We start from the raw sequence: 54,837 nt of genomic DNA on the forward strand, positions 1-54,837 counted from the left end.
CACCGCACCCCTGAAAACCAGCTAACCAACTGTCCATCAAACCCGGGGCTTGACATCCAATCTCCGCCGCCACCGGCCCGTACCAGCCGATCGCCCCGGCCGTGTGAAGGGCAACGAACGTGGCATCCTCGCCCAACCCGGCTTCGGTCGTGACGACGCGGACAGCCCGAATCCTGGCTACCATCAGCGCTTCCGTTTGGCTAGTAGGGCCTCGGACGCCGAGGTAACGCCGGCGACATCGAACCCGGCGTGCGCCGCCAGCCTCTCCTGTGGCATCGGGATCGACGGCTCGGCCCAGCCGATTACGTCAACGTCGCGGTTCAGCCGACCCCCGAGCAGCCCCCAGATCGCGGCCGCGTGCCCTAGCGTCACGATGAGGACGGCGGCGTGACTTCCGAGGTAGTGATGCAGGTCCGGGTCTGCAAGCGCCGCCAGGTCGTGGACGTTGACCACCCGGATCCGAAAACCAGAGCAGCTGCGGATCCCCGCAACGGCATCGGTGACCACCGCCGCAGCCAGATCGCCGGCGCACACGAGCGTCAGGTCTGGCTCGCCCTGGTCGCTCAGGTGGTGCCAGACCGCCAGGCCGCAGTGACGCTCTTCATCGATCGTCTCCCGGGGGTGGGTCATGGTGGCGTGCTTGCCAGCGACGATGACGTTGACGCGCCCCGTTGACCGTAACGCCTCATCGAGTGCGACAGCGACCCGGCCTGAGTCGGCGGGTGTGAAAACGCGTACGGCCGGGTCGCCCGTCGCTAACAGCGCCGTGATCAGGGAAGGGTCTCCGTGGCTGTACACGTTGTGCCAGCCATACGAGGTCAACAGCAGGTTGATGCTCGGCAAGGCATGCTTGATGAGCCGCCGTTGCTTGAGCTGCCCGACCAATCCGGTCAGCAACAGCGAAGCGAATGCCTCGTACGAGACAATCAGGCCGCGATGGCCTGCCGCCGTCCACCCGGCAGCCCAGCCGAGGAGCACTTCCTCAGCAAGCACCTCATGCGTCCAAGCTTCGCCCTGCAGGTCGCCGAGCCGGTTCGACCGCAGTTCGTCCGGGCTGAAGACCTTGAGGTGGCCGGTTGCGGCGTGCGCCCGCAGAACCGCGGTTACCTCCGTTGCGAAACCCCTGCCCGCTGCCGCTGGTGACGGAGGCAACGGCGGGGTGTCCGGTACCACGCTGCCAACGTCAATGAGATCCAGCGCGGACGCGAGCGCACCAAGGGGACGAGCGTCGGCGTCGAACAGTTCGCTGGGCCGGTAGGACGACAGCCAGGCACGCAGCGCCGCCAGCTGACAGGGATCGCCAGTGAGGTTTGTGAGCGGTGTTTTGTGCTCCCCAATGGGGCCGGACCAGCCCTTCACGCAGCGTAGGAATACCACACGCTGTGCCCCATTTGCGGTTGCCTCGACGCCGGCCACGAGGACCCGGTGAAACTCGGCATGCTCGACCAAACCGGCGCCTGTCCCAACTTCTACGACGACCGGCTCCCAGCCCAGACCGCGTGCGTAAGCGCTCACCTCCTCGTCGCTCATGCCACCCAGCAGCGACGGGCCGCCCATTCGATGGCCGTTGAGATGGACGACCGGTAGCACCCTGCTGCCGGATAGCGCGCGGTGTGCCAGCCAGGACGCCGCTGCGGTCGGTGTCTCGCATTCACCGTCACCGATGATCGGCACGACGACACGGTTCGGGTGGTCCAGCGCCAGGCCCTGGGCGAAGGCGAACGCGCCTCCGAGCCACCCGCCCATATACGCACCGGCCGGCAACTCGGGATGAACCTCCGAGCCGAGCGCGTCTCCGTCCGGGAACGCCGCAGCCAGCGCCGCCAGCCCATCAGCGTCGCGCCCGTACCGTGGATCCATTTTGGCGATGTCGCCAGTCATCCAGGCCAATGCACGCTGGACGACACCAGCATGGCCGGCTCCCAGAATTGGAACTAACTGCACACCGACGCCGCAGCCTGCGGTGAGGCCGGCATGCGCTAGCACCCAAGCCGTGCCGGGCACTGTGCCCCAATGACCTGCCGGGCGCGGCTTAACGTCGGACTCGTCAAGGCAGTCGACAGCGAGCACGTTCGACCGAAGGTGAAGCTGTGCAACCGACAGGTACGTGAGCGCCCGCCAAAGGGCATCCGCAAGATGGGCGAAATCCACCGACACTTCAGACTCTCACCAGTCGTTCGCCAGCAAAGGTGAAGTACCACAACGGCCGGTAGCACTCCCACGCCTGCGGCCGCAACCCACGCCCACCCAGAATCTGTTCGATCGATGCCCTGGCTTGCAGATAGAACTCCAACTGTTCGGCGCCCGGCGTCCGCAAACCCGCCATGATCGAGTTGTGGGCCTGGTACACCTGGAAGTTGGGGAACTCGGTCACGTGTTCGCCGAGTGCGGCCACACCGGCTCGCATTTCGGTGAGTGGATCGAGGCCCACGATGTAGGTAAACGAGGTGCCGAGTCCCGCCTGGCGGGCCCGACGAAGTAGGTCGGGCATGTCGACCCGCCGGAGCTGTGCCTTGCTCGCCTTCAACAGCAGGTCACGCCGGGTGAAGCACTCGGCCGTCAACCGCAGCACGAACGGCGCGACGCGAGCAGCAAGATCGGCGAAGGCGACGTCGGACTGGATGACCGACGTCAGGAAGCCGATCCGGGCGCCGATACCCTGTGAATCGAGCGCGGCCCGCAGGCCTACCAGATGAGCAACGGCGGCGTCTTCCCGCTCGAAGCACCCGGTCGAGACAGTCACCTCGCGGAGTTCGCTCAAGTTCCGGCGCGGGTGCTGCTCGACCATTGCCGCCAGCAGTTCGGTGAGCTCCCGCTCCTCCGAGAAACGTGGGTCAGCGGCGGCTTCCAGCGTGTTCGGGCAGAACGCGCAGCCCACACAGCGGCTCCGGGCGTTCGGGTTCAACGTCGCGGCCCTGCCGCCATCGCGGAAGTAGCCTCCAACCGCCTCGTCGGCATCGATCCGCTGGACCGTACCAATACACTGCTGTCCCAAATGCAGATCGTGATCCACAAGACGGAACGGCGACCCTGCCGCGTTCAGCGGCACGATCACCTTCCATGAAACCCTCGCCACCGAGGCAATTGTTACGCCCACTCGAGCTCGGTGCTGACAGTTATCCGACGAGATTCCGTATAGGTTCAGCGCGATCAGTACAGCATCCTCGACTGGTACCTCATAACGAGCGGCCAGCCTGGCTATCTCATCCATCTCCAGCTTGGTGTTGGGCGTCGCTATAGGCATCCGAACCTGCCTTCGAATCGTGGACCAAGTCCCGCATGCATCGTGGGTCGGCGGAACTCCGCGGGTCTCCCACGAGGCCAGCCTGACAACCAAACCCCCTTGCTTGCGTCGATCTCTAAGGATCGGCAGTTTTACGCCGACGTGGGTGCCGGAGGCGGTCGGCGAGCCTGCGCGGTCGCGGTAGCCGTTGCCTTACGCCGACGGCCCCTCGCGCAGTTGAGCTGGGCGACCCGCGGAATTAAGCCTGACAGTTCTGAGAACTGACTCGACATCATCCTGATGCAGCACGTCTCGCCATGCCGCCCCATGTCCATCGACGAGAGCCGCTCAAGTCTCTCGAAAACATGGCTCGCTGTCGACCCCCATGGTGGGGGGCCACGATGGGGGGTAGCGGTCGCCGCTGCGGCAAGGATCATTTGAGGCACCGGCGCTTTCGGTAGGGCGCCGGACCGACTTGTCGCCAGCGACATAAAGTGATGGCATATCGATCAGAATCGTTCAGTTCGACGGGAGGTTGTCGTGGGCGTCCAGGTCGATCCGTCTTGGTGGACGTCGGGTGTCTGGGAGGGTCGACCGATCCGCGACTTCCTGGAGCGCCGTGACGTCGCCGCCACTTTCCGATTCCTGCATGCCCGTGGGGTCTCCTACGGCACCATCGCCGCGTTGGTCGGCGTGTCCGCGAATCGAGCCGCCGAGATCACCAAGGGCAAGCGTCAGGTAACGGCCTACGACGTCCTCGAACGCATCGCGGTCGGACTAGGTGTTCCCCGAGTCTGGATGGGCTTGGGCCAGGACGGGACGGGTGCGAGGCCCTCGATTGACGGGGAGGTGGAAGGTTCAGCGGACTTCCCACCAGTCGGGCGACCAGCAGGTGGCCCGCCCGATGAAGCGATCAACGCGCTCGCCCGGCTTCGTACCGGGCTGGACGAGGCGCTCGCCTCATCGACCGTCACTCCGCGACAACTTGATCTAATTGAGGAAGCGGCCGGCGAGCACATGCGGATCTATCCGGCAGCCCCGCCTGGGGTGATGCTGTCGCGGCTGGCCGCCGAGTGTGTCGAGGTGCAAATTCTGTCCCGGCGCAGACAGCCGGCGGCGGTTCAGGCACGGCTCTCCGGCACGGCGGCTCTGCTGGCGACCATGTGTGCCGACGCGCTCATGCGGCTTGGGGACGTCGACGAGGCACGCCTGTGGTATCGGACGGCGATCCACGCGGCAGATGACAGCTCGGACAGCCGGCTACGAGTGCTGGTCCGCGCCCAAGCGGCGATGCTGCCCTACTACTTCGGTGACCCCAGGCACACGGTCGTCCTGGCGGAGGCAGCGCTGGCGGTCACCGCGACGCCGTCGTCCTCAGCGGCGCTTGCTGCGGCGGGACGCGCCCGGGCGCTGGCCCGGCTCGGATCGGCCGAGCAAGCGCGGCAGGCGATCGTCCAGGCCCGGCAGTTGTTCGAGCAGGTCGGCGATGATGACAGTGACACCGCCTTCCGCTTTCCGGTGAAGCGCATGTTGTTCTACCTCTCCGGAGCGAGTACCTGGCTGGGCGACACGAGCGAGGCCTACCGGGTGCAGGACGAGGCACTGCGCCTCTACGGGCCGTCGCCTTCGGTGCCGATTGATCCTGCTCTCCTCGCGCTCGACCGATCGATGTGCCTGGTGCGTGACCGACGAGCGGCAGAGGCCGCAGCGTCGGCGCTCGACGCCGTCGCCACCCTGCCCGAGACACAGCGCACGGAGATCGTCCTGACGAGGGCCAGCGACGTGGTGTCGGCGATTCCGGCGAGACATCGCGGCAGCGAGACCACCGAGTTGACGGACTATGTGCGAGCCTGCCGGGAGCGCGCCCGTACGCTTGCTGCCGGAACTGCCGCGATCGATCCCTAGGGGCCCCATGTTCGTCGAAGCGCGAACACGTCCGGCGCTCGCCGAGGTGTGTCGTCGCCTGGAGTTATCCGACGCCGACGCTGTCCTGATCCGGCATCACACGAACGCGGTATATGCGGTCGGCGACGTGGTGGTCAAGATCGCCCCGGCGGAATTCGGCGTGGAGCGCATGAGCGCCGTGGTGGCCGTCGTGCGGTGGCTGGTCGGTCAGGGGTTCCCGACTGTTGGCCTCAGCTCGCGCCTGCCACAGCCCCTGCTGGTGGGCGAGCATGCTGTGACTGTCTGGCAGCGGCTCGATCCGGCGAACGACGCTCCGGTCACTATGGCCGAGTTGGGTACTCTGCTCCGGCGGTTGCACGCCCTGCCGGCTCCTCCGGTGAGCCTGCCGACCTTGGAGCCGGTGGACAGCATCCGGCGGTCAGTGCAAAGGTCGTCCATCCTCACCGCGAGGGACCGTGACCTGCTGCTGAAGCGTCTCGAGCCACTCGCGTCACGCTGGCGCGAGATGAGCTTCCCTCGGGGCGCGAGCCTGATCCAGTCCGATCCCCAGACGCGCAACGCACTACGCCGCTTCGACGGCACGCCAGTACTTGCCGACTGGGACGGCGCCGCCGTCGGTCCGCGGGAATGGGACCTGGCCACCGTCGCCGTGCACTGTCGCCGGTTTACCCCACCGGGCCCTGCCGCCTTCTCTGACTTCACCGCTACATACGGCTGGGATGTCACCTCGTGGCGCGGCTTCGAGGAGTTGTGCCAACTCCGCGAACTACAGATGATCGCCACCAACGCCCGCAAGTCCCGTCCCGGCACTGATGCAGAGGCCGAGGTGCTCCGCCGCATCATCGCCCTCAGACGGGGCGACCAGGACATCGTCCAGTGGCGCATCCTCTAACCTCCCGGGCCGGCTTGACGGTCGGGCAGTCAGAGCCCTCCGCTGGGACAGCCGTTCCGCCTTCAGTCGTCGGCGATACAGACCATGGGGCCGGGCCAACCAGCCTGACGTCGAATGTCACGGAGGGGGTTGCTCGTCGGCGTCGAGCCGACCCAGTGTTCGGCGGACATGCGCCTTGAGAAGTGGCTCTGCTCGCTGGATCGCCCGATGAACGGGGCTCTGCGGAGGATACCGGTGGAGGATTTCCTCGATGCGCTCGGCGAGCTCGAGACGTTGTCCCCGCGGTCCGACCGTGAGGTCTGCAGTGACGAGCGCGTCCATCAGGGGTCCCTCTTCGAGCGGAAAAACCGCGAGTTGGTCCGCCAGGCCGCGCTCAGCCGCTTCGATGCGGGCGCAGGTGTGATGGGCGACCAGCCCGACTAGCCGCAGCGGGTAGCCGTTACGTCTCAGGTATCGGGCGCCGTCGAGGGAGTGTAGGCCGGTGTCCACAAGGTCAGGCGCATAACCAACGTCGTGTAGCCAGGCGGCTGCCACCAGCAGGTCACGATCGGCCGGCACCACCGTGCTCGTCAGTTCCGTGGCCCGCTGGCCGACACCCTGGACGTGGGCCCAACGCTGGGCCATTTGTGGGAAGTCGAGCAGACGAGCAGCAAGATCCTTGGCGGTGGCCGTTAGGTCAGACACCCTCCGAACGTAGCCGCACAGCGGGCCGCCGCCCTACCAGCTCGGCGAGACGCTTGGGACGTCCCCGGGCCGGGAAACGCCCTCCGACGTCAGCCGATGTACGGCGCGGTCCGACCGTCGAGAGCGTGGTCGATACGCAGTCGCATTGAGGGATGGATGTCCAACTGGTCGAGTTCGGTGGGATTTACCCAGCGAACGTGACGCGACTCGCTGGAGGTCCTCAGATTCCCACCGACGGGTCTGGCGGTGAAGCACAGCGAGAATTGCTGGCGCACCTCACCGTCGTCGTAGGCCATTACATGGTGGGGATTGGTGTACGTGCCGACCAGGCCCGTGACCTCCACCTCGACGCCCGTCTCCTCGCGCACCTCCCGCACTACCGTGTCGGAGATCGACTCACCGATGTCGTGTCCGCCGCCAGGAAGAGCCCACAGGTTGTTGTCGGTGCGGTGGATCATCAACAACTCGCCGTGCTCGTTACGAACCGCCGCGACCACCGACGGCACCACGCTGTTGGCCTTGGGGGCGTCAGGGTCGTTGAAGAAGTCGCGGCGTGGCATCCGTCATCTCCCGTCGAACGCGGCGATCACCGCGTTGATGTCCGAGGTGCGCTTCGCATGGCTCCAAACCCGGTCAAAGCTGGTGAGGTAGTGGTCAACGACTCGGCCGCCAGGCACGCGCCGTAGGTGTAACACCGGGTTGTGAGCGGCGGTAGATCCATACACGTGGGTGTTGACCAGCATGGTTTCGTCCACCCGGAAGATGGACGCGTACAACGTCGTGTCGTGCAGCCGGACCTCCACGCCAGGGATGGCCAGGATGGGCTCGTAGTAACGCAGGCTCAGCAGCACCCGGTGGGCCAGCCCAACCCCGAAGCCCTCTTCGTCTCCCCGGCGACGCACTGCGACACCGTTCGGGTCGGCCAGCAGGACCCGTATTCGGCAACCTTGGCGGGCTCGCTCACCGAGTTGGGTGATGTCGTGAAGCTCGGGCAGAAACAACCCGGCGAAGACGAGGATGTCGACCGACTCCCGCGCCTGCTGGATCAGCGACCTCCACAGCTCTAGCGGCACCGCCGACCTGGACGGATAGAACTCGACCATCTCGGCACGCCCTGCGGACACCGTCCTGAGATCGTCCACCACCGACGGCCACAGATATGTCTCGTCTACACCCAGCAGGTCTGCAGCAGCAACGCGGTGAGCGCGGTGCGGAACGCGATCGCGGGTGATCCAGCGCTCCACGGTCTTCGGATCGACCCCGAGCAGCTCTGCGCAGCGCTGAGTAGTCAGCTCTCTTGCTGACACGGCTCCCCGCAGACGCTCGTTCGGCATCAGAGGCCGAGAGCTGACGAGGGACGCATAGGGGCGTTTATACCCCCTTCGAGACGTCCGCGAAAGTCCCTGACCGGCGGTGGCCGGATCCCCACGATCAGCGATCGGATGGCGGGGGCGCGGTTGGACGCAAGTAAGCCGCACATCTGTCATCGCAGAGGCTGACTCGCAGCAGCTCTCGCGTTGGCATCACAGCACGTTCGGGGGAGGACGCCTTGACCGCGATGGCCCTGAACACCGGCACCACCACGACCGCTGCGGTTAGGGGACAGACCACGAGGTATCCGGAGTGGCAGGCCAACGGCCAGACCGATCCGAGCTGGTGGATCGACGGGCACCTCGGGGGCCGGTCACTTGCCGAACTGCTGCGTCAGCGTGACATCGGGTCTCTGTTCCGCTTCCTCAAATCGCGGGGATGGAGCCAGGCGGCGATCGCCGCAGCCACCGGAACCACGGAGAACCAGGTTCGAGCGGTCATTCAGGGGCGCCAACGAGTCACCTCCTATGACGTGCTCGAACGGATCGCCGAAATGAATTGCTGCGCCATGTTCACGACGAAGATCCGGTCCCGCAAGGACCGGTACTCACCCCAGGCCGGAGGAAGACCATGACGACCACGCTGCTCCGCACGCACGGGCGGCCAGCAACCAGACCCGCCCGACGGCCGATGAGCAGGGCGGAGTGGGGCCGCGTCGGCGGAATGGCCGCCGTGGTGATCGGCCTGCACCTGCTCGGCTGGGGCACCTTGGCATTGCTGGTCGCACCCCAGCACTACATCGTCGGCACCCAGACGCTCGGCCTCGGTGTGGGATTCACCGCCTACACGCTCGGCATGCGGCACGCCTTCGACGCCGACCACATCTCCGCCATCGACAACACGACGCGAAAGCTCATGCACGAGGGGCAACGACCCCTGTCCGTCGGATTCTTCTTCTCGCTCGGCCACTCCAGCGTGGTCTTCGGACTGGCGCTGCTGTTGTCGCTCGGCCTGAGGAAATTCATCGGGCCCGTCCAGCAGAACGACTCCGCGCTCCACCACTACACCTCACTGATCGGAACGTCGATCTCCGGTGCCTTCCTCTACCTCATCGCCATCCTGAACGCCGTGATCCTGGTCGGAATCATCAAGGCGTTCCGTGCGATGCGCTCGGGCCCCTACGACGAGGCCGGCCTGGAGCAAAACCTCACGAACCGGGGTCTCATGAACCGGGTGTTCGGCCAGTTCACCAGATCCATCACCAAACCCTGGCACATGTACCCCCTGGGAATCCTGTTCGGGCTGGGCTTCGACACCGCGACGGAGGTCGCCCTACTCGTGCTCGCCGGCACCGCCACCGTCGCGGGGCTGCCCTGGTACGCCCTGCTCTGCCTGCCAGTCCTGTTCGCGGCCGGGATGTCCCTGCTGGACACCATCGACGGATCGTTCATGAACTTCGCCTACGGCTGGGCCTTCTCGAACCCGGCCCGCAAGGTCTACTACAACCTGACCGTCACCGGGCTGTCCGTGCTCGTCGCGGTGCTCATCGGCACCGCTGAGCTGCTGTCGGTGCTGTCCGGACAGCTCGGCCTCTCGGGCGGGTTCTGGTCCTGGAACGCGAACCTCGACTTCAACACCCTCGGGTTCGGCGTCGTCGGCCTCTTCGTGATCACCTGGGCGGTGGCCATGCTGGTCTGGCGGTACGGGCGCATCGAGCAGAAGTGGTCCCCGCAATCGGGCACTCTCACGGACAACAACAGCTGACCCTCTGATGGTCATACGGTGCCTGCGAGCGCGATGGCGGGTGGACGGGACCGTCCAACCCGTCCGCGGGCTGCGCTGACCGCAAACGCCGCCCAACTCCCCCGTTCACCTCAGACAGCGTGTCAACCTCACATGCCAGGCCAGGAGCGCCGGCTGTCAAATGCCCAGGTAGGGCAGCTGCCCCCGTCGGAACCGCAGCCGCTACGCACCCCACCAGTCGCGCTGGTCATCGTCTCGCACGCGGCGACCCGCAGCAGCGGCTCTGTCGACGCAACGCCGCCTCGCCAGCCGGGTGCAGCGCCTCAGCCACCAACCGAAGCCCCAGCCCGATTGTCGACCTGATTGACGGACACCGAGCAGAACATCTCAAGTCCCGACCTCGGACACCCGCAGGTCGGCGCCGGCGCTCAACGTTCCGCCGACGAGGGGCCCCGCTCCGTCTCCCGCACCCGCCCAGGCCGGGTCGCCAACCCGGCCAACGGCGACCCGGCAATCGGCACCCGTTCCCCGGCTCACCCAAACCGACCGCCGCCGAGGCGAGGCCCGACTCTCGAACAGCTAAAGGAGCGGGTCGCGGACGAGACCATCAGGCGGACCCGAAGGATCAACACGCCCCACGCGACTCGGACGTAGCGAGCACCCCGTCGAAGGCCACCAGCGCAATCGGCGAACCTGCGGGGGTACGTTGCGATACACCCGGCACTGACACCCAGGACGGCGTGCTCGAAGTCGACTCCTCCGATCACCGCCCAACTTGCCCCCGGCGTTGCTTTACACAGGCGAACGCGGGCCGCCCCGGAAGTACCCGCGGCTGGCCCGCTGCCACAAACTGCCGCCGACCGTCGTCTGCCGCAACTACTCAGTGGCAGCGCCCGGCGGCTCAGCCACAGCCGGGAAGCCCCTCCACCGTTGGACGTTCGGCAGCGCCGGCGCCACCCAAGCCCGCTGGAGCGGGCCGGGGGTCACCGGGCGATCGGGACCACGTACGGGAAGGAGTCGGAGCGGGCGTCCTTCGTTGTGTCCGGGGTAAGCCCGGAGTTGATGCCCGTGTTGACCACGAGCGACATCATCACCTCAGCGACGTTGTCCGCCATCGTCCGCCCGTTGACCTTCGCGAAGCCGTAGTTCGCCGGCGTGCCCACCTCGTAGGACAGCACGTCCGGGTAAACCCACTTCGCCACGCTCCAGCCGTACGCCTGCGGGTCTTTGGATGTGCCGCCAGCAGCTACGGCGCCGGCGACTGCCTTAGCGATCTCGGCGCCGTCCTGCTTCAAGTCGTCGCTCGGGTGACGAGTGTTCGCCGGGTTCGAGAAGTCGGTGTCGTGGGGCCAGAAGATAGGCCACATCATCGGGTGGCCGGCCCGGTTGATCTGCCGCCAGCCACCGGCATCGGTGGCAAGCTTGGTAACAGCCCACACACCGATGGTCGTACCGTCAGAGAAGGCCGATTCCTCGATAATCTCCAGGACGATCGTATCGACGGTGGTGTTGGCGAAACTGTTCTTCGCCTGCTCCGGCTTCCACGTCGACCGGTCCAGCTTCGTACCCTTGGCGACCGCGCCGTTGACGGTGGCGAGCAGATCCAGGTCGACGTAGAACGGGTCGGTGATCCGCCCAGCCCACACCCGCAGACGCTGCCCGGCCGCCACTTCCTCGCCCGTGCGACCCTGGGCCACCACTAGGCCCGTTGCGGCGTCGTCACGCGCTTCCGCGCCAGTCAGGACGGCGACGGTCAGATCCTGCCCCTGGCCGTCGAACTCGCCAAAGGTGACCCGATAGGTCAATTCCTCCTTCGTCGATCCGTTGATGAGGAGCTTGAACTCGTACCGGCCCTCGTGATGGAAGCCCGGCTGGAGGTCGACGTTCGTGACCGAGCTGTTCACATTCATCACCAGCACAGTCCCCCGCTCGCCGGGGAAGACATACAGGTCGTCAAGGTAGAGCTGGCCGGTCTGGGCGGCGTGCGGAGTGTCAAGGTGATGCGACATCGTCGGCTCCTGAGAACTGCGGCGGCAAGACAGGCCGAAGCTAATCCAAGGACCAGCGGCAAACGGTCGTTTCGCGGTATTTCAACCAGCTGTCACCCATGGGTGGATTCGGCTTGTTGATCTTCCAACCGGGGCAGATGCTCTCCGCAGGCACCATCGCGCGGCTTGTGGCCGGGCAACTCCCGACACCGGTGGAGCAACAACGTGGACGACTCCGTTGTCAGTCATCTAACCGCGACTTGCATGCGGACCGACGAGCGCGCCAGCATCGGCCATGGCGAATCGGGCAAGTTTCCGGGCCGCTGACACCGTTGACACTGTGGTAGAGCTGCCTCCCCGCAGCTCGGGACAGATGCCCGGCATAACGAGGTCGCTCGTCGGCTCGTCGAGGCAGTCAGGCCGATCCACGCTTCGGTGGTTGATATCGTCTCTGGCACCGGTGCGGTCAGTGCCCAGGGTTGGGAAGTGCGCATCGATGGGTATCATGTGCCGCGAAACGCTCGTCAGACGGGTCTCGACGGAACTGAGCAACTCCGGCTCGGCTCCACGCAGCGTGTGGACCGGTGACGCGATGGACCACGACGCGGCCGGCTAGGCCAGTGTCATCCCGGGTGCCGGCATCGTGACGCCGGGCGCGACGGCGGCGTACGCCCCGACCACGCGGTACATCGGCATGACCGGGACCGACCCACAGGCACGCCCGCCAGCGCCTTCGACGTCTACGCCGCGGGTAACTGGGTGATGAGCCGGTTCAACGTCGACGTGCCGGCGGGTGGCTCGTACACCCTCACCCGCAAGCTCGTCGTCACCCCGGGCACCGACGCGGTCGGCATCCTCGACGGCGTTCTCGCGCCGTAACCCACACGCGCCCCACCACACGGGGCCGGCCCGATTCCCACCGGGCCGGCCCCGTGCAGGCATTCAGCGACTCAGGAAGTTGCCGCGGGGCGCCGGACGAACAGCACCGTCGGGACCACCATGACGAGCAGGACGACGCCGCCGACGAGCCAGCCGAGGTGAAGGGCGTCGGTGAAGGCTCGCGGCGCGGCCAGGGAGAGTGTGTGTGCCAGCGGGGCCGGGAGTTGACCCGTGCTGCCGCCATGTGCGGCTCCCGCGACGACCGTTTCGGCCGTGTCGGACGGAACTCCGGCCGTCACGAGCTGCTCGTGCAGGTACTTCGGGAAGCGGGTCGTCGCCAGGGTGCCGAGGATGCTCGGACCGAGCACGCTGCCCAGCTGGCGGAACATGTTGACCGAGCCGGCGGCCATGCCGGCCTGTAGCGGTGGCACGCTGTTGACGGCGGCGGCGGTCGACGGCGCCACCAGCAGCGCCGAACCGACGCCGGCGGCGACCAGTCCCGGCCACATCGACCCGTACCCACTGAACGGGCCGACCGTCACCAGCGCGAGGGCCCCGGCGCCCATGAGGACGAGCCCCGCGGCGAGCACGGGAGCGATGCCGACGCGGCGGGCCAGGCGTCCGGCGAGTGCGCTGACCGCGACGTAGGGGACGAACATGGGGAGCATCTTCACCCCGGCCTCCAGGGCGCTCGCGTGGGCGATCCGTTCCAGGTAGAGGACCGTGAGCAGCGAGATGCCAACGAAGCCGAACATGGTGGCGGCGCTGATGGCCATCACGGTCGCGAACGAGGCGCTCTTGAACAGCCGCAGGTCCAGCATGGGGTCGTGGTGGCGGAGTTCGAGCCGGACGAAGGCCACCAGCGAGACGGCGAAGACCACGTAAGCCACGATGATCGTAGGGCGGCCGTAGCCGCTGGCGCCGCCCTGGATGATGGCGTAGGTCGCCGAGGCGATCGCGATGGTGCCCAGCAGCACGCCGGCGGGATCGAGTCGTCGGGTCGGGTGCTTGCTCTCCGCCACGAACAGCGGGGCGAGCACGAGGGCGAGCGCCCCGAGGACGAGGTTGGTGAGGTAGACCGTGTGCCAGGGGGCCTGGCCCAGGAGCGCGCCTGCCGTCAGCGGCCCGATCGCCAGCCCGAGGCCGGCGCAGCTGGCCCAGACGCTGATGGCGCCGGCCCGCTCGTGGTGGTCGGTGAAGGCGTGACTCACGATCGACAGGCTTGACGGCAACACAGCCGCCGCGCCGAAGCCCATCACGGCCTGGGCCGCGATGAGCAGACCCGCGTTCGGGGCGGCGACGGCGAGCGCGCTGCCGAGCGTGAAGAGAGCGACGCCGTAGCAGAAGACCCGCCGCCGCCCGAGCAGGTCGCTCAGCGTGCCGGCGGAGAGGACCAGGCTCACCACGGCAAGGCTGAAGGCGCTGCTCACCCAGACCAGCGTGCTGGCGGACATGTGCAGGTCGTCCTGTATCGGGGGCAGTGCCGAGATCGTCGACGACACGTTGACGAAGGTCATCATCACGCCCAGGCAGACGACGATGAGGGCGAGCCATCGTCGCCGTGCCTCGGTCGTGGGCGCCGGGTTGGGCGCTGCCGCGGTGTTAGGCTGGCTAGTGGAAACCATAGCCAGAACGGTAGCACCCCTGGCTATGCAAACGTCTAGCCAGAGGGGGTGTGGTAGCCATGACACAGCCCGCCGGGCCGGCCGGGCCCGACACCGACGCCGTCATCGCCCTGACCGGCCGCTTCGCCGATCGCGACGCGTGGCAGGCGGAGGGCTGGTGCCGCATCGAGCACGCTCTGGAGCTGATCGGCACCCGGTCGGCGATGATCCTGATGCGCGAGATCTACTACGGTGGCCGGCGCTTCGACGAACTGGCCCGGCGTACCGGCCTGACCGAGGCGGTGGCCGCCAAGCGGCTCAAGCAACTGGTCGCCGACGGTATGCTGCAGCGACGGCCTTACCAGGAGCCGGGCAAGCGGACCAGGTACGAGTACGTCCTCACCGAGCTGGGCCGAGAACTCTTCCCCGTGCTGGTAGCCCTGATGCAATGGGGTGAGCGGCTCGGCCGCGACGGCGGCGTCGAACTCGTGCACGCCGGCTGCGGGAGCCCGCTCGGCGTCGTCGTGAAGTGCGCAGAGGGGCACGAGGTGGCACTACCCGACACCGCGGCTCGGCTGGTGACGGACGGAAACGGCACCGACCTCCCATAAGTGGACCGGCTCTCAAGGCCAGCTAGGGATGCCCGCGGTCCGGCCACCAACCACGCGCATCCCTTCAATGAAGTGCTTGTGAAGCCGGGTCTCGGCGGGTCAGCTCGATCGCGACGAACCCGAGGCAGACTGCGGCCAGTGCGGCGAGGGCGCTCAGCACCGGTCGTTGAGCGGTGGCAAGTGACACGGACACGTCCCAGGTGATCCGCCCGGCCGCGTCGGCGAGAGACCTGCAGCAGGGCGTCGACATCCTCAAGCGGGCCACGGCTTTCTTCGCGAGGGAGACCCGGTGAACGTGTATCCGTTCATCGAGGCGGAGCAGGCCGGCAAGCACAACGTCAAGCGCGCGTGTGAGCTGTTGAAGGTCTCCCGGTCCGCCTACTACCAGCACGCCCGCGGCGAGCAGTCCACCCGCGCCCGCGTCGACGCGCAGCTCACCGAGCAGATCATTGCCGTGCACGCGGCCTCGAACGGCACCTACGGCGCTCCCCGCATCCACGCCGAACTGGCCGCCGTCGGACGGCGGCACGGCCGCAAACGCATCGCCCGCCGGATGCGTGAGGCCGGCGTACGCGGCAGGAGCCCACGCCGCTGGAAGACCACCACCATCGCCGATCCGAACGCCTGGCAGCGGCCGGACCTCGTAGAGCGGGACTTCACCGTCGATGCGACCGCGGTAGACACCCGCTGGTGCGGCGACATCACCTACATCAACACATGGGAGGGCTGGCTCTACCTGGCCACCGTCATCGACCTGGCCTCCCGCCGCGTCGTGGGCTGGGCGGTGGCCGACCACCTCAAGACCGACCTGGTCGACGCCGCTCTGTCCGACGCCCTGCAACGGCGCCGACCCGCCGACGGTCTCGTCTTTCACTCCGACCGCGGCTGTCAATACACCAGCGCCCAGCACGCCCGCCTCGCCAAGCGGCACGGCGTACGCCTGAGCGTGGGCCGGCGCGGGCAGTGCTGGGACAACGCCGTCGCCGAATCGTTCTTCTCAACCCTGAAAACGGAACTGATCCACCGGCAGGCCTGGCCCACCCACAAAGCCGCCCAGCAGGCAACATTCGAGTACATCGAAGGCTGATACAACACCCGTCGCCGGCACTCCAGCCTCGGCTACCTCAGCCCCGCCGCTTATGAAGGCGGCACCACCATCAGCCTGCTACCTGCTCTCAAGGTAGCCTAAAGATCAACTTATCGACCCTGTCCGTCGAAACTGGTCAAGCCCAGAAGCTGCTCCGGCCTGGCCGTCTCCGGCGCCGATGTCGCCTTCCTCGACCAGCACCGGGAGGGTGGACGGTACCGCTGGGACATTCGTCGAGCCCGCCGAGACAGCAGGGTCGTGGTCGAAAAGGAACGCGAGCAGCTGCTGCTGCCAGACGGCCGGCGACCGTCAGGTTGGGCGCGTGGAAAGGTCGGCCGTGACGAGATGCTGTGGCTTCAGGTCGACGGCGATCGCCGGCGTTGGTACCGCTACGAGATCGATGCTTAGGTCCGCCACCCCCTAGGCATCCGAACTGATCGGCCGTGCCCCGACCGGGCATCACCCTGCGTGACGCTCGTCAAGTGAAGCTCGAAACACGGTCTTGCCGGATAGCCGGTCGCCGGTACCGCACCAGCCCAGCGCCTGGCGCGGGCGGCTTCTAACCTGCTGCTGCCCGATCGGATTTGGGCTGGCCTTGAGGTGTCTCAGGCCAGACGGATATCGGTCAGGTGTGTGTCAGGCGTTCGGCATGGTCTGCCTCTTCGGGGGTCACCTCGCTGGGCCCGCTGGACCGAAGCCGCCAACGGGTGACCGTCTCGTCCGGGCCTAGCAACTCTCCGCGGGACAGGGTGTCGTTGATGCGCTGGCGTACCAGGTCCTCGGCGTCCGGCTCGGCGGCGAACAGTGTCCGGAGGTGGACCAGGTCGCCGACCCGCTCGGTCTGGGTGTGGTGTGCCGCCAGCGGGCATGGCGGTTGATGGTCCCAGTGACCGCAGAGCCCGACGGTTATGGCCGCTCCCGGCGCCCGGATGTCGCCATCCGGCTCCAGCACGAGGACCGCCTCGTGCACGAACGCTTGGCGCATGGAGGCCAGTATGCCGGGCCCACGTTCTCTGGCCGAGCCCGGCCGCCGATCGTGCATCGCCGTCCGGGTCGCGTCCGCGTCCGGTCCGTCGGCCGGCTGCGGCGCACTCAGGGCGCCGTAGTTCGACGGTTGGCGCCCGGCAACTCGGTCGCCTTCCGGGCCTGCAAGCCGTTTGGATTTCAGCGCATCTTCTGCATTGCTCGGATGACGTCCTGCCGCAGATGCACCGCTTCTTCGTCCCGGTCACACAGCAGTAGGACCTTGAACGGGACGACCTTTCCCTCCGGTTGCCCGAGGGGGCTGGCCCAGTGGTGAACTGCCTTGGCGAGGATACGGAAGAGTGTATGCCGGTCGTGGGAGCTGTCCGGCAGCAGCTGGGGCGCGTTGTCGATGATCACCAGGTAGCCGTCCGCCGGCAGCCGGTGCAGATCTCTGAGGCAGTCGGACAGTGCGTTCCAGTTCCAGCCGAAGTAGCTGGGAAAGAGCAAGGCGTCCGAGAAGTCGTAGGAAACCTGGTCGGCATCCACCATCCTCGTGCCGTCAAGGCGGGCGACCACGAATCTGCCGGACGCCGGTAGCACAGCGGCTAACTCCACCAGCGAACCACGCGAGCAGACCACGAGCGGTTTCCGTGGAGCGATGCCACGCTTTGTCCGTCATCCTGTCCACCTCGATCGACGTCCTCCACAGCAACTACGGCATAATGTGCCAGACCGCCCAGCACTTGGTCCCGGCGGTGGCCACCCCGCAGGCCCGCGTACGTTTGGTGGTGATTCGGACTCTTCGTGGTCGGGGTTTTCGCCGCCGGTGTGCCGAGCGACAGGTTGTGGCGGACGTGATCCGGGCCCGGGTCTCTCATCGTGCCTTCTACGGGCGGACGCGCGATCGTGGCCGGCAGCCATCCGAGCAGGTGCGGTGCTGCTCGCGACGCTGCGGAATGCCGCCGACCGGTGACCGTCGGAGGTCAGAGGTAGCTGACGCCGGTCAGTTCCGCGGCTGCCGCCCACAGCCGCCTGCCGGCAGCCGGGTTGGCGGCCTCCCGGCTGAGTCGGGCCTCGGTGACCCTGCCCCGCGTCTCCCAGAGCCTGGACGGGCCGAAGAACTGGCCGCCCCGCACACCGGGCTCGGTCGCGGCCCGCAGCTGCGGCAGCGCGCCCTGCTCCACCGGCTGGGTTATCGGCAGCCCGGCCCACGCGATCAGCCGCCCGAACCGGCCACGGTGCTCCCAGGCACGCGGAGTCAGGTTGGTGCGGGTGAGACCGGGGTGGGCCAGTGCGCTGACGATCGGCGCTCCGGCGGCGCGCAGGCGGCGGTCCAGTTCGATGCCGAAGATCGTGGTGGCGAGCTTGGACCGGCCGTAGGCGGAGGCTGCCCGGTAGTTGCGTTCGAACATCAGGTCTTCGAAGTCCAGGTGCGCGTTCTTGTGGGTGATCGAGCTGAGACTGACCACGCGGGCTTCCCCCGCCGCGGCCAGGTTTCCGAGCAGCAGGCCGGTCAGCGCGAAGTGGCCCAGCATGTTGGTGGCGAGATGCAGCTCGAATCCGTCGGGGGAGGTGCGGCGTGGGCCAAGCAGCACCATGCCGGCGTTGTTGACCAGCAAATCGATCGCCGGGTGGTCGCCGGCCAGCTTCGCCGCGAAGGCCCGCACGGAGGAGAGGGAGGCCAGGTCCAGCTCGCGCACCTCCACGTCGCCGCCGATCCGGCGGGCGGCCTCCTCGCTGGCGGTGGTGTTGCGAACGGCGAGCACGACGTGGGCGCCGTGGCGGGCCAGTTCGGTGGCGGTGACCAGGCCGAGGCCCGAGTTCGCGCCGGTCACGACGGCTACCCGGCCACGCTGGTCGGGGATGAGATCGGCGGTCCATCCGGTCATCTGCTGCTCCTGGAGGTGTCGGTACGTTGGCCCACCGACGTTAGGAGCGGTTCGGGCGGGTTCGGTCGTGCTCGGTTGCCTAGGTCTGCCGGACCTACCTTCGGTGGTCCGGGCCGCTGCACACTTGCGGCATGAGCAGCGTTCATCCGTACGCTCGGGAACTCGGCGACTTCCTACGCGCCCGGCGTGGCCGGCTGCGTCCCCGCGACGTCGGCCTGGAGCCGGGCGGCCGGCGCAAGGTCACCGGGCTGCGGCGCGAGGAGCTGGCCCTGCTGGCCGGGCTGAGCACCGACTACTACCAGCGGATCGAGCAGGGCCGGGAGGTACGCCCGTCCGACGACGTCCTGGACGCGCTGGCCGGCGCGCTCAGCCTCGATGACAAGGAACGCCGGCACCTGTTCACCCTGGCCCGTGCCGCCCGCCGGTCGGCACCCGCAGCGGTGAACCGCGATCCGGAGCGGGTCCCGGACAGCACCCGGCGCCTGTTGCGGGTCATGGACACCCCGGCGGTCATCCTCAGCCGGCATCTCGACCTACTCGACTGGAACCCGATGGCGCAGGCGCTGCTCGGCGACCCGGACGCCTACCCGACCGACCGGCTCAACATGCTCCTGCTGCTGTTCGACGACACGCTGACCGGCGAGCGGAGCTGCCCGGACTGGGAGCAGCAGGCCCTGGACTACATCGGCATGATGCGCGCCGCCGTCGCTACCGACCCCACCCACCCACGCGCCACCGCGATCGTTGGCGAGTTGAGCATCCGCAGCGACCAGTTCCGGCGGCTGTGGGCTCAGCACGACGTACGCGACTCGGTCAGCGGCACCAAGACCTTCCGGGTTCCTGAGGTAGGCGACATCGCCCTGGACTGGGACACGTACCCCCTGCCGGGCAATCCCGGCTCCGTCATGCTCGTCTTCACCGCCGAACCGGGCAGCGCCGACGCGGACCGGCTGCAACTGCTGGCATCGTTGCACGCGACCCGCTCAGCGCTCGGCAACAAGCACCCCTCCCAAACGCGCGGGACCGCCGCCCGCCGCACCCCCAGCGGGACACCATGATCGGTGCGCTCATACCTCGTACGGCGCTGACGAAGCCTGATGCTCCGGGTGCTGCAACGCTCACCCGGCATTCGGTGTGCTCGTCAAGCGACAGGTTCGGGGTCGGACCCACGCCGAAGCCGTAGCCGGGGTTCGGTCGACCCGTCGACGGAATCGTGGTGGAGCCCGCCGCCGAGGGCTACCGCCGGAGAATCATCCCTGTCGATGCAAGGCTGACTCGGGTCACCGGCGCGCGAAGGGAGGCCATGGCATGGAGGATCTGCATGCTCGTGGACGGGAGACCTTCAGCCACCTCGTCCCGGACGGCGAGCGGCGCGGTGACGGGCGCGACCTCGTGCTGTTCGGGCGGGACAATGCGCGTGTCATCGCGAGCCGCGCCAGGTCACACGGCGGCAAGCGGCCCAGCGGATGGACCTGGCCTCTCCGCACGATAGGGTGCGACGCTGTTCTGCTCACCAACTCTGGTTGGGCACGCCCGGGGTTGGATCAGGTCACCGGGCGGCCATGTGCGTCGGCGAAGCGGCGGAGGACGGGAACCTCCCGCCCTCCGCCGTGGTCACTGGGTGAGTTCGGCGACTTGCTCGGCCGTCAGACGCAGCTCCTCGGGCGCGGAATCGGTCCGTGCCCGGGCGGCGGCGGGTGGGTCGGTGGGCCGGCGACGATGCCAGTCCGTCGTCGCCTGGTACGCGGCCACCACGGACAGCAGCCGGTCCTCGGCGTACGGCAGTCCACCGAGGATGGTGCCGATCGGCACTCCGGCGCTGGTGAACCCGATCGGGAAGGCGATCTCCGGCAGACCGAGGATGTCGAAGGGCACCGGGTCGGTCTGCACCACGACGTCACAGGCGTCGAACAGCTCGTCGAGCACCCGCTCCAGCAGCAACAGCTTGGCCCGCTGACCGGTGAGGAACTCGTTGCCGCCCAGCAACGCGCCCTGCAGCCAGCTCGTCACTGACACGCCGAAGCCGCGCAGGTTGTCACGCAGGTAGGGCATGAACGGCTCGCTGCGCTCCGGCAACCGGATGTTGTTGAACATGCTGGCGGTGAGTTGGCTCCAGCCCTCCGGCAACGGCACGTCCACCAGCGCCGCGCCGGGGATCTCGGCGAGCTGGGCCAGATACGCCTGGCGGGCCAGCGCGGTGGCCGAGGTGCCGTTGGCGAAGCCGGGCAACACCCCGATCCTGGTGTTCCAGCGCAGCCTGACCCGGTTGCGCCGGTACACCGGGGTAGCCGCGTCGATCAGGTTGGGCACCTCGGGCAGCCCCTGACTACGCGGGTCGGCCGGGTCCTCGCCCGCCATCGCGGTCAGCATGATGGCGGCATCCTTGGCGTCGCGGGCCAGCGGCCCCGGATGGTCCCGGGTGTAGGAGAGCGGGATGACGCCGGCCGCCGAGACGCGGCCCATGGTCGGCTTGAGCCCGGTCAGGGCCTGAGCGTTCGACGGCGAGGTGATGGAGCCACCGGTCTGGGTGCCGATGCCGGAGGTCGCCATGCGGCCCGCCACCGCGGTCGCGGTGCCGGTGGACGACCCGCCCGGGTCAGTGTTGCGGTTGGTCGGCGTCCAGGCGTTCACCGTGGTGACCACCCCCGCCGGCGTGGTGGCCCGGGTGGTCGCCAGCGGTCCCATCTGTGTCTTGCCGAGGACGATCGCGCCGCCCGCCTTGAGCCGGGCCAGGGCGGTCGCGTCGTACGGCGGCACGAAGTCCTGGAACAGGAAGGAGTTCGCGGTGGTGCGGACCCCCTCGGTGTAGAAGTTGTCCTTGATCGCGAGGGGAATCCCGTGCAGCGCCCCGCGTCGAGGCCCACGGGCCGCGGCGCGTGCCGCCGCGATGGCCGCGTCGGCGAGGACCAGGTTGAAGGCCCGATAGACGCCGTCGTACGCGGAGATGCGCGCCAGGTACGCCTCGACCAGACGCTCGGGAGTGAGCTTGTTGGCCCGGATGAGCCAGGCCGCCTCGGCGATGGTCAGCTCGGTCGGATCAGCGATCGCCTCCGGGCGAGGCTGGACATAGGCGTTGGGCTGGTCCAGCGCTCCGTTCTTCACCGGACGCCGGGTGGCCGACGGCCCGCTGGCCACCGCCACCGAGGGGACGGCGACAGTCGCGCCAGCGGTGGAGACGACAGCCAGCGCGGCAGCGCGGGCCAGGAAGGCCCGACGATCGACCGAACGGTCGAGGGGTTCGACAGTCATCACTTCCGCCATTCCGTGCTGGTCGCCGGGTACAGGATCGGCACACGTTGCTGTGACAACGCCGCCGCGAGCCGGGGATCGGTGTTGCCGGCGGCGGGCAACTGGTAGGCGGCGAGCCCGGCGACGGTGCCCCGCACGAACGAGCGGAGCGAGGCGAGTACCGAGTCCCGGCCGGGGGAGCCGGTCTCGGGATCGGGGGTGGTGCCAGGCGAGAGCTGGTCGAGATCTATGCCGAGGGCGGCCAGCCGTGCCCGGATCAGGACGTTCAGTTCAGCATCGGTTGGCGGAGTGGGGGCCATGGTGCTCCTCTCGGGCAGGCGGGTCACCGCTTTCCGGCGAAGTGAGCCGAACCTAGGCCGACTCCGGTGTGGGGATAGGACCCCGCGACAGAAATTGAGAGATCATTGAGCCTGCCGACAGACCGGCATCACCAGGACCGATCGGTCCTGGAGTGCCCAGGCAGCGAGTCACGGCGATGCTGCCTCGCCACATTCTGCGCACGGATGTTGACGGCGTGGGTATCAGTGTCGGTGGTGGACTGTCGCCGTCCGAAGGGCGTGCCGTGCGGCGGGCGCCGCTTTGCGTCAGGTTCTGAAGGGCCGCTGTCTCGGGGCGTTGTCCGCCGCGAGCGGGAGACTGCGCAGCGACAGAGTGCTCGGTGGAGGTAGGGCCCCGTGAGCCGCCTCAGCGCGGAACGACTGGAGCAGGTACGCCACCAGGCGGCGGGAGGCGGCGCTGTCACGCGGCAGCGCGGTGACCAGACCGCAGTGGGCCAACAGGGCCACGGCGAGGTCAGAAGGGTGGAAGTCGGCCCGTAACGCGCCCGCTGCCTGGGCTCTGCGGACCAGGGTCAGGAGGTCCCGCTCGGCCTGTTCTCGGGCCTGCGCGTGTTCCACCCTGCTGTCCGGGAACGCCGCGACGAACGCGGCCGAAAACCCCTGCTCCTCCCGCTGAAGCTCGCAGGCGGTCTCGACCAGGCGCTGGAAGCCCCGCCAGGGGTCGGGGTCGGCCAGCGCCTCGGTGAGCGCTCGGGCACAGGTCTCCATCTGCTGCGCGAACGCGGCCCGCACCAGGGCATCCCGGGTCGGAAAACGCCGGTACAGCGTCGCTACGCCGACCCCGGCCCGGCGGGCCACGGTCGCCATGGGCGCGTCGATCCCGTGCTCGGCGAAGACCGCGCGGGCGGAGACGAGGATGCGCTCCTGGTTGCGCCGGGCGTCGGCCCGCAGGCTGGCCGGACCCGCGATCCGAGAGGATTCCTCCACCACTGTTTCTCACCTCCGGCCAACCGGACGATGTCGTCCACTTATTAGCCTACGCTCGGCGCCGGGCTCCCCGCAGGGCCACTGGTGGCGAAGGTGAGAACGATGGACGACCGCATGATGAGAGCAGTGCTTTTCGACCGCTTCGGCGGCCCCGAGGTGCTGTACGTGGGCCGGATACCACGCCCCGAACCGGCGCCCGGCGAGGTACTCGTGCGGGTGCGCGCGTTCAGCATCAACGGCGGCGAACTGGCGGCCCGTTCCGGCAGCCTCCGTCTCTTCACCGGCCGGAAGTTCCCGCAGCGGGTCGGGTTGGACCTCACCGGCGAGGTCGCCGCACTCGGCGCCGGCGTGACGGACTTCGCGGTCGGCGACCGTGTGTGGGGCATCGTGGGCCGTACCGGATTCGGCAGCGCCGCCGAGTACGTGACAGTCCGCGCCGAGCGGCTCGGCCGGGTCCCGGACGGACTGGATCTGGCGGCAGCCGCCGCACTGCCGGTGGCAACCACGGCCATCACGGCGCTGCGTGACAAGGCCCGGCTGCGCCCCGGCGAACGACTGCTCGTATGCGGCGCTGCCGGCGGCGTCGGCAACGCCGCCGTGCAGCTCGGACGGGCATATGGCGCCGAGGTGACGGCCCTGGCCCGCGCCGCCAACCTCGACTTCGTCCGCACGCTCGGCGCCCACCACGCCATCGACCACCGGACCGTCCCGCCGAGGGAACTGGGCCTGTTCGACGTGGTCCTCGACACCGCGGGCACCGACCTGCGGGCCTTCCGGCGCCTGCTGACACCCGGCGGACGCATGGTCACTATCGCCTTCGACCTGGCACGGCCCGCCGCCTCACTCAGCTACATCGCCGCCAGCGCCGTACACGGAGGCGGCCGGGTGCGCTTCTTCAGCGGCAACCCCACGCGGGCACTCTTCGACGACCTCGCCCGCCAGGTGGCAGAGGGTGGACTGCGCCCGGTGGTGGACAGGTACTTCTCGTTGGAGGAGACAGCGGCGGCACACCGGGCGCTGGAGGCGGGCGGAGTGCGAGGCAAGTACGTGGTCAGGGTCGACTGAGGTCCGTTGCACCGTGCTGGTCGCACTGGTCCAGTTGCGGGCGTAGGTCGGTCCTGGCGGTGCCGGTGGCTGGATCGTAGGGGTAGGAGAGGTGCTGGTGGGTCATCAGCCAGGCGCCGTTCCTGCGCTGGAAGATGCGGGTCCCGCGGGACCAGCTGTCTACGGCCTGGCCGTCCGCGGGTGTCACCTGCACATGGTTGAGGCCCCAGGCGACGGCGAGGTCGCCGTCGACCACGATTCTCAGGTCGGGAACGTTCCATGTGACGGTGCTGTCGCCGGCCGCGTCGAGTCCGGCCTTGCATACCGCGCGGACGGCTTCGACTCCGACATGTTGCAGCGGCTGGTCGTGTTCGTACGAGACGACGTCGTCGGCGATGGGCGCCATCAGGCCGTCGAGGTCCTTGCTGGCTGTGCTGCCGAACCAGCGCTGGTGCAGCCGGCGCAGCTCCCGTTCGGCAGCATGGTCCCGCTCGGGGATCGGGTCCGCCGCGGTGGGCGCGTCGGTGAGCGGGAAGGAGTGGTGCTCGTGGGCGACGACCCACCGCCCGGCCTGCTTGCGCAGACCGATCGTCAGCCGTAGACGGTTGTGCGGATCGTCGGCGAAGTCGTGCTCGGTGCCGCAGCGCAGCAGGGCGTACGCGAAGGCGACGTCGTCGCCGGCGGTGATCTCCAAGGACTCGATCTCGAACGAGGCGCCTTGGGCCTGCCACTGGAAGAATGGTGGCCACGTCTCGCGGTAGGCGTCGAGGCCACGCACTCCCTGATGCGGTGGCGGCACGTCGAACATGACGATGTCGTCGGTGTGGTCGGCGAGGACGCCGGTGAGATCGCCGTGATGGACCGCGTCGGCCCAGCGCTCGATCAGGGTGCGGATCTGCTCCTCGTTGGTAGCCATGGCGGGCTCGGGTCCTTCCGGGTTGATACGTCCGTCAGGAGTACAACCCCGGCCGGTCGGCAAACTCATCGCGCGCCCGCGTGTCACTTCCAGCCAGTTGGTCTGGCAACCCGAAGGTCGGGAAGTCGGCATCGAGGAACGAGACCACCTCGGCCACCTGCCGGCCGCGCAGCGCCAGCAGATCCAGACCCGCCGGGACGTACCCGCCCCGCTCGTCGCTCCACAGGTACGTGCCGAACGCGAGCTGCCCATTCGCCCGCACCGGCAGGAACCGCCAGCGATGCCGCAGTACCGTGTCGACCAGGAACCCGCGGATGCCGACCCGGCCGACGTACCAGGTCGCCAGCGGCGGCATCGAGTACCGTGCGTCCTCCGTGAGCATCGCCACGATGGCGTCGACATCACCGGCCTCCCAGGCGGTCATGTACCGCTGAGCCACCTCCCGTTGTGCCGCGTCGCCGAGCATCCTGAGGGTCTGCTGCTGGCTGGGTTCCGCACGCCGTTCGACGACGACCCTGCGGGCCCGCTGGAGAGCGCTGTTGACCGCGGCCACCGTGGTGTCCAACACGTCGGCGACCTCGCTGGCCGAATAGCCGAGCACGTCGCGTAGCAACAGCACCGCTCGCTGCGACGCCGACAGATGCTGCAAGGCGGCCACGAACGCCAACTCCACGCTCTCCCGCGCGACGACGCGGGCTTCCGGGCTCAGTCGCTCCGTCCAACCCATCAGCCGGTCCGGGTACGGCTCCAGCCACGCCGCCTCGGCCGGCGGCACACCTTCCGGGCTCATGTCGGTGGGCAACTCCCGCCGCCGTCCCCGACGTTCAATGACCGTCAGTACCCGGTTCGTCGCGATCTTGTACAGCCACGGCCGGATCGATCCGTGATCCTCGAACCGGTCCAGGCTGCGCCACGCCCGGTCCAGGGTGTCCTGAACCACGTCCTCCGCGTCATGGACCGACCCCAGCATCCGGTAGCAGTACGCGCGCAACTCGTCCCGCAGCGGCCCCACCAAACGGCCGAAGGAGTCACCGTCACCCGCCCGCGCCGCCACCAACAACTGCGACACGGCAGACTCGCGCACCCGACGCAAACCGTTCCCGGGATCTCCGGCACCGCTCATCACCGCCAGGCTACATCGACGCGACCGACGCCAACCCACGTCTTAAGCTGGATGTCATGTTCCGCGACGAGGATCTCGCCCTGCTCGCCCGGCCGCTGTACGCCTTCCTCACCGTCGCGCCCCGGGGGGACCGCTGGCCGGCGCCGCGCCCGGTGTGGTTCGAGGTCACCGACGACGGTGACCTCCAGATGTTCTCGCTGCCGGACGCGCCGAAGCTGGAGCGTCTCCGTGAGCGGCCACGGGCCTCCGTGGTCGTGGCCGCGCCGACCGGTGAGCCCGAGCACTGGGTGTCGGTGGAGGGCCCGGTCACGCTGCACGACGACGGCGGCGTGGAGTTGGCGACCCGGCTCGCCGAGCGGTACTACGACATGAGCGACCCGAAGCGTCAGAGCCTGGTCGACGAGTGGCGCAGCGGGGGAGTGGTGCGCATCGTGCTGCGTCCCGAGCGGGTGAACCGCTTCTCGATGTGACCGTCCGCGCCGCCGAATTCGGTGGCTCGTGCCCGAGCGGATCGCCGCCGTCGTCGACGCCACCGGCTGGCCGGCTTCGCTGTTGACTCTCCAGCGGCTTGAGACGTCAGGGTAATGGCCATGGGCGAGTGGTTGTCGATCGGGGATGTGGCCCGGCGTACGGGTCTGAGTGTCAGCGCCATCCGGTTCTATGCCGACGAGGGCATCGTCGCGCCGGCCGGGTACACCGGGGCCGGGTACCGGTGCTACGACGCGCGCGGTGTGGCGGCCCTCGAACTGGTGCGTACGCTGCGGGACCTGGGCGCGGGGCTGGAGGAGATCCGCCGGTTGCTGGCCGACGAGATCACGGTGCGGGATCTCGCGGCCGCTCATCTGGCGCTCGTCGAGCGGCAGATGGGGCAGCTGCGTACCCGGCGCGCCGTGCTGCGGGCGGTGGTGCGGCAGGACAGCGAGGCCGGGCAGGTGAGTCTCGTGCACCGGCTGGCGTCGATGTCCGACGACGACCGTGAGCAACTCGTGGAGGAGTTCTGGACCGAGGTCACCGACGGCCTCGACGTGCGGGAGTTCGTCGACTACCTGCGCCCGTGGCGGCCCCGGCTGCCGGAGGACCCCACCGGCGAGCAGCTCGACGCGTGGATCGAGCTGGCCGACATGGTGCGCGACGCCGGGTTCCGGCGGGCGGTCCGCCAGTACTTCGGCGAGACCTTCGCCGGCGCGGCGGACCACGGCCGGGACGACCCGTCGACGGAGGCAGAGGTCGCGGAACAGGTCGAGATCCTCGCGCAGGCCAGGGCCGCGTCCGCGGCCGGCGTACCGGTCGACTCCCGCGAGGCCCGGCAGCTTGCGACGCGGTGGGTGGCGCTGGCCGGCAGTCGCTGCGGTGAGCGGGATCTGACCGAGGTACGGCGGCAGGTCGTCGCCGCCGACCCGGAGCCCCAGGTGGCCCGGCATGTGGCGCTGCTCGGCAGGTACCACTCGCTGACCGCCACCATCAACGGCACACCGCAACCCGTCGTGCGGGCCCCGGCGTCCACCTGGCTGCACGCGGCCGTCGCCGCGCTGACCTGACCAGGCGTTCGGCCCGGCGCGCGGCGGTTGGCATCCTGACGGAGGTCTACAGTGGAGCGAGTGGTGTCCCCGGTCCCGGTGGGTCGCCTCGTCCTCGTGTGCGGGCAGGAGGGCGCCGGCAAGTCGACCATTATCCGTGCGCTGCTGCCCTGTACGCCCTACAGCGCCCGCATCGACGCGGAAGACATCGGCCAGACCAACCCATGCCCGATGGACGACGAGTTCTTCGACCTGCTCCGAGGCAACGTCGCGGGCCTCGTGGAGAGGTTCTGGTCCGCCGGCTATGTCAACGTGATCGCCGGGAGCTTTCTCCGCGACTACCGCGACTACCTCGCGTTCCGGCAGTTGCTGCCGAAGCCGACAGCGGTGTTCCTGGTGGAGCTACTGGTCGACAGCGACGTGCGTGACGACCGACGGCTCAGCAGAGCGAAGCAGACGACACAGCGGTGGCGCGACAGGGTCGACCTGATTCCGGAAGACCGAACCATCCGGGAGGCCGCCAACACCGACTACCGATACATCGGCGTCGACACGACCAATCTCAGTATCGTCGAGACGGTGCGCTGGATCACGGAATCCATCCCAGAGATCTACCGCCAACAGTAGTGCCGAACAGACGGTCGATGGCCATGGTCACCGTCGAGATTGGGCGGGTATAGACCGAGGCCAGTCCTTCCGTGACTACGCGGGATTCATGACCCGCGCCGCCGACGGGTGCACGCGGTCATTGCGGCGTTCCTGCCCGTGCTGCTGCCAGGAGAATGCCGTCAAGGCCCTCCTCGAACAGCAGGTCGTCGTTCCACCGGCTGTCGTCGAGGTGGCCAGAGGCGTTGAGGGTCGGATAGGCATCGGCGTTCGCGGCGATGTGGTCGCGGGCTGCGGTCCTCGTCCGAGGGTCTGCGGCCTGGTGCCAGGTGGCCTCGGTCAGCGAGGCGCCGATGACGTAGTTGGCCAGCATTCGCGTGGCCACCGCGAGTTGAAGTCCGCGACAGCCGCCGCGCACGAGCGCCGATTGCAGGAACTCGGTACGGGCTAGGACGTTGGGTCCGAGCATCGGACGTCCGATCAACCTTGGTGCCCAGGGGTGGCGCAGCATGGCGCTGCGCCAGGCCCGGGCGAGGACGCGGATGTCCTCCAGCCAGTCGTCGCTCACGTCCGGAATCGGTACGTCGCCGAAGATGTGGTCGGCGGCCAGGTCCAGGACGTCATCCTTCGTCTTCACGTGCCAGTACAACGCGGTAGCCGTCACGTCGAGCTGCTGGGCGAGGCAGCGCATCGTCAGGCCCTCGATGCCGTGCTCGTCCAGCAGCGTCACCCCTGCGTCGACTATGCGTTCGAGCGTCAGCGGCGGTTTCCGTCGTACGCGCGACGGCTCCGCACGCAGCCATACCGGCGACGAGGCCCGGTTATCCCGCCGCCCGGTCGAAGGCATCCTCGGCTCACCCGGCTCTGCGGTGGTCATGGATTCACTCTAGTACCGTGGACAGGTAACTTAACAGCGGTAAGCTAAGTGAACATGAGAAGGTAGGCCCGGACAGGCGGGCAAGGAGGTCTCGTCATGCCTCTGCTGCGAGTCCACCTCGACAGCGACCGGATCACCGCTCGTCGCGTCATGCATCTGCATCAGGAGGGCAAGATCCATCACGAGTCGCGGGAAGCGGCCCGGGAGCAGGTGTGGCGTCAGGGTCGCACCCCGGCCGGTGACCCGATCTTCGTCGGCATCACCAACGGTCGTCGTAACGTACAGCTGCTTTACGACGTAGAGGTCTACTCCGACACAGTGCGCTGACCACCCGGCCTCGCGTCGCCCAGCTGGCGTGGTCGCCGTCGACGTGAGTACCAACAAAGTGACGTGGAAGCAGCGAATGCCGTACTCGCTGGCCCACGGCAACGGCATTTCTCACCACCGCGAGCGACCTGCTCTTCATCGGCCAACCGGACGGCAACCTCTGCGATGTGCGCTGGCGTCGGCGATACCCGGATAGCTGATGATCCTCATCGTGCCGGCGAGTCGACCGGCAGCACGAATCCCGACGCCCGGAGGCGCGCCTCGTGTGGTCGAGGACTCCTCCGAACGTCACCGATGTGGGATGGGCGGTCAGTTCACCAGCGTGACGTGGCCGGTGTCGAGGTCGTACCGGGCCCCGACCACCCGCAACGCCCGTTCGTGTACCCGCTCGGCGATGATCGGGCTGCGTTCGATCATGTTCCGGACCTGCGCCCGGACGTTGGCCCGTACGGAGTTGTCGACCGGGTCGCCGGGCTGGCCGAGCACAGGCTGGACGATGGGGCGCAGGCTGTCCACGATCGTGCCGATGTGGCCGGGTGCGGTGCCGCCGGAGCGGATGGCGTCGATGGTGGCCGTGATCGCCCCGCACCGCTCGTGTCCGAGGACGACGATCAGTGGGCTGTGGAACTCCTCCACCGCGAACTCCACGCTGCCGAGGACCAGGTCGTCGACGATGTTCCCGGCCACCCGGTTGTCGAACAGGTCGCCCAAACCCTGGTCGAACAGCAGTTCCGGCGCCACCCGGGAGTCGGCGCAGCCGAGAAGGATGGCGAACGGGTGCTGGCCCGCGGCCAGCCGGCGTAGGTCGTTGAGGCTCTGGTGCGGGTGCCGGCTGTGCCCGGTGACGAACCGGTGGTTGCCGTGCAGGAGGCGGCGCAGCGCCTCGTCCGGTGTGACGGGAGGCCGCTTGGTCTCGGCGGCGACGGCGGGCCGGGCAGCGGCGGTGGCCGTGGCGGCGACGACGACGGCGCCACCGGTCGCGAGCAGGGACCGGCGGGAGAGAGGGGAAGGGTTCACGTGATCTCCTGATAGGTAGACAGGCGTCTTCTTCCTACCACCGCCGTCCACAGTGTTCAGCGCGTGATCGATCAGCTTCGCAGGGCGTCGACCAGGGTTTCGACGAGCGCGGCGGCGTAGCGGCCGTCCGGGTCGAGGTCCGGGTCGTAGATCGTTACCTCAAGGCCGACGCAGGCCGGGTTGGCGAGCAGCGGACGGAGCAGCTCGACCAGATGCGGATGGTCCAATCCGCCGGGGTCGGGCGCGTCGACGGCCGGCATGACCGCAGGGTCGAGCACATCGGCGTCGAGGTGTACGAAGTAGCCGTCGCGGGCGGCGTATCCCTGCGCCACACGGTCGCCGACCAGGGCAGGGCCCTCGGCGATGATCTCGGACGCGGTATGTACCTCGATGCCCAGACCACGTACCTCGTCGAGATGGTCGTCGTAGTCGCGGACGCCCAGTACGACCAGATCGTCTTCTTGGCAGTACGGCGCAAGTCCGTCGATGTCGGCAATGTCTGGCTGGCCCCGGCCGGTGACGATGGCGGTGCCCTCGCCTGCGGACGCCCCCACATGCGTGCTGTTGCCGCTGTGGCGGAAGTCGATGGAACCGTCAAGGTAGACGATGCCGTAGCGGCCACGTCGGCGCAGTGCGAGCGCGGCCCCGAAGAGAATCGAGCAGTCACCACCGAGCAGCATCAGGAAATTTGCGTTGTCGAGGACCACGTTCACCCGTTCCGCGAGTCGGCGCGTGTACGTCGCGAGGGCATCGGCGTTGAGCACACCGTCCCCCTGCCGCCAGCCACGGATGTCGTAGCGCGGCGGTACGACCACACCGCCGTCGTGCGCTCCGAGCCGGTCGAGCAGGCGCTGATCTCGAAGCGCACCGGCCAGCTTGTAACACCCGGGGACGAGACCAGGGGCTGGGGCACGCAACCCGAGATTGGACGGGGCGTCAAGAACCGTGATCGACCGCATCGATCCAGGGTAGAGCGACATCCGGCACCGACGAGGTCCCGGAACCGACATGCCTGGGTGGCGGCCGGTCAGTGGGCCACCCAGTCCGGGACCCACACGTCATCGGTGGTTCGCGGTCTTGCGGCTCGCAGATGGTCCCGCAGCGCGGTCAGCACGGGGTGCTGGTCCCCGGTGCGGGTGAGCAGCACGTGCGGGTAGAGCGGGGTCGGTTTGCGCAGAGGGATGCGCCGCAGGTAGTAGCTTTGGGGCCACAGGTAGCGGTCCTCGCTGCCGACCAGGGTCGCCAGCGAGGCCGAGTCCGCCAGGGCGTCCATCAGGGCCTCGTCGCCGAAGTTGGGGCCGAGCGCGTCGATGCTCAGGCCGAAGGCCTGCGACAGCGACCGGTAGAACTGGGCCCACTCGGTGCCCGGCCTGATCCCGGGGATCCAGATGCGGTGTCCGGCCAGATCGGTGGGCCTGACCCAGGCCGTACCGGCCAGCGGATGACTGGGCCCGACCAGGAGTTCCAGGGGCGAGTCCAGGAGTCGTTCGGCGCTGATCCCGGCCGGGACCTGGTCCGCCGGCAGGGCACGGAACGAGGCGTCGATGGTTCCTTCGAGCACGGCCCGAGCGGCCTGTTCGGCGTTCTCCTCGGCCAGGGTGACCGCGTCCAGGTCGGCCTCCGGACGGGACCGGTAGAAGCGGTAGACGGCCTGGGCCGGAGCGATGCGTCGGTTGAGGACGTCCACGCGCAGCGGGCGTACCCCGGGGCGCACGGCCTGTTCGGCCTGCTCGACGGCGGTCAGGACCTTCTTGGCGTACGGCAGGAAGACCTGCCCGTCCAGGCTCAGCCGGGAGCCGCGGGAGGTGCGTACCAGCAGCGCGACCCCCAGGGACTTCTCCAGGACCGCGATCCGCTTGGAGGCCGCCTGCTGGCTGATTCCGAGCTCGTCGGCCGCGGCCTGGAACTGGCCGGCCTCGGCCACGGCCACGAACGTGCGCAGCGCTTCGACGTCCACGCCCCACTCTACGGCCACAACCAGTGGTTGTTTCCGGGTGTGTCGGAGTTGTTTGATCGCGCCTTCCCGGAGGTGCTGGGATGACTGCATGCCCACCACCGCAGACCAGGTTATGTACGTCCAGACGCCCGAGTTCGCGCGCTATGCGGAGCGGATCGCACAGGTGACCGACGTGACTTCGCGGTTGAACGCGCTGCCGTTCAGCGACACCGAGGCGCGTGCGGAACTACTGGCGGTAGTCTTCGGCGCTCCGCTGCCGGAGTCGGTGACGATCTACCCGCCCTTCTTCACCGAGTACGGCCTGAACACGCGGTTCGGCAAGAACGTCTTCGTCAACCAGGGCTGCACGTTCATGGACCACGGCGGCATCCGCATCGGCGACAACGTGATGATCGCCCCGAAGGTCAGCCTCATCACCGGCGGGCACCCGCTGCCCCTGGTGCAGCGGCGCGAGTACGTCGCCAGCGCCCCGATCGTGATCGAGGACGACGTCTGGATCGGCGCGGCCGCCGTGGTCACCCAGGGCGTGACCATCGGTGCGGGCTCGGTGGTCGCTGCCGGCGCTGTCGTCACCCGTGACGTGCCTGCCCGCACGCTGGTCGCGGGCGTGCCGGCGCGGATGGTCAAGACGATCGACTGACCCGGCACGGCCGCAGTACGGCGCGGTCGACGCCCTGCCAGGTGCCGCCCGACGACCGGCCCCCTACCCGGACGAAGGCCCGGTGGCCGTTCGGAGAGCGGCTGCGGTTCCGGACCACCATGGCCGAATCCGTGGGACGGCCGTCGTTGCCGTGGTCGATGTCTACTTCGAATACTCGACGCATGAGAGCTTCGCCTTCGCGCGCTGACGGCTCTCGGGACGTGGTCATCGCGGCGGCGGACGGCGCCGTCCTGCTCGACGTCGCCGGGCCGTTGCAGGTGTTCGCCCTCGCGGCGAAGTGCGGCGGAGACTACCGGGTCCGCCTGGCCTCGCCCGACGGTCACCCGGTCCACACCCGCGAGGGTGTCCGACTCGGCGTCGACACCAGCCTGGACGCGGTGACCGGGCCGGTGCACATCCTGCTGGTCGCCGGCTGCGACCCCGCCCCGACCGGCACCACGTTGGTGCCGCTGGCGCAGGCGGTCCGTCGAGTACGCGACCGGTGCACGGTCGTCGCCTCGGTGTGCTTCGGCGCGTTCGTACTCGCCGAGGCCGGCCTGCTCGACGGCCGGCGGGCGACCACCCACTGGGCCTTCTGCCGGGAACTGGCCGACCGGTACCCGCAGGTCACCGTCGAGTCCGACGGCATGTACGTGCACGACGGCGACGTCTACACCGCAGCCGGGGTCACCGCCGGCATCGACCTCGCACTGGCCCTGCTCGAACGCGACCACGGCGGCGCGCTGGCCCGACAGGTCGCCCAGTGGCTGGTGGTCTTCCTGCAACGACCGGCCGGACAGTCGCAACGGTCGGTCCGGGGCCGCGCCCGTCCGTCACGCCAGCCGGCACTGCGGGCGGTGCTCGACGCGGTCGTCGAGCAACCACACGCCGACCACTCGCTGGAGGCGATGGCCGCCCGCGCGGCGGTGAGCCCTCGTCACCTGTCCCGCCTGTTCATCGAGGTGCTGGGCACCACGCCCGGCCAGTACGTCCAACAGATCCGTGTCGAGGCCGCCCAACAGCTCCTCGAAGGCGGTGACGACACCGTCGAGGTGGTGGCCAAGCAGTGCGGCTTCCGCAGCGTCGAGACCATGCGACAGGCCTTCCACCGAGTCATCGGAATGGCCCCGACCACCTACCGCCACCAGTTCCAGAAAGGTGCACCCCATGCCTGACCACCCGAACCGACGCCAACTCCTGACCATCGGCGCCGCGCTGGCCGCAGCCGGCCTCACCGTCGGCAGCACCGCCCCAGCCGCCGCCCGCACACGGTCGGCGGGCGGCGGGGAACCGCTCGACATCGCGTTCCTGGTCTTCGACGGGCTCGTCCCGCTCGACCTGATCGGCCCGCTGAGCGTCCTCGGCGCCACCGGACGCGCGGGCGGGCCACCGGCCCGGCTGCACTTCGTCGGCCCGGACCTGGCACCGATCCCCGGCGGCGCGGGGCTGCAGTGGGTGCCGACCGCCACCTACGACACCCTCCCCCGGCCCGACGTACTCGTCGTGCCCGGGCCGGGCCAGCCCAGCATCCTCATGCAGGATCCCGCCATCCTGGACTACATCCAGACCGCGCACCGACACACCCGCATCACGTTCGGGATCTGCACCGGCGTGCTGCTGATGGCCGCCGCCGGCATCCTGCGGGGCCGCGCGGCGACCACCTACTGGGCGTTCGCCGACGAACTGCCGCTGTCCGGCGCACGCTTCAAGCGGCGACGCTGGGTCGTCGACGGCCGGATCGTCACCAGCGCCGGCGTCAGCGCCGGAATGGACGCCGCCCTCGTGGTCGCCGCACGCCTGTGGGGCGAGCGGGCCGCCGGCCGGGGCCAGGCATTCCTGGAGTACGACCCGCAGCCGCCTTTCGACTACGGCCGCGTCGAGAACCTGCCGGACGCCGACGAGGACCACCTCTGGAACCTCTTCCAGCCGGAACGCGACCGCGTCCGCGATGTGCTGACCTGAGCGACACAGTCCTGCTCGTACTCCCACCGGCCGTTCCGCTTGGTGTGGCCGTTGGCCGTCTGGGCCGGCTCAGCTCTCAGCTATTCGTCTCGCCGAGCAGGAGGCGGTCGATGAGGGCCTTGAGCGTCTCGGCGCCGTCCGGGCCCAGCCGGTCGACGAGGTGACGTCGGGTGGCCGCATCCAGCGCCGGCAGCGTTGCGTCGATCATCCGCCTGCCCTCCGGTCGCAGCGCGACCCGCACTCCATTCGAGACCTTGTCGCGGGTCACGTAGTCGCGGTTTGCCATCCGGGTCAGCAGATGCGACAGCCGCGTCCGGTCCCAGCCGAGGGCGGCGGCGAGGGCGTTCTGCCGTTGACTTCCGCCGGATTCGTGCAGCCGGACCAGGATGCTCAGCTCGGGCTCGGAAAGGCCGGACGCCGCAGTGGTTTCGGCGATGACCGCAGCGCGGACCGTCTCGTGGGCGCGCTTCCACAGTAGCCACAGCTCGGTCGCCTCACCCCCCCTCACTGTTGACATGTCAACACTGCCTCTCTAGTGTTCGTCCCGACCAGAAGGCTCGACCGTGAGGACTCCGCGATGCTCGACCCCCGGCGGCACTACGCCAGTCTGCGCCTGGTGGCCCTGCTTCCCCTTGTGCTGTTCCTGCCAGCGGTGATCGCCTTCTTCGTGGACCCGGACGTCGCGTGGGGAGAGTACTTGGGCGTATTCTTCCACCTCTCGATCTTGTTTCTCGTATCACGCCTGCCGGCGGCACCGTGGGCCAAGGCCGCCGGCTACGGCTGGGTGACCCTCGACGTACTGGCCGGCATTCTGATGATCAACGCGGTCGAGTACGACACCGCCTGGGCGGTCCGTCTCGGCGGCCACGTCCTCGCCGGCGTCTGGATTGTCGCCAGTTCCCTGGTCAGCTACTCCTGGCCGGTCCGGGTGGTCGGCGTCCTCACCGGCCTCTGGCTCGCCGGATACTCCTTCGTCGGCACCGTGCTCGCCGAGGAGTTCCTACGCCCGGCCGGCATTCTGATCCTGGCCTGGTTCGCCCTCCTCGGGATCTTCCACCGCGACGAGCCAGGGCACCCGGCGACGCCGACCAGCCTCTCACCCGCCTGACCGACGACGGCCCCCCGGTGCCGAGCCCGGCACCGGGGGGCCGCTGTCACACCCCGGCGAGGGCTTCGGTGGGTGCCAGGCGGGAGGCGCGGATCGCCGGGTAGAGGCCGGCGAAGCCGCCGATCACCAGTGTGGCGGCGACGCCGCCGAGCGTCGCCCATGCCGGCACCACGGTCGGCCAGCCCTGGGAGAGTGCGTACCCGGAGGTGACCAGGATGCCGAGCAGCACCCCGCCGGTCCCGCCGAGCGCCGACAGCAGCAGCGACTCGGCGAGAAACTGGGTGCGGATCTGCCCCCGGGTGGCGCCGAGCGAGCGGCGCAGGCCGATCTCGGCGCGGCGTTCCAGCACCGAGATGACCATCGTGTTGGCCACCCCGACCCCGCCGACGAGCAGGGCCACCGCGCCCAGGCCGAGCAGCAGCGCGGTGAAGGTCTCGTCGGTGGCCTGGGCGGCGGCCAGGGCGTCCGACGGACGGGAGACGTCGACCTCGTTGGGCGCCTCCGGGTTGGCGGTCGCCCCGAGCACCGCGCGGACCGCCTCGACCTGGTCGGCCTCGGTACGGGTGTAGACGGTGGTGGGGTGACCGTCGAAATCCAGGTGTCTGCCCGCGACCGCCCAGCCGATCAGCGCCGAGCTGTCCAGTTCCGGCGCGAGTGGCACCGGAGCGAGGACACCGACCACGGTGAACCAGCGTCCACCCAGCCACACCTGCACATCCGGGCCGGCGGTCGGGAGCCCGAGCCGTTCGGCGGCGGCCGCGCCGAGCACCACGGCCGGGTACCGGGAGGTGGCCTCGTTGAGCCAAGTGCCGCTCGCCACCTCGGCCCCGACGGTCTCCAGCAGTCCGAGCTGCGCCGCCCGGACGGCGATGCCGCCGGTCTCCGCCGCCGGGATACGGTCGGTCCGGTAGACGTTGCCGGCGACCTGACCGGTGGCCGTCGCCTGGGTCACCGGCCCGATCCGGCCGATCATCGCCACCGCCTCGGGTGGAAGCTGTGCGTCGCCGCCGAAGAGGGTCCGCCCCGGTGACACGGTCAGCAGGTTGGTGCCGAGCGCGGCCAGGGTGCGGTCCAGTTCGGCGCGGGACGACGACGAGATCCCGACCACGGCGATCATCGCGGCGATGCCGATGGCGATGCCCAGTGCCGAGAGGAACGCCCGCAGCGGCCGGGTCCGTAATCCGACCGCGCCGACCCGGACGACGTCGGCCGGTGGCATCCGGGCCGGGGCGAGTCGGGGCGCCCGTTCCGGGGAGAGCACCGCCATCTCAGCTCACCCCGCTCGGCACCGGCCGCGAGTCGGCGCGCAGCCGCCCGTCACGCATCTGCACCTGGCGGGGCAGGCCGGCGGCGATCTCCCGGTCGTGTGTGATCACCACGACCGTGGTCCCGGCCCGGTGCAGCCCGTGCAGCAGGTCGAGCACGACCGTCCCGGAACTGGTGTCCAGGTTGCCGGTCGGTTCGTCGGCCAGCAGCACCGCCGGCTCGCCGACGACCGCGCGGGCCACCGCGACCCGCTGCCGCTCGCCGCCGGAGAGCTCGTGCGGCCGGTGCCCGAGCCGGTGCCCGAGGCCGACGCGGTGCAACGCGGCCTCCGCCCGCCGTCGCCGCTCCCGCCGGGGTACGCCGGCATAGAGCAGCCCGTCCGCCACGTTGTCGAGCACCGGTACACCGGGGGCCAGGTGGAACTGCTGGAACACGAAGCCGATCCGGGTGGCCCGCAGCGCCGAGAGCTGCCGGTCGGAGAGCCGAGCAACGTCGTGTCCGTCGATCAGCACCGTGCCCGAGGTCGGCCGGTCCAGCGTGCCGATCACGTTCAGCATTGTCGACTTGCCGGAGCCGGACGGCCCGACGATCGCCACCAGCTCGCCGTGACCGATCCGCAGCGACACGTCGGCGAGGGCGACCACTCCGCCGGCGTACCTCCTGCCGACCTGGTCGAGCACGATCACGTCCCCGGTCATCGCGGCATCCCGACGGTCATGCCCTCGGTGAGGCCGTCGCCGCTGACCTCGACCCGGCCCCTGGCGAACAGCCCGGTGGTGACGGCGACGATCCGGCTCGATCCCCCGTCGAGGATCTCCAGGCCGTAGCCGCCCTCGGCCAGCGCCAGCAGCGCGGCCACCGGAACGGTCAGCACGTCGGGTCGTTCGCTGACGGTGAAGGTCACCTCGGCGGAGGCCCGGTCAAAGTCGGCAAGCGCCTTCTGGTCGGCGACCGTGACGACCACCTCGATCTTCGTCTCGGTGTTCGTGTCGTTCGCCGCTCCGCTCTTGACGACGGTCCTGACCGTGCTGATCTTTCCCGCCACCTGCCGGCCGTCGGGCAGGGTGACCTCGACCGGCTCGCCCCGCTTGGCCAAGCGCTGGTCGTCGACGTCGAGCTCGGCGGTGACCAGCCGATCCGTGCCGGTGTAGGTGAGTACCGACTGCCCCGGTTGGACGGCCGCCCCGATCTCGACCTCGTGGCCCTCGACCCGGACCGGACCGTCGGCGTACGCGACGCGCCCCAGCTCGACGCGGCCCGTCTCGGGCACGCCGAGATCGTCCTGCCAGGCGCGGACCGCGTCGGCGGTGGCCCAGGTGTACTCGTCGTCGACGGTGAAGCCGGTGTAGCCGAGCGCCTTCAGGTTCCGCTCCAACTGCTCGACGTCCGGCCCCTCGACGCCGGGCTGGAGCGTCCGGTACGCCGGCACCTTCCCGTACAGCAGCGTCACCGGGTCGCCGTCGACGGCGTAGAGTGCCTTACCCCGCCGTACCGTGGCGCTGGTGTCCGGCAGGGCGGTGATCGTGCCGGCCAGCCGGCTGGCGGCGGTCCGGTTCGGGCCGTACCCGAGCTCGCCGTCGACGGTCTCCGCGTCGGCGAGGGTCTGCCGGGTGACGGTGGCGCTGGCGGCCGGCGCCGTATCGGCCTCGGCGACGTCGCCGCCCGCGCCGCCACCGACACCGGCCGAGGCGGCCACGCCGGCTGCGGCGACCACCAGCAGCATCACCCCACCGGCGACGGCGCTGATCCGGCCACGGCGGGCGGACCGGCTCACCGGCCGCCGCCGAGCTGGGGAACGTACTGCCGGCACTTCTCCGTCGCCGCCTGGAACGTCTCCAGGTCAGAGAATTGACTTCGATCGATCTGAATGCGGCCGTCCGGGGCCGGGTCCGGGAATTCCGGTACGCCGTTCTCCCGCAAGCACTTGGCCATCGCCCGCATCTGTTCGAGCTGTTCCGCGTTGAGCCGGGGCGCCTCGCCGCCGTTGGGCAGCAGCTTGCGGCACTTCTCCATAACGGGCTCGACCTTGCTCCGATCCACACTGCCGTCGAACGTCACCGCCCCGCCGCCCTCCACGGGGTCGGGCATCTCCACACCGTTCTCCCGCATACAGCGGGCGAACGCGAGTCGTTTCTCGGCGTCACTGCCGTCGGTCCCATCGCTCGCGGAGGCAGCGGGTGCCGCGCCGGCACCGCCGGCCGTGGCCACCCCGGTCCCGTCGTCCTGGCCGGCGCATCCGGCCAGGGTGAGCGCCAGCAGCACCGGGAGTAGAAGACTCCTGCGTCGCATCGTCGTTGTCCTTTCCGGCGTCCGGCGACCCTCGCCGGACGGTGCGTCCGACGGCAGCCGCCGGACGACCAGGCCAGTCCAACCGACGCCGCGTATCGCGGGCGTAACCGAAGACGTTTACGGCGGCGTTATCCCCGCTCACGGCACTATTGGCGGGTGCGAGTGCTGGTGGTGGAGGACGAGGACGTGCTGGCGGACGCCATCGCGGAGTGGCTGCGCCGGGAGGCGTTCGCGGTCGACGTCGCGTACGACGGGGACGCCGCGCTGGAGCGGCTGGGCGTGAACACGTACGAGGTGGTGGTGCTCGACCGGGACCTGCCGGTCGTGCACGGCGACGACGTGTGCCGGGCGATCGTCGACTCCGGCGGCGAGACCCGGGTACTGATGCTCACCGCCGCGGCGGCGGTACGCGAGCGGGTGGCCGGCCTCGCCCTCGGCGCCGACGACTACCTGGTGAAGCCGTTCGCGTTGGTGGAACTGGCCGCCCGGGTGCACGCGCTGACCCGGCGGGCCCGCCCGGCCGCGCCGCCGACGCTGCACCGGGCCGGGATCGTGCTCGATCCGGGGCGCCGCGAGGTGTACCGCGACGGCCGGTACGTGCCGCTGACCCGCAAGGAGTTCGCCGTGCTGGCCGAGCTGCTGCGCGCGGACGGCGCGGTGGTCTCCGCCGAGGAACTGCTGGAGCGGGCCTGGGACGAGCACATCGACCCGTTCACCAACGTCGTGCGGGTCACCGTGATGAAGCTGCGGCGGAAGCTCGGCGACCCGCCGGTGGTGGAGACCGTGCCGGGAGTGGGGTACCAGATCCGGTGAAGCGCCTCACCCTCCGCGCCCGGCTCACCCTGGTCTACGGCGGCCTCTTCCTGCTCGCCGGCATCGTCCTGCTCGGCGTCACGTACGTGCTGGTGGAACAGCGGACGTCGCAGTCGCTACAGACCGACTTCTCCGACCTGCGCACCGTGACCACCCCCCGCGCCCTGCCCACCGAGCAGGACTTCGAGCGGGTCCGGTTGTTGGTCCAGAACGTGCAGAGGGAGGCGAAACGGGACGCGTTGGAGTCCCTGCTTACCCAGGGCGGCCTCGCGTTGGTGGTGGTCTCGGCGGCGGCCGTCGCGATCGGCTGGTTGATCGCCGGTCGGGCGCTGCAACCGCTGCACCAGATCACCGGCACCGCCCGCCGGATCGCCGGCGCGGACTCCGCCGGGCGTGGGCTGCACGAGCGGATCGCGCTGACCGGCCCCCGCGACGAGGTACGCGAACTCGCCGACACCTTCGACCAGATGCTGGAGCGGCTGGACCGCTCCTTCGACGGGCAACGGCGGTTCGTGGCCAACGCCTCCCACGAGCTGCGGACCCCGCTGACGCTGAACCGGGCGCTGGTGGAACTGGCGGTGAGCCGGCCGGACGCCCCGGCCGAGGTACGCCGCCTCGGCGAGGCGCTGCTGTCGGTGAACGAGCGCCACGAGCGCCTGATCGACGGCCTGCTCACGCTCGCCGACTCGGAGAACGAGCTGACCGAACGCGCCGAGGTGGATCTGGCCGAGATCGCTGCGTACGTGCTCGACCAGGCCGGGGCGGCGTCGCCCGGCATCCCGGTGCGGCGGTCGCTGGATCCGGCCCGGACGGTGGGCGACCCGGTGCTGCTGGAACGCCTGACGTTCAACCTGGTCGAGAACGCCTTGCGGCACAACGTGCCGGTCGACGGCTGGGTGGAGGTACGGACCGGTGTGGTGGCCGGGCGCCCGACACTGGTGGTGATCAACACCGGCCCGGCGGTGCCCGGCTACGACGTGGAGACGATGTTCCAGCCGTTCCGGCGGCTGAGCCGGGAGCGGGTGGCCGGCGGGCGGGGCTTCGGGCTGGGGCTGTCGATCGTGCGGGCGGTGGCCCGGGCGCACGGCGGCACCGCCGCGGCCGAACCGCGCTCCGGCGGCGGTCTGACCGTCACGGTGACCCTGCCACCGGCCTGACGATCCCGCGAGGAGGCCACCTCCTCATCGTTGAACTCACTACTTCACGGAGAGCATCGGCGCATCCTCGTCGCTAGACTCGCGCCGTGGCCGCCGGAACACGTCCGCAGACGCTGACCATCGAGCTCGATCCCGAGCGAGCGCAGGCTCTGAGCGCTCTTTCGGAGCTCTACCACGCGACACCGGAACGAATGGTCACGTCATGGGCCATCTACCACATCGACCGCCTGCGTGCCGGGCAGACACCGGACAGCGTGCCATCCGGATGGCAGCCCGACGCCGACGCATGACGGACCGGAGGTGGGCATGAGCGTCCAGCGCCCCGGGGTGGAAGTGGTCACCTACGACGGCCTGCCCGCTGCGTCCGGCGGCGCGCACGGCCTGCGTGCGAAGAAACCCCGCCTGGCCTGGCAGGCCGTGCAGTCGTTCGTGGACGCCTGCGTCGACCCGGTCGGGGCCCCGGCGCTGACGCTGCGCCTCTGGAAGGGCGGTCCGCCCGACGTGTCGGAGCCGCTGCGGCAGTTCGCGGCGGCGACCCTGGGTGGCCCGCGCACGCAGGACCGGACGAGCACCGCCTGGCGGGTGCGCCCCGACGCGGTCGACCACGTGCTTGGCGCGATCGAGGACGCGGGTGTCGCAGCGGTGACCGAGCACGGGCATCCGCTGGCGTCGCTGGTCTGGGACGCCGAGGTCCGCCTCCTCGATGCGCGGACGGGCCAGCCGTACGAGGGGGTCTCTCCGCAGATGTGCGGCGGGTTCGCCGTCGACGGCTACGGCCGGTTGCTCGGGGCATCGGGGGTACGGGCGTCGGTCGGCACGTCCGCGTCGTCGCTGTCGCTCTGGCTCAGCCTGCCCGGGGACGAGCGCCTGGCGGAGGCGGCACGACGCATCCAGGCGCACCTCCCGGTCCGTATGTCGGCCAAGCACTGGCGTCGCTGGCACCTGACCCGGGACGGGTCCTCCTACCGGTCGACGAGGATTCCCTCGCCTCTCACCGGCTGAGCAGCCCCGCGCAAAGTCGTCTCGGCACCGGGCAGATCGCCTCGATCCGCCTGCGTCAGCGCCTTCCGCGGCGCGTCGGCTGCTTCAGCACAAGCTCGGCGGCCTCTGCCGGATGTCTCGCAACACCAGGCAAAGGGCGCTGGCCAGTGATTCACAGGATCGTGCGGAGGCCGGGCAGGCGGCGGATCGCCACGGCGGCGGCGACGCTGATGGCCATGCCGACAGTGGCGACGGCGGCGAAGGTGACCAAGGCGGGTAGGGCGGCGCGGGCGAACGCGAACTGTAGGGCGACGACGATCGGCAGGTGGACGATGTAGATCGTGTAGGAGCTGGCGGCCATGGCACGGGTGAGCCGGTTGTGGCCGGCGAAGACGTCCCGGAACAGGGTGAGCAGGCCGATGCTGAGGCCGACACACAGGAAGGTCTCGGTCAGGGTCCAGCAGGCCGAGGCCCAGGAGGCGCCGCCGGGGGCGAAGAACGGGGTGTCGGTGCCGGTCCAGAACAGTACGGCGGTGAGTGCCGCGCCGATGGCCAGCCAGGTGTACCCGGTGGAGCGGGGCAGCCGGGTGAGCCAGTCACGTCGGTAGGCGATGACGCCGGCGGTGAAGAACGCCGTGTACTGGGCGAGGCGGGCTGGTTCGGCCTGGATGAACTCGAACAGCGGCACCCACTGGTCGAGCGGGTACCGGATTCGGACGAGGAACACGACCGCGGCCAGGGTGAGGGTGAAGATGACCAGGCTGCGATTGTCGGGTATCCGGGTCGACGGGGTGATCGGGCGGACGCGGCGCAGTAGCCCGCCGAGCCAGCGGAACAGCACGTAGAGGGCGCTGAAGGCGAGCAGGTTCTGGATGAACCACAGGTGCCCAAACTGCAGGTCGGGCCAGATCGGCCCGGTCCAGTCGGCCGGCTGCGGGCCGAAGCCGAGGAACACGTCCAGGTAGTAGCGCGGAAACGAGATCGGCGGGTAGCCGCGGTACTCGCGGTAGTAGACGTACATCAGCGCCGGAATGATCGTGGCCGAGCCGACCAGGAACGGGATGCCGAGACGCTTGAGCCGGCCGCGCACGAATCCCCAGTTGCCCCTGCGGTCGGTGGCGCGGGGCACGAAGAACGCGGCGACGAAGAACAGCAGGCTCATCCGGAACGCCCCGCCCACTGCGGAGAGGGTGGCCAGGCCGGAGGCCTCCTGACCGCCTTTGAAGTACCACCAGTCGGCCGGCCCGTAGGCCTGAGCGGCGTGGTGGATCACCACCATGAGGATCATCGCGACCCGCAGGTTGTCCAGGTGATGCAGGTGCTGGGTGCGGGGTGCGGGAGGCTTGCCAACGACACTGGTCATGTGTTCAACGTACTGAACAACTGTTTAGCGTCGGATCGGGTGGAACCCCGAAAATCACCCCTGGGGGATGTCCCCCGAGGGCGGTGCCGGTGCGGTGGCATACGGTGCTGGCATGCGAGCGTCGCCGTCGGACCTGACCGGGCGGGCGCGGCTGCGCGAGGCGGCCCTGCGCCTGTTCGCGCAGCGCGGCTTCGCCGCCACCTCGGCCCGCGCGGTTGCTGCCGAGGCTGGCCTGTCACCGGCCCTGGTGATGCACCATTTCGGCTCCAAGGAAGGGCTGCGCGCCGCCGTCGACGAGGAGGTCTTGGCCCGGATCGGCGCTGCCCTTCGGGAGCGGGATCCGAGCGGCGGGGATCTGATGGGGGCGCTGGGTGAGGTGTCCGCGCGGATGTTCGGCGCCGACCCGGTGCTCCGCGGCTATCTGCGCCGGGTGCTACAGGAGGACAGCCCGGCCAGCGCGGCGCTGTTCGGCCGCCTTCTAAAGGGTGCGCGTACCGAGCTGGAGCGGCTGATCGCGGCCGAGGGCGGCCGCACGGACGCGGACCTCGAGTGGGCACCGTTCCAGATGCTGTGCCTGATCGTAGGCCCGCTGCTGCTGGAACCGGTCATGCAACCCAACCTGGACCGACCCATGTTCGACGCGCAGGTGCTGGCCCACCGCAGCGCCGCCAACCAACGCCTACTTCGACTGGGCCTGTTCGGCGTCGACCCGTCGACCGACGCACCGGACACCGCAACGCCTGCCCGGCGGCGGTGACCTCGGGCTGGGGGTCAGCCGTACGCCATCAACCGGCCGCGTTGTCGTCACCGGGTACCGATGAAGGCTTCTCGATGACGCTGCGCCCAACTCAGGAAGGTCGCTGGAGCACGTCCGAGCACCTTCTCCACGTCGTCGGTGACGACGGCGTTGTGCCCGGCGCGGGCCCAGGCGGAGCCGATGATGGTGGCTTCGACGGCGGCCGAGGGCATCCCCGAGGCGAGCAGTTGCTGACGCGCGACGGCCGGGGGAAGGTCCGTGGTGTCGACCGGGCGGCCGATGACCTGTGCGAGTCGGGTCGCCTGGTCGGGCACGTGGAGTAGTTCCGGCCCGGTGAGGGTGTACGTCATGCCGGCGTGCGCGGGGTCGGTGAGCGCGGCGACCGCGACCGCCGCGATGTCGCGGGGGTCGATGATCCCCTGCTTGCCCTCGCCGGTCAGGTTGGGTACGGGTTGGCCGGCGCGGATGAGGCTCGCCCAGTGGAGGAAGTTGGAGGCGAAGCTCGACGGCCGCAAGACCGTCCACGCCATGCCGCTGGCGCGGACGGCGTCCTCAGCCGCCTGGTGCCAGGCGCCGACGGTCACGGTGCCGAATCGTTCGCCGGTGCCGATCGCGGAGAGCTTCACCACCGAGGTGACGTGCGCCGACCGGGCTGCCGCCAGCAGCGCCAGATCATGATCCGGCGTCGGTGCCGCCGGAGCGGTGAGCAGGAACACGGAGTGCACGCCGGTCAGCGCGCGGCGCAGGGAGTCGGGGTCGTCGAAGTCAGCTCGTACCACGTCCGTGTCGGGTGGCAGCGGGTGTCCCGGTCGGCCTCGCGTCATCGCTCGAGCGCGATGCCCACCCTGTTGGAGGAGCTGCACGACGTGTCGGCCGACAGTGCCGGTGGCGCCGGTAACAAGGATCATGGCTGTCACGGTTCCAGGGGCACCGTGGCCGGATCTAGGAACTTTCGGCACAGCTCGATCGGGCTGCTGGGTTCGGCTCCGGGCCGCGACGTACGGTCTGACCATGGAGCGCGATGAGTTGGTCAGCCCGGAGGTGGCGCGGGCGCTTCGGCCCTGGTTCTCGGGAATCACGCTCGGGGCGCGGCCGGTGCTGCCCGACGCTCCGGCCGTACTGGAACAGCCCGATCACGGCACCCCAACCGCCAGCGGACTACCGGCCCTACGGTGACCGGAAGCCCTACGTGGTTGCCGAAACCCTTGCCGCACTGCACGGCCCGGCCGACGGCACGGTGACGCTTCCGCGTCATCTCGACTGGTCCGGGCACGCCGAGTATGACCTGAACCGGCCCGCACGCCTGGCCAGCATGTACGAGGTGGTGCTCACCGAAGCCAGTACCGTCGAGGACCTGAACACCTGGCTCAATGCCGACCTGCTGCGGCGGCTCTGGCCCACCCTGTGGCTGCCACCCCAGCTCCGCCAGCACTGGGAGGACGCCTTCCCCGAACTCGCCGCGACCCGCAGCAACGCGACGTAGCGGTGGACCCCTTCCACGAACCGCCCCGTTCGCCTGGCCCGCAGATCGAACATCAAACGGCCGCGTATCGAACGCTTCGGGTGCCGCAAATCGAAAGCAAGGGGCCTCGCAGATCGGAAGTGCGGCGGTTATGATGACGCCGTGCCCACACCGCGTCTGATCCCCCGCCACGCTGCCGCGCAGGTCAACGCTGCTCTGGCGGACACCCGCGTCGTCTTGATCAGCGGGGCACGCCAAGCGGGCAAGAGCACGCTGGTCCGCCTCGTTGCCGGCGATCGTCTGGCCGAGCGCCGCGATCTTGATCGGGCTCAGGACCGGGCGGCGGCGATCGCCGATCCGGTCGGGTTCGTGGACTCCTCCGAACTCTTGGTCATCGACGAGATCCAGCGCGCTCCGGAGCTCCTGTTGGCCATCAAGGCTGCCGTCGACGAGGATCCCCGTCCTGGCCGGTACCTGCTCACCGGATCGTCTCGGCTGTTCGGCATGGTGGCTGCGCCGGACGCGCTGCCCGGTCGGATGGAAACCGTCGAGCTCTGGCCATTTTCCCAAGGCGAACTCGACGGAGCCCTGGACGGATTCATCGACGCCGTCTTCGCGCTCGGCCCGGACCTGCGACACGAGTCGGACGTGACCCGCGCCGACTACGCGGCCAGGATCGTGCGAGGCGGCCTACCCGAGGCCACCGCCCGCACCGACCCGCGCCGCCGCCAACGGTTCCTCGACGCCTATGTCCAGGCGCTCATCGACCGCGACGTCCGGCAGTTGTCCGACATTCAGCACAAGGGCGAGCTACGCAGGCTGGTACGCCTCCTCGCGGCCAGGTCCGCGACCATCATCGCCGCGAACTCCCTCGAATCCGCCCTCGGACTGAGCCGGCCGACGATCGTCCGCTACCTCCAAGCCCTGGAAGAGATCTTCCTGATCAAACGGATTCCCGGCTGGTCCCGCAACCTCGGCACCCGTGCCACCGCCGCGTCGAAACTGATCTTCGTCGACTCGGGCATCGCCGCCAACGAAATCGCGACCGACGCCCGGGCACTGCTCCGGCCGGGCGCACCGTTCGGGCCGCTGCTCGAGTCATTTGTGCTGTCCGAGCTGTCCCGGCAGCTCACCTGGTCGGAGCAGTTCGTCGACCTGTCCCACTACCGTGACCAGAGCAGGTACGAAGTCGACGCGGTGCTCGAGAACCGAGCTGGTCAGGTGGTCGGGATCGAGGTCAAAGCAGCCAGCACCGTCGGACCCGACGACTTCCGCGGCCTACGCCGACTCGCCGACCGCCTCGGCGACGACTTCATCGTCGGCATCGTCCTCTATACCGGAACCGCCACGCTGCCGTTCGGCGACAGACTCCGCGCCATGCCGGTCAGCGCCCTATGGCAGGTTTCCACCTCGACAGCAGACTGACCTCGCTCGCAGGCCGCTCCCCAGCCGTCAGGGGAGTGGGCATGCCCTCAACCGGGCGAAGGCGGTGGTGTGGCAGCGACGAGCAGGGCGAGTTCCCGGACCAGGTATCCCAGGGACTGACCAGTCTGCGCGCGGACCAGTCCGAGGGCGAGGTCGGCGAGCAGGTAGAAGCCGAGCGTGCGGGCCTGGTCGGTATCGAACGACGCCAGCAGCGCCTCCGCGCCGGCGAGGTCACCGCGGTGGCGGGCGGCGATGACCCCGGCGGCACGCTGCACGAGGTCGGCGGCGACCGGAACCGGGCCGGTCACGCCGGTCAGAGCTTCGGCGCGGCGGCGCGGGCGGCCTCGAACCGGGCGGTCACGTCGGCCCAGTCGACGAGATTCCACAGCCGGTCGACGTAGTCCGGGCGTACGTTGCGGTACTGCAGGTAGTAGGCGTGCTCCCAGGCGAGGACGCCCCAGCCGGAGCCCTGCACGCTCTTCGTAGCCGCGGAGAGCTGACCGGCGAAGCCGTCGAAGGAGCCGAAGTGCTCGTCGATCGCGGCAGCCAGCTCACCGTCGGGGCGGTCACCGCCGTGCGGGGACAGGTTGTTCCAGAAGATCGAGTGCAGCACCTGCCCGGAGAGGTTGAACGCGAACGTCTTCTCCAACCCGACCAGCGCCGCGAAGTCACCCTTGTCCCGGGCCTCGGCCAGCTGCTCCAGGGCGTCGTTGCTGCCCTTGACGTACGCGGCGTGGTGCTTGCTGTGGTGCAGCTCCAGGATCTCGCCGGACATCGCCGGCTCCAGCGCACCGTAGTCGTACGGCATGTCGGGCAGAGAGTAGACGGCCACCAGCAACTCCTCACACCATCGTCGTCGCAGAGTGTGCTCCAGCTCGTCGCACGACGGCTGCCGGGGTCCTGCGGCCGCCACAACGAGAACTCGTGGAATGCCTGTTCTCCCGGTCTGAACGCCTTCCGGGTGCGACATCACGAGGCGGACTCCGGCCAGGCCGAGGGTCAACGAGCGTAGGAACGCCAGCCAGCCGGAGCCGTCCTCGTCGGAAGCGACGTCCAGGCCCCACACCTCGCGTTGGCCGTCGACGGCGGTCGAGGTGTTGGCCGGGGCGGCGGCTGTGAGCGTGGGGCGTGAGTGGTTCAGATGATGACGCGGATACCGGGCCAGCGTTCGGTGGGGCGGTGGCGGGCGAGTCGTTGGCGGGAGGTCTCGGGGCTGACTCTGGTGGGGTTGGGTCGCCATATGCCGTCGAGGAGGTCGTCGAGGCCGTGTGGTGCGCAGACGGCGATGTGGTCGTGTGGGTCGAGGCGGATGGCCACGGCGGTGGCGTATTCGGGCCAGGTGGCGACTGCTTCGGCGATGCTGCGCAGGGGCGGCACCGGGCCGGTGCCAAACTTCGCCGGATACCAGGTGTGTACGGCGGCTTGGTTCTTCGCTTCCCAGGGTGGTTCCGGCCAGGCCGCCACCAGCCGTTGCGTGGCGCGGTTGTCGTTGTCGCGGCTGAGGTCCGTCGGGTCGAGGAAGACGACGTCGACGTCGCGTACCGATGACGGGTCGAAGCCGTTGCCGTACCGCTCGGCCCAGACGAGGTCACGGATGGTGCCGGCGCCGATCCAGGCGTCCGGCAGGGCGGAGTCCCGCACGATGTCCAGCGCCCGGTTCAGCCACGGGCTACGCCGAACAAAGTCCCGCAGTTCGTCTTCCCGCAACGCATCCCCCTGGGTCCTCAACGCGGCCCGGGTCGCCGTGCTCCGCGCGATGATCTGAGCGTACCTGCGCTCTATTCGTCCGCGAGATGGCGATTTTCCACGGCCAGGGCATTGCCATTGGGGAGTCGGGACAACCTCCCGGTGGCCCGGGACGGGCGTCCCTGGTGACCGGGTCGGTCGGGCCAACAGACTTCCGATACGAAACGGCCGCTGCCGCCCTACCGGCAGACGACCGGCCTTCTTACCGAAGCGTGACGAGGAGTCGAGGTTCGATGCGAGTACGAAAGAGTGTGGCGGTCCTGAGTGCCGTCGTGACCGGATGGGTGATGGTCCTGGTGGCGGCGCAGCCGGCGTCGGCGGCACCCTACTGCAACGTCCCGATCCCGCCGCCGGCGTGTGGTTACGAGCCGCCGGAGGACCCGCCGCCGCCGTCGGGCTTCGTCCCGGTGCTCGCCTTCGACGGGGCACGGCAGACGGTGTCCCGGGACGGGGTGCACGTCTGGGGTTGGACGGCGGACAACGACGCGCCGACCACGGCGCTGACCGTGAACATCAGCATCAACGGCACGCAGGTCCGATCCATGGTCGCCAACCAGCACCGGCCCGACGTCGCCGCCGCCTACCCGCAGTACGGTGCGGCACACGGCTTCGACGTGGTGCTGCCCGCGTCGGCCGCAGGAAACAACGTCTGTGTGACGGCGATCAGCGTCGGCGGGGGAGCGAACAAGTCCGTCTGCCGTCAGATGGACGACATCGTCGAGTTCATGGCGTACGACATCAACTACGACATCGCTCGGGCGCAGCTGCTCGGAACGTCACTTCAGCAGTTGGACAAGGTGACGAACCGCAACGACACGTCGTTGCAGCAGTCCACCGAGATCAGCGGTTCGAAGACGGTGACGGAGACCGAGGGCTGGTCGGACACCGCCGGGGTCAAGGTCTCGGTGTCGACCGCCATCAGGGCCGGCTTCCCGATCTTCGCCGACGGCAAGGTGACGGTCACGGCCGAAGGGTCCTTCAGCTACACCCAGAACGGTTCCACCTCGCGTAGCCGTACGGTCTCCTGGCGGCAGCCCGTGCTGGTCCCGGCGCGATCGATCGTGGAGGCCACGGTCACCGTCACCCATGCGAACATCCGGGTGCCGTACACGCTGAGCGGCGATTACATCTACCGCAGCGGTGCGCGGGCCGCCGGAACCGTTGGCGGCATGTTCGCCGGCGGGAACAGCGAGAACGTCCAGGTCAACCTCAAGCAGTACAACCTGGACGGCTCACCCGCCCTGGCGCCGGCGACGCAGCCAAAGGCCACGCTACTCAAGATCAGCTAAGCGTTTCGGGTGCCGAGCGAGTTGGTTGCCGTGGCCGCGCTAGTCGCGACGGCAGCCAGCATCGGCTCGGGAGTGTCCACAAGTACGAATATCTCGCGGCCAACGATCGTAACGACTGGCCGCCGGGGTGGGGCGGGGCGACCGGGGGGAGGTCCCGACCCACCCCGACATCGTATTGACTGATTCCTTGCTTCCAGGTGTACACAAAGGAGAGTGAGATGAGCCTGGTCACGGGCGAGACGGACGGCGGCATCCTGCTGATCGCCAACGACGACACCTTCGCACACACCTACCCCGACCTGCGGCGACTGCTGGAGGAGCAGGCCGAGGGCGACCCGCTGCGCGGCGCGGTGGAGTTCTTCGACTTCACCGGTCGGCGGCTGGTCCCCGGTTTCGACCGGCAGTGGTGCCTGACCGACCTGCAGCCGAGCAGTGAACCCGCCGATCCGGCGGCGGTGCAGCGCCGCCTTCAGGCGGTGCTCGATCACCTCGAACGGTTCCTCAAGTCCGACTCGGAGTCGGGGGGCGGCTCCCGCGTCGACGGTGCTGCGACGGTGCGCGAACTGCCGGCGCTGGACGGCACGCTGGCCGACGCCATCGAGAAGATGCCCTGGCACGAGCCGGGGAAGGGAACTGCCGGCAACTTCCTGCACAACGCCATGCACGCCGCCGGTTGGGCGCACTGACCGGCATCGTCGACCAGGAGGCCGACCGTGACGCCCGCTGAGGGATCCACAACGACTCGACGCGGCCTGCTGGCCGGTGCGGCGGTGGCGGTGGCGCTACTCGTCCTGGTCGGCCAACTTCTTCAGCGGGACCCGCTGCTGTTCGGCCCCAGCACGCTGACCGCGGTCTTCGCCGCCGCGTTCACCGCACTCGGCGCCCTGGTGCTGGCCGGGGTGCCGGGTCACCCGGTGGGCCGGCTGATGCTCGCCGCCGGCCTGGTCGCCACGGTCGCGGTGCTGGCGCTGAGCTGGTCGTCGTGGCTGCCGCTGGCATGGCTGGGCCAGTGGCTCTGGTGGCCGCCGTACACCCTGGTCATCCTGGCCCTGCTGGTCTTTCCCGACGGTAAGCTTCCCGGCCCGCGCTGGCGGGTCGTGGCGGGCGGCCTCATCGGGGCCGGCGGCCTGACCACCGGCGCATTCGCCGTCGCCGCCCTCGACGACCCGCGCGGCCTGCTGCTCGCCGGTGAGCTGGCGGCGACCGGGCGGGCGCAACTGTTGGTACGCATCGCCCTGCTGGCGATCGTCGTACAGGTGCTGCTGGTGGTGGCGGTCCTGGTGTCGCTGGCCAGACGCTGGCACCGCGCGACGGGCCAGACCCGTCAGCAGCTGGCCTGCCTGCTGGTGGCGGGTGCCCTGTTCCTGCTCGGCGGCGTGCTCGACGCGCTCAACCTGGCCGGGGCCTGGGCGCTGATGGTGGTCGCGATTCCGGGCGCGATGACCCTCGCCGTGCTGCGTTACCGGCTCTACCAGCTCGAACGCGTGATCAACCGGACGTTGGTCTGGCTGGTGATGAGCCTGCTGGTGATCGCCGGCTTCGTGGCCATCGTCGCGCTGCTGCGGGACCTGGTCGTCGGCCCGGACACCTCGAACGCCTCCCTGGTCGCCACCGGCCTGATCGCGATCACCTTCGAGCCGCTGCGCGGTCGGGTGCAGCGAGGCGTCAACCGGCTGCTCTACGGGGACCGCGACGATCCGTACGCGATGCTGACCCGGCTCGGCAGCCTGCTGGAACGGACCGGACAGCCGCACGCGGTGCCGGCGCTGCTGGCCGACACCATCGCCAGGTCACTGCGGGTGCCGTACGTGTCGGTCGAGGTGGACGACGCCGACGGAGGTGACCTGCCGGACGGCGGCGCGGCACACGGCACGCCGACCACCTCGATGGAGCGCTTCGACATGCTCATCCACGGCGACCGGGTCGGTCAGCTGGTGGTGGCCCACCGCCGTACCGGTGACCGGTTCACCCCGATGGAGCGTCGGATCCTCACCGACGTGGCCCGGCAGGCCACCGCGGCGGTGGCGACCGCCCGGCTGATCCGTCAGCTCCGCCAGGCGCGGGAGGGACTGGTCCTGGCGCGGGAGGAGGAACGCCGCCGGCTACGTCGGGACCTGCACGACGGGCTCGGTCCCACCTTCGCCGGCATGTCGATGCAGGTACGCGCGGCGAGCAAACTCGCCACCGGGACGCCACGGCTGGAGCTGATCCTCGACCGGCTCGCCGACGACCTGCGTACCTGCACCGCCGAGGTACGCCGGCTGGTGGACCAGCTGCGGCCGGCCGCGCTCGACCAGGGACTGGAGTCGGCGCTGCGGGCGGAGTGCCGGCGCTTCGACGGCCCGCAGCTCGGGATAGACCTCACGGTCGACGGCGACCTGCGGACCCTGCCCGCGGCGGTGGAGGTGGCGGCGTACCGGATAGTGGCCGAGGCGCTGTCCAACGTGGTACGCCATGCCCACGCCAACCGGTGCGAGGTCCGGGTCAGTCGCGGCGACGGCCTGCTGGTGGAGGTGGCCGACGACGGAGTCGGACTGGCCGGCCCGCGGCCCGGCGGGGTGGGTCTGGACTCGTTCCGCCATCGGGCGGCAGAACTCGGCGGCAGCTGTGAGATCACCGCCGGGGCGCAGGGTGGGACGCTGGTGCGGGTCCGGCTGCCGTGGGTCGAGGACGAATAGCCGCCGGACGGCGGGAGAGGGGTAAGCATGTCGGAACAGGCCCGCGTGCTCATCGTCGACGACCATCCGGTGGTACGCCGTGGCTTGCGCACGATGCTGGAGGGCGAGTCCTGGGTGGCGGAGGTGCTGGAAGCGGCCTCCTGCGCCGAGGCGATCGCCGCGGTCGCACACGAACAGGTCACCGTCGTGGCGATGGACATCGCGCTGCCGGACGGTGACGGCGTGCAGGCGGTCGGTCAGATCCTGCGGCACCGGCCGGAGACCGCGGTCGTGATGCTGACCATGGCCGACGAGGACGAGCTGGTCGCCCGTGCCCTGCAGGTCGGTGCCCGGGGCTACCTGCTCAAGGACACCGACCCCGATCTGGTGGTCGATGCGCTGCGGACCGTGGCCGGTGGGGGCGTGGTGCTGGGGCCGGGGATCACCGCCGCCGCGTTGGGCCGGGCGCAGCCGACGGCGGTCAGCCTGCCGCCGCCCTTCGACCGGCTCACCCCGCGCGAACGGGACATCCTGGCGCACCTGGCCGGTGGTGAGGACAACGCTCAGATCGCCCGCCGTTTCGGGCTGAGCACGAAGACCATCCGGAACCAGGTCTCGGCGATCCTCGGAAAGCTCGGTGTCGCCGACCGTGTGCAGGCGGCGCTGCTCGCCCGGGACGTCGGCATCGGCCCATCGTGACCGCCCACAAGGGCTGGAAGCGCGCCGACATCGAACTGCGATCGGAACTGCCATTCCCACCTCGCTCGTACCCGCAGGTCGGCTCAGACGAGGTTCCTTCGGAGTCGCTTGTCGAGCGCGACCACGGCGGCGGCTGCGGCCCCGACCGCGAAGATGCGCAGCCAGACGTCACCGCCGATCGGCGCGGTGTCGAAGATGCTGTTCATCGCCGGCAGGTAGGTGATGGCGAGCTGGGCCACGGCCTGCAGCAGTACGCCGCCCAGCACCCAGCGGTTGGTGAAGAAGCCGATGCGCCAGGCGGAGTGCACGAGCGAACGGCAGCTGAACAGGTAGAGCATCTCCACCACGACGAAGAGGTTGAGCGCTGCGGTCCGTGCTTCGGCCACACCGGCGCCACGACGCTGCTCCCACTCGAACAGCAACCAGGCGCCGGCGACGAGCAGCGCGGCCACCAGCGCGATCCGGGCCACGAGAGCGCCGGTCAACAGTGGTCGTCGGGGGTCGCGGGGCGGCCGTCGCATGATGCCGCTCTCCTTCGGCTCG

The 54,837-nt window shown here is 69.5% G+C and carries 57 protein-coding genes and 2 pseudogenes (1 of these 59 only partly in view); 28 read left to right on the forward strand and 31 right to left on the reverse strand.

Translation table 11 applies throughout. From position 1 onward, the window contains the following. Positions 1 to 183: 183 nt before the first annotated feature. Entirely contained in the window at positions 184 to 2,157 is a 1,974-nt protein-coding gene (locus tag C1A38_RS18785; RefSeq protein ID WP_353505525.1) for a phosphoketolase family protein, read from the reverse strand. A gap of 1 nt (position 2,158) precedes the next feature. Beyond that, positions 2,159 to 3,244, reverse strand: coding sequence for a hypothetical protein (locus C1A38_RS18790; protein WP_199180250.1), 1,086 nt, complete (start codon positions 3,242 to 3,244; stop codon positions 2,159 to 2,161). Positions 3,245 to 3,763: 519 nt separating this feature from the next. On the opposite strand from C1A38_RS18790, the gene C1A38_RS18795 reads away from it, so the two are divergent. Together C1A38_RS18795 and C1A38_RS18800 are read left to right on the forward strand one after the other, a co-directional pair. Beyond that, the gene (locus tag C1A38_RS18795) at positions 3,764 to 5,128 is read left to right on the forward strand and encodes an NsdA family TPR-like regulatory protein (RefSeq protein WP_102659084.1); all 1,365 of its coding nucleotides are present in this window, start codon (positions 3,764 to 3,766) and stop codon (positions 5,126 to 5,128) included. Positions 5,129 to 5,135: 7 nt separating this feature from the next. Continuing rightward, positions 5,136 to 6,020: a phosphotransferase family protein gene (locus C1A38_RS18800; protein WP_102659085.1), complete on the forward strand. Its 885-nt coding sequence runs from the start codon at positions 5,136 to 5,138 to the stop codon at positions 6,018 to 6,020. Positions 6,021 to 6,137: 117 nt separating this feature from the next. Here the strand turns inward: C1A38_RS18800 and C1A38_RS18805 are convergent, their stop codons facing one another. From C1A38_RS18805 to C1A38_RS18815, 3 genes are all read right to left on the reverse strand, one after another. Next, a complete protein-coding gene (locus tag C1A38_RS18805; protein ID WP_233196899.1) occupies positions 6,138 to 6,704 on the reverse strand; it encodes an HD domain-containing protein in 567 nt (188 codons plus the stop codon). 89 nt (positions 6,705 to 6,793) lie between these two features. Next, positions 6,794 to 7,264: an NUDIX hydrolase gene (locus C1A38_RS18810; protein WP_102659087.1), complete on the reverse strand. Its 471-nt coding sequence runs from the start codon at positions 7,262 to 7,264 to the stop codon at positions 6,794 to 6,796. A 3-nt stretch (positions 7,265 to 7,267) separates the two neighbouring features. Beyond that, positions 7,268 to 8,038 carry a DUF5919 domain-containing protein gene (locus C1A38_RS18815; protein ID WP_233196900.1) on the reverse strand — a complete coding sequence of 257 codons (771 nt, stop codon included), beginning with the start codon at positions 8,036 to 8,038 and terminating at the stop codon, positions 7,268 to 7,270. A 224-nt stretch (positions 8,039 to 8,262) separates the two neighbouring features. Here C1A38_RS18815 and C1A38_RS18820 point away from each other — a divergent pair, with 224 nt between their 5' ends. Next, on the forward strand, positions 8,263 to 8,649 hold the full coding sequence (locus C1A38_RS18820; protein WP_146017581.1) for a helix-turn-helix domain-containing protein: 387 nt from the start codon (positions 8,263 to 8,265) through the stop codon (positions 8,647 to 8,649). 56 nt (positions 8,650 to 8,705) lie between these two features. Then, positions 8,706 to 9,779: a Nickel transporter NicT gene (gene nicT / locus C1A38_RS18825; protein WP_102659088.1), complete on the forward strand. Its 1,074-nt coding sequence runs from the start codon at positions 8,706 to 8,708 to the stop codon at positions 9,777 to 9,779. A 962-nt stretch (positions 9,780 to 10,741) separates the two neighbouring features. Here nicT and C1A38_RS18830 read toward each other — a convergent pair. Further along, entirely contained in the window at positions 10,742 to 11,767 is a 1,026-nt protein-coding gene (locus C1A38_RS18830) for a DUF4331 family protein (RefSeq protein WP_102659089.1), read from the reverse strand. A 929-nt stretch (positions 11,768 to 12,696) separates the two neighbouring features. Next, the gene (locus C1A38_RS18835) at positions 12,697 to 14,250 is read right to left on the reverse strand and encodes an MFS transporter (protein ID WP_102659090.1); all 1,554 of its coding nucleotides are present in this window, start codon (positions 14,248 to 14,250) and stop codon (positions 12,697 to 12,699) included. A gap of 59 nt (positions 14,251 to 14,309) precedes the next feature. Here C1A38_RS18835 and C1A38_RS18840 point away from each other — a divergent pair, with 59 nt between their 5' ends. Further along, the gene (locus C1A38_RS18840; protein WP_102659091.1) at positions 14,310 to 14,840 is read left to right on the forward strand and encodes a winged helix-turn-helix transcriptional regulator; all 531 of its coding nucleotides are present in this window, start codon (positions 14,310 to 14,312) and stop codon (positions 14,838 to 14,840) included. Between the two features lie 289 nt (positions 14,841 to 15,129). Beyond that, positions 15,130 to 15,927, forward strand: a complete 798-nt coding sequence (locus C1A38_RS18845; RefSeq protein WP_102659092.1) for an IS3 family transposase — start codon at positions 15,130 to 15,132, stop codon at positions 15,925 to 15,927. 625 nt (positions 15,928 to 16,552) lie between these two features. Here the strand turns inward: C1A38_RS18845 and C1A38_RS18850 are convergent. The 3 genes from C1A38_RS18850 to C1A38_RS18860 all read right to left on the reverse strand — a co-directional run bounded on the left by C1A38_RS18850 (position 16,553) and on the right by C1A38_RS18860 (position 18,782). Next, positions 16,553 to 16,912, reverse strand: coding sequence for a hypothetical protein (locus C1A38_RS18850; protein WP_102659093.1), 360 nt, complete (start codon positions 16,910 to 16,912; stop codon positions 16,553 to 16,555). Positions 16,913 to 17,091: 179 nt separating this feature from the next. Continuing rightward, a complete protein-coding gene (locus C1A38_RS18855; RefSeq protein WP_353505526.1) occupies positions 17,092 to 17,532 on the reverse strand; it encodes a barstar family protein in 441 nt (146 codons plus the stop codon). A gap of 344 nt (positions 17,533 to 17,876) precedes the next feature. Then, on the reverse strand, positions 17,877 to 18,782 hold the full coding sequence (locus tag C1A38_RS18860; RefSeq protein ID WP_013731349.1) for an oxidoreductase: 906 nt from the start codon (positions 18,780 to 18,782) through the stop codon (positions 17,877 to 17,879). A 131-nt stretch (positions 18,783 to 18,913) separates the two neighbouring features. Here C1A38_RS18860 and C1A38_RS18865 point away from each other — a divergent pair, with 131 nt between their 5' ends. Continuing rightward, the gene (locus C1A38_RS18865) at positions 18,914 to 19,840 is read left to right on the forward strand and encodes a helix-turn-helix transcriptional regulator (RefSeq protein ID WP_102659095.1); all 927 of its coding nucleotides are present in this window, start codon (positions 18,914 to 18,916) and stop codon (positions 19,838 to 19,840) included. 556 nt (positions 19,841 to 20,396) lie between these two features. Here C1A38_RS18865 and C1A38_RS18870 read toward each other — a convergent pair. The 3 genes from C1A38_RS18870 to C1A38_RS18880 form a co-directional block, all read right to left on the reverse strand. After that, positions 20,397 to 22,031 carry an amidase gene (locus tag C1A38_RS18870; RefSeq protein WP_102659125.1) on the reverse strand — a complete coding sequence of 545 codons (1,635 nt, stop codon included), beginning with the start codon at positions 22,029 to 22,031 and terminating at the stop codon, positions 20,397 to 20,399. Further along, a complete protein-coding gene (locus tag C1A38_RS18875; protein ID WP_102659126.1) occupies positions 22,031 to 22,330 on the reverse strand; it encodes a hypothetical protein in 300 nt (99 codons plus the stop codon). The genes C1A38_RS18870 and C1A38_RS18875 overlap by 1 nt, the downstream gene beginning before the upstream one ends. Positions 22,331 to 22,615: 285 nt before the next feature. Then, positions 22,616 to 23,296 (reverse strand): TetR/AcrR family transcriptional regulator, encoded by a 681-nt coding sequence (locus C1A38_RS18880; protein WP_043722857.1) that lies wholly within the window; start codon positions 23,294 to 23,296, stop codon positions 22,616 to 22,618. Positions 23,297 to 23,398: 102 nt separating this feature from the next. Here C1A38_RS18880 and C1A38_RS18885 point away from each other — a divergent pair, with 102 nt between their 5' ends. Beyond that, complete coding sequence (locus C1A38_RS18885; protein WP_013731354.1) at positions 23,399 to 24,361, forward strand: NAD(P)-dependent alcohol dehydrogenase; 963 nt, start codon at positions 23,399 to 23,401, stop codon at positions 24,359 to 24,361. On the opposite strand, the gene C1A38_RS18890 is transcribed toward C1A38_RS18885, so the two are convergent. Both C1A38_RS18890 and C1A38_RS18895 read right to left on the reverse strand, forming a co-directional pair. Beyond that, complete coding sequence (locus C1A38_RS18890) at positions 24,348 to 25,256, reverse strand: YybH family protein (RefSeq protein WP_102659096.1); 909 nt, start codon at positions 25,254 to 25,256, stop codon at positions 24,348 to 24,350. The two genes, C1A38_RS18885 and C1A38_RS18890, sit on opposite strands and share 14 nt — an antisense overlap. A 34-nt stretch (positions 25,257 to 25,290) precedes the next feature. Beyond that, complete coding sequence (locus C1A38_RS18895) at positions 25,291 to 26,379, reverse strand: sigma-70 family RNA polymerase sigma factor (protein WP_050814530.1); 1,089 nt, start codon at positions 26,377 to 26,379, stop codon at positions 25,291 to 25,293. A gap of 56 nt (positions 26,380 to 26,435) precedes the next feature. On the opposite strand from C1A38_RS18895, the gene C1A38_RS18900 reads away from it, so the two are divergent. The 3 genes from C1A38_RS18900 (at position 26,436) to C1A38_RS18910 (ending at position 28,523) form a co-directional block, all read left to right on the forward strand. Beyond that, the gene (locus C1A38_RS18900; RefSeq protein ID WP_102659097.1) at positions 26,436 to 26,849 is read left to right on the forward strand and encodes a pyridoxamine 5'-phosphate oxidase family protein; all 414 of its coding nucleotides are present in this window, start codon (positions 26,436 to 26,438) and stop codon (positions 26,847 to 26,849) included. A 120-nt stretch (positions 26,850 to 26,969) separates the two neighbouring features. Beyond that, positions 26,970 to 27,917, forward strand: a complete 948-nt coding sequence (locus tag C1A38_RS18905; protein WP_102659127.1) for a helix-turn-helix domain-containing protein — start codon at positions 26,970 to 26,972, stop codon at positions 27,915 to 27,917. 60 nt (positions 27,918 to 27,977) lie between these two features. Continuing rightward, positions 27,978 to 28,523, forward strand: a complete 546-nt coding sequence (locus tag C1A38_RS18910; protein ID WP_102659098.1) for a GTPase family protein — start codon at positions 27,978 to 27,980, stop codon at positions 28,521 to 28,523. Positions 28,524 to 28,641: 118 nt separating this feature from the next. Here the strand turns inward: C1A38_RS18910 and C1A38_RS18915 are convergent, their stop codons facing one another. Further along, complete coding sequence (locus tag C1A38_RS18915) at positions 28,642 to 29,379, reverse strand: TetR/AcrR family transcriptional regulator C-terminal domain-containing protein (RefSeq protein WP_233196901.1); 738 nt, start codon at positions 29,377 to 29,379, stop codon at positions 28,642 to 28,644. Positions 29,380 to 29,475: 96 nt separating this feature from the next. Here C1A38_RS18915 and C1A38_RS18920 point away from each other — a divergent pair, with 96 nt between their 5' ends. Beyond that, positions 29,476 to 29,706 (forward strand): hypothetical protein, encoded by a 231-nt coding sequence (locus C1A38_RS18920; protein WP_013731361.1) that lies wholly within the window; start codon positions 29,476 to 29,478, stop codon positions 29,704 to 29,706. Between the two features lie 309 nt (positions 29,707 to 30,015). On the opposite strand, the gene C1A38_RS18925 is transcribed toward C1A38_RS18920, so the two are convergent. The 3 genes from C1A38_RS18925 to C1A38_RS18935 all read right to left on the reverse strand — a co-directional run bounded on the left by C1A38_RS18925 (position 30,016) and on the right by C1A38_RS18935 (position 32,698). Beyond that, positions 30,016 to 30,723 carry a carbonic anhydrase gene (locus tag C1A38_RS18925; protein WP_102659100.1) on the reverse strand — a complete coding sequence of 236 codons (708 nt, stop codon included), beginning with the start codon at positions 30,721 to 30,723 and terminating at the stop codon, positions 30,016 to 30,018. 71 nt (positions 30,724 to 30,794) lie between these two features. After that, positions 30,795 to 31,682: an arginase family protein gene (locus tag C1A38_RS18930; RefSeq protein WP_102659101.1), complete on the reverse strand. Its 888-nt coding sequence runs from the start codon at positions 31,680 to 31,682 to the stop codon at positions 30,795 to 30,797. Between the two features lie 68 nt (positions 31,683 to 31,750). Continuing rightward, positions 31,751 to 32,698, reverse strand: coding sequence for a LysR family transcriptional regulator (locus C1A38_RS18935; RefSeq protein ID WP_233196902.1), 948 nt, complete (start codon positions 32,696 to 32,698; stop codon positions 31,751 to 31,753). Between the two features lie 70 nt (positions 32,699 to 32,768). Between C1A38_RS18935 and C1A38_RS18940 the strand changes: the two genes are divergently transcribed. From C1A38_RS18940 to C1A38_RS18950, 3 genes are all read left to right on the forward strand, one after another. Continuing rightward, complete coding sequence (locus tag C1A38_RS18940) at positions 32,769 to 33,320, forward strand: sugar O-acetyltransferase (RefSeq protein ID WP_081476014.1); 552 nt, start codon at positions 32,769 to 32,771, stop codon at positions 33,318 to 33,320. A 182-nt stretch (positions 33,321 to 33,502) separates the two neighbouring features. Beyond that, on the forward strand, positions 33,503 to 34,495 hold the full coding sequence (locus C1A38_RS18945) for a GlxA family transcriptional regulator (RefSeq protein WP_233196903.1): 993 nt from the start codon (positions 33,503 to 33,505) through the stop codon (positions 34,493 to 34,495). Continuing rightward, positions 34,488 to 35,282, forward strand: coding sequence for a DJ-1/PfpI family protein (locus C1A38_RS18950; RefSeq protein WP_146017579.1), 795 nt, complete (start codon positions 34,488 to 34,490; stop codon positions 35,280 to 35,282). Before C1A38_RS18945 ends, C1A38_RS18950 begins: the two co-directional genes overlap by 8 nt. Before the next feature lie 76 nt (positions 35,283 to 35,358). Here the strand turns inward: C1A38_RS18950 and C1A38_RS18955 are convergent, their stop codons facing one another. Next, on the reverse strand, positions 35,359 to 35,799 hold the full coding sequence (locus C1A38_RS18955; protein ID WP_102659104.1) for a MarR family winged helix-turn-helix transcriptional regulator: 441 nt from the start codon (positions 35,797 to 35,799) through the stop codon (positions 35,359 to 35,361). Positions 35,800 to 35,859: 60 nt separating this feature from the next. Here C1A38_RS18955 and C1A38_RS18960 point away from each other — a divergent pair, with 60 nt between their 5' ends. Further along, positions 35,860 to 36,390 carry a hypothetical protein gene (locus C1A38_RS18960; protein ID WP_102659128.1) on the forward strand — a complete coding sequence of 177 codons (531 nt, stop codon included), beginning with the start codon at positions 35,860 to 35,862 and terminating at the stop codon, positions 36,388 to 36,390. A gap of 46 nt (positions 36,391 to 36,436) precedes the next feature. On the opposite strand, the gene C1A38_RS18965 is transcribed toward C1A38_RS18960, so the two are convergent. The 4 genes from C1A38_RS18965 to C1A38_RS18980 are packed head-to-tail and all read right to left on the reverse strand — an operon-like array spanning position 36,437 to position 39,945. Continuing rightward, positions 36,437 to 37,657 carry an ABC transporter permease gene (locus C1A38_RS18965; protein WP_102659105.1) on the reverse strand — a complete coding sequence of 407 codons (1,221 nt, stop codon included), beginning with the start codon at positions 37,655 to 37,657 and terminating at the stop codon, positions 36,437 to 36,439. Between the two features lies 1 nt (position 37,658). Further along, a complete protein-coding gene (locus C1A38_RS18970; protein WP_102659106.1) occupies positions 37,659 to 38,354 on the reverse strand; it encodes an ABC transporter ATP-binding protein in 696 nt (231 codons plus the stop codon). Continuing rightward, on the reverse strand, positions 38,351 to 39,430 hold the full coding sequence (locus C1A38_RS18975; protein WP_102659107.1) for a peptidoglycan-binding protein: 1,080 nt from the start codon (positions 39,428 to 39,430) through the stop codon (positions 38,351 to 38,353). The genes C1A38_RS18970 and C1A38_RS18975 overlap by 4 nt, the downstream gene beginning before the upstream one ends. Continuing rightward, positions 39,427 to 39,945, reverse strand: a complete 519-nt coding sequence (locus C1A38_RS18980; protein WP_233196904.1) for a hypothetical protein — start codon at positions 39,943 to 39,945, stop codon at positions 39,427 to 39,429. The genes C1A38_RS18975 and C1A38_RS18980 overlap by 4 nt, the downstream gene beginning before the upstream one ends. Before the next feature lie 156 nt (positions 39,946 to 40,101). Between C1A38_RS18980 and C1A38_RS18985 the strand changes: the two genes are divergently transcribed. The 4 genes from C1A38_RS18985 to C1A38_RS19000 all read left to right on the forward strand — a co-directional run bounded on the left by C1A38_RS18985 (position 40,102) and on the right by C1A38_RS19000 (position 42,917). After that, the gene (locus C1A38_RS18985; RefSeq protein ID WP_193386288.1) at positions 40,102 to 40,758 is read left to right on the forward strand and encodes a response regulator transcription factor; all 657 of its coding nucleotides are present in this window, start codon (positions 40,102 to 40,104) and stop codon (positions 40,756 to 40,758) included. Next, the gene (locus C1A38_RS18990; RefSeq protein WP_102659109.1) at positions 40,755 to 41,915 is read left to right on the forward strand and encodes a sensor histidine kinase; all 1,161 of its coding nucleotides are present in this window, start codon (positions 40,755 to 40,757) and stop codon (positions 41,913 to 41,915) included. The genes C1A38_RS18985 and C1A38_RS18990 overlap by 4 nt, the downstream gene beginning before the upstream one ends. Before the next feature lie 86 nt (positions 41,916 to 42,001). Further along, positions 42,002 to 42,205 (forward strand): hypothetical protein, encoded by a 204-nt coding sequence (locus tag C1A38_RS18995; RefSeq protein WP_102659110.1) that lies wholly within the window; start codon positions 42,002 to 42,004, stop codon positions 42,203 to 42,205. 16 nt (positions 42,206 to 42,221) lie between these two features. Further along, a complete protein-coding gene (locus C1A38_RS19000) occupies positions 42,222 to 42,917 on the forward strand; it encodes a hypothetical protein (RefSeq protein WP_102659111.1) in 696 nt (231 codons plus the stop codon). A gap of 151 nt (positions 42,918 to 43,068) precedes the next feature. Here the strand turns inward: C1A38_RS19000 and C1A38_RS19005 are convergent, their stop codons facing one another. After that, positions 43,069 to 44,259, reverse strand: a complete 1,191-nt coding sequence (locus C1A38_RS19005; RefSeq protein WP_102659112.1) for an acyltransferase family protein — start codon at positions 44,257 to 44,259, stop codon at positions 43,069 to 43,071. A 112-nt stretch (positions 44,260 to 44,371) separates the two neighbouring features. Between C1A38_RS19005 and C1A38_RS19010 the strand changes: the two genes are divergently transcribed. Further along, the gene (locus C1A38_RS19010; protein ID WP_102659129.1) at positions 44,372 to 45,016 is read left to right on the forward strand and encodes a TetR/AcrR family transcriptional regulator; all 645 of its coding nucleotides are present in this window, start codon (positions 44,372 to 44,374) and stop codon (positions 45,014 to 45,016) included. A gap of 47 nt (positions 45,017 to 45,063) precedes the next feature. Here the strand turns inward: C1A38_RS19010 and C1A38_RS19015 are convergent, their stop codons facing one another. Next, on the reverse strand, positions 45,064 to 46,029 hold the full coding sequence (locus C1A38_RS19015) for an NAD(P)H-binding protein (RefSeq protein WP_353505527.1): 966 nt from the start codon (positions 46,027 to 46,029) through the stop codon (positions 45,064 to 45,066). Between C1A38_RS19015 and C1A38_RS31415 the strand changes: the two genes are divergently transcribed. The 3 genes and pseudogenes from C1A38_RS31415 (at position 46,028) to C1A38_RS19025 (ending at position 47,903) form a co-directional block, all read left to right on the forward strand. Further along, positions 46,028 to 46,192, forward strand: coding sequence for a hypothetical protein (locus tag C1A38_RS31415; protein WP_199180254.1), 165 nt, complete (start codon positions 46,028 to 46,030; stop codon positions 46,190 to 46,192). The two genes, C1A38_RS19015 and C1A38_RS31415, sit on opposite strands and share 2 nt — an antisense overlap. Then, a pseudogene (locus C1A38_RS19020) lies at positions 46,152 to 46,499 on the forward strand (hypothetical protein); the annotation flags it as partial. The gene C1A38_RS31415 and the pseudogene C1A38_RS19020, both read left to right, overlap by 41 nt. A 141-nt stretch (positions 46,500 to 46,640) precedes the next feature. Continuing rightward, complete coding sequence (locus tag C1A38_RS19025) at positions 46,641 to 47,903, forward strand: ATP-binding protein (RefSeq protein WP_102659114.1); 1,263 nt, start codon at positions 46,641 to 46,643, stop codon at positions 47,901 to 47,903. A gap of 47 nt (positions 47,904 to 47,950) precedes the next feature. Here C1A38_RS19025 and C1A38_RS19030 read toward each other — a convergent pair whose 3' ends face one another. From C1A38_RS19030 to C1A38_RS19040, 4 genes and pseudogenes are all read right to left on the reverse strand, one after another. Further along, complete coding sequence (locus tag C1A38_RS19030; protein ID WP_102659115.1) at positions 47,951 to 48,211, reverse strand: superoxide dismutase; 261 nt, start codon at positions 48,209 to 48,211, stop codon at positions 47,951 to 47,953. A 5-nt stretch (positions 48,212 to 48,216) separates the two neighbouring features. Next, entirely contained in the window at positions 48,217 to 48,735 is a 519-nt protein-coding gene (locus C1A38_RS30900; RefSeq protein WP_102659131.1) for a superoxide dismutase, read from the reverse strand. Between the two features lie 132 nt (positions 48,736 to 48,867). Next, positions 48,868 to 48,984, reverse strand: a pseudogene (locus C1A38_RS31420) (transposase); the annotation flags it as partial. A 56-nt stretch (positions 48,985 to 49,040) separates the two neighbouring features. Next, on the reverse strand, positions 49,041 to 49,610 hold the full coding sequence (locus tag C1A38_RS19040; protein ID WP_102659116.1) for a nucleotidyltransferase family protein: 570 nt from the start codon (positions 49,608 to 49,610) through the stop codon (positions 49,041 to 49,043). A 272-nt stretch (positions 49,611 to 49,882) separates the two neighbouring features. On the opposite strand from C1A38_RS19040, the gene C1A38_RS19045 reads away from it, so the two are divergent. From C1A38_RS19045 to C1A38_RS19060, 4 genes are all read left to right on the forward strand, one after another. Next, positions 49,883 to 50,938, forward strand: coding sequence for an ETX/MTX2 family pore-forming toxin (locus tag C1A38_RS19045; RefSeq protein ID WP_158244915.1), 1,056 nt, complete (start codon positions 49,883 to 49,885; stop codon positions 50,936 to 50,938). A 218-nt stretch (positions 50,939 to 51,156) separates the two neighbouring features. Further along, positions 51,157 to 51,624 carry a hypothetical protein gene (locus tag C1A38_RS19050; protein WP_013731390.1) on the forward strand — a complete coding sequence of 156 codons (468 nt, stop codon included), beginning with the start codon at positions 51,157 to 51,159 and terminating at the stop codon, positions 51,622 to 51,624. Between the two features lie 27 nt (positions 51,625 to 51,651). Then, entirely contained in the window at positions 51,652 to 53,616 is a 1,965-nt protein-coding gene (locus C1A38_RS19055) for a sensor histidine kinase (RefSeq protein WP_233196906.1), read from the forward strand. A 27-nt stretch (positions 53,617 to 53,643) separates the two neighbouring features. Then, on the forward strand, positions 53,644 to 54,294 hold the full coding sequence (locus tag C1A38_RS19060; protein WP_102659119.1) for a response regulator: 651 nt from the start codon (positions 53,644 to 53,646) through the stop codon (positions 54,292 to 54,294). Between the two features lie 83 nt (positions 54,295 to 54,377). On the opposite strand, the gene C1A38_RS19065 is transcribed toward C1A38_RS19060, so the two are convergent. Continuing rightward, on the reverse strand, positions 54,378 to 54,837 hold the end of the coding sequence (locus tag C1A38_RS19065; RefSeq protein WP_102659120.1) for an HAD-IC family P-type ATPase. It continues 2,207 nt past the right edge of the window; the window shows 460 of its 2,667 coding nt (coding positions 2,208-2,667); its start codon lies off the right edge, out of view — the gene reads right to left on this strand; the stop codon is at positions 54,378 to 54,380.

It is taken from the genome of Verrucosispora sp. ts21, assembly GCF_002879555.1.
GTDB classification, from domain to species: Bacteria; Actinomycetota; Actinomycetes; order Mycobacteriales; family Micromonosporaceae; genus Micromonospora; species Micromonospora gifhornensis.

What these genes read in the sequence shown, in the direction of transcription:
- C1A38_RS18790 (WP_199180250.1), bottom strand. Translation starts at nt 3,244, where the DNA reads ATGCCTATAGCGACGCCCAACACCAAGCTGGAGATGGATGAGATAGCC.
- C1A38_RS18800 (WP_102659085.1), top strand. Translation starts at nt 5,136, where the DNA reads ATGTTCGTCGAAGCGCGAACACGTCCGGCGCTCGCCGAGGTGTGTCGT.
- C1A38_RS18810 (WP_102659087.1), bottom strand. Translation starts at nt 7,264, where the DNA reads ATGCCACGCCGCGACTTCTTCAACGACCCTGACGCCCCCAAGGCCAAC.
- C1A38_RS18815 (WP_233196900.1), bottom strand. Translation starts at nt 8,038, where the DNA reads ATGCCGAACGAGCGTCTGCGGGGAGCCGTGTCAGCAAGAGAGCTGACT.
- C1A38_RS18820 (WP_146017581.1), top strand. Translation starts at nt 8,263, where the DNA reads ATGGCCCTGAACACCGGCACCACCACGACCGCTGCGGTTAGGGGACAG.
- nicT (WP_102659088.1), top strand. Translation starts at nt 8,706, where the DNA reads ATGAGCAGGGCGGAGTGGGGCCGCGTCGGCGGAATGGCCGCCGTGGTG.
- C1A38_RS18830 (WP_102659089.1), bottom strand. Translation starts at nt 11,767, where the DNA reads ATGTCGCATCACCTTGACACTCCGCACGCCGCCCAGACCGGCCAGCTC.
- C1A38_RS18835 (WP_102659090.1), bottom strand. Translation starts at nt 14,250, where the DNA reads ATGGTTTCCACTAGCCAGCCTAACACCGCGGCAGCGCCCAACCCGGCG.
- C1A38_RS18840 (WP_102659091.1), top strand. Translation starts at nt 14,310, where the DNA reads ATGACACAGCCCGCCGGGCCGGCCGGGCCCGACACCGACGCCGTCATC.
- C1A38_RS18850 (WP_102659093.1), bottom strand. Translation starts at nt 16,912, where the DNA reads ATGCGCCAAGCGTTCGTGCACGAGGCGGTCCTCGTGCTGGAGCCGGAT.
- C1A38_RS18860 (WP_013731349.1), bottom strand. Translation starts at nt 18,782, where the DNA reads ATGACCGGATGGACCGCCGATCTCATCCCCGACCAGCGTGGCCGGGTA.
- C1A38_RS18865 (WP_102659095.1), top strand. Translation starts at nt 18,914, where the DNA reads ATGAGCAGCGTTCATCCGTACGCTCGGGAACTCGGCGACTTCCTACGC.
- C1A38_RS18870 (WP_102659125.1), bottom strand. Translation starts at nt 22,031, where the DNA reads ATGACTGTCGAACCCCTCGACCGTTCGGTCGATCGTCGGGCCTTCCTG.
- C1A38_RS18875 (WP_102659126.1), bottom strand. Translation starts at nt 22,330, where the DNA reads ATGGCCCCCACTCCGCCAACCGATGCTGAACTGAACGTCCTGATCCGG.
- C1A38_RS18885 (WP_013731354.1), top strand. Translation starts at nt 23,399, where the DNA reads ATGGACGACCGCATGATGAGAGCAGTGCTTTTCGACCGCTTCGGCGGC.
- C1A38_RS18890 (WP_102659096.1), bottom strand. Translation starts at nt 25,256, where the DNA reads ATGGCTACCAACGAGGAGCAGATCCGCACCCTGATCGAGCGCTGGGCC.
- C1A38_RS18895 (WP_050814530.1), bottom strand. Translation starts at nt 26,379, where the DNA reads ATGAGCGGTGCCGGAGATCCCGGGAACGGTTTGCGTCGGGTGCGCGAG.
- C1A38_RS18900 (WP_102659097.1), top strand. Translation starts at nt 26,436, where the DNA reads ATGTTCCGCGACGAGGATCTCGCCCTGCTCGCCCGGCCGCTGTACGCC.
- C1A38_RS18905 (WP_102659127.1), top strand. Translation starts at nt 26,970, where the DNA reads ATGGGCGAGTGGTTGTCGATCGGGGATGTGGCCCGGCGTACGGGTCTG.
- C1A38_RS18915 (WP_233196901.1), bottom strand. Translation starts at nt 29,379, where the DNA reads ATGACCACCGCAGAGCCGGGTGAGCCGAGGATGCCTTCGACCGGGCGG.
- C1A38_RS18920 (WP_013731361.1), top strand. Translation starts at nt 29,476, where the DNA reads ATGCCTCTGCTGCGAGTCCACCTCGACAGCGACCGGATCACCGCTCGT.
- C1A38_RS18930 (WP_102659101.1), bottom strand. Translation starts at nt 31,682, where the DNA reads ATGCGGTCGATCACGGTTCTTGACGCCCCGTCCAATCTCGGGTTGCGT.
- C1A38_RS18940 (WP_081476014.1), top strand. Translation starts at nt 32,769, where the DNA reads ATGCCCACCACCGCAGACCAGGTTATGTACGTCCAGACGCCCGAGTTC.
- C1A38_RS18945 (WP_233196903.1), top strand. Translation starts at nt 33,503, where the DNA reads ATGAGAGCTTCGCCTTCGCGCGCTGACGGCTCTCGGGACGTGGTCATC.
- C1A38_RS18950 (WP_146017579.1), top strand. Translation starts at nt 34,488, where the DNA reads ATGCCTGACCACCCGAACCGACGCCAACTCCTGACCATCGGCGCCGCG.
- C1A38_RS18955 (WP_102659104.1), bottom strand. Translation starts at nt 35,799, where the DNA reads ATGTCAACAGTGAGGGGGGGTGAGGCGACCGAGCTGTGGCTACTGTGG.
- C1A38_RS18960 (WP_102659128.1), top strand. Translation starts at nt 35,860, where the DNA reads ATGCTCGACCCCCGGCGGCACTACGCCAGTCTGCGCCTGGTGGCCCTG.
- C1A38_RS18965 (WP_102659105.1), bottom strand. Translation starts at nt 37,657, where the DNA reads ATGGCGGTGCTCTCCCCGGAACGGGCGCCCCGACTCGCCCCGGCCCGG.
- C1A38_RS18970 (WP_102659106.1), bottom strand. Translation starts at nt 38,354, where the DNA reads ATGACCGGGGACGTGATCGTGCTCGACCAGGTCGGCAGGAGGTACGCC.
- C1A38_RS18980 (WP_233196904.1), bottom strand. Translation starts at nt 39,945, where the DNA reads ATGCGACGCAGGAGTCTTCTACTCCCGGTGCTGCTGGCGCTCACCCTG.
- C1A38_RS19000 (WP_102659111.1), top strand. Translation starts at nt 42,222, where the DNA reads ATGAGCGTCCAGCGCCCCGGGGTGGAAGTGGTCACCTACGACGGCCTG.
- C1A38_RS19005 (WP_102659112.1), bottom strand. Translation starts at nt 44,259, where the DNA reads ATGACCAGTGTCGTTGGCAAGCCTCCCGCACCCCGCACCCAGCACCTG.
- C1A38_RS19010 (WP_102659129.1), top strand. Translation starts at nt 44,372, where the DNA reads ATGCGAGCGTCGCCGTCGGACCTGACCGGGCGGGCGCGGCTGCGCGAG.
- C1A38_RS31415 (WP_199180254.1), top strand. Translation starts at nt 46,028, where the DNA reads ATGGAGCGCGATGAGTTGGTCAGCCCGGAGGTGGCGCGGGCGCTTCGG.
- C1A38_RS19015 (WP_353505527.1), bottom strand. Translation starts at nt 46,029, where the DNA reads ATGGTCAGACCGTACGTCGCGGCCCGGAGCCGAACCCAGCAGCCCGAT.
- C1A38_RS19045 (WP_158244915.1), top strand. Translation starts at nt 49,883, where the DNA reads ATGCGAGTACGAAAGAGTGTGGCGGTCCTGAGTGCCGTCGTGACCGGA.
- C1A38_RS19050 (WP_013731390.1), top strand. Translation starts at nt 51,157, where the DNA reads ATGAGCCTGGTCACGGGCGAGACGGACGGCGGCATCCTGCTGATCGCC.
- C1A38_RS19060 (WP_102659119.1), top strand. Translation starts at nt 53,644, where the DNA reads ATGTCGGAACAGGCCCGCGTGCTCATCGTCGACGACCATCCGGTGGTA.